The sequence below is a fragment of the Parashewanella curva genome, assembly GCF_003675895.1.
GTDB classification, from domain to species: domain Bacteria; phylum Pseudomonadota; class Gammaproteobacteria; order Enterobacterales; family Shewanellaceae; genus Parashewanella; species Parashewanella curva.
Genome location: NZ_ML014783.1, coordinates 1 through 47,370, shown reverse-complemented (window position 1 = coordinate 47,370; position 47,370 = coordinate 1). Strand labels below are relative to the sequence as shown.

Here is a 47,370-nt window from a genome sequence, read left to right as displayed (position 1 = left end):
TGGGTTCAGAACGTCGTGAGACAGTTCGGTCCCTATCTGCCGTGGGCGTTGGATGATTGAAGGGAGCTGCTCCTAGTACGAGAGGACCGGAGTGGACGAACCGCTGGTGTTCGGGTTGTGTTGCCAAATGCATTGCCCGGTAGCTACGTTCGGAATCGATAACCGCTGAAAGCATCTAAGCGGGAAGCGAGCCCTGAGATGAGTCATCCCTAGGACTTTAAGTCCTCTAAAGAGCCGTCCGAGACCAGGACGTTGATAGGCAGGGTGTGTAAGCGTTGTGAGGCGTTGAGCTAACCTGTACTAATGACTCGTGAGGCTTAACCATACAACCCTAATGGGTTTTATAACTTGCTAAACCTTAGTAAGAATACGACGTACTTAGTAGAGTCGAGAAGAGAATTTAAGAGATTAAGCTTTTCAAAAAGTTAAAAGCATAACCAGTTTTGTCTGGTGACAATAGAGCTGTGGCCCCACCTGAATCCATCCCGAACTCAGAAGTGAAACGCAGCCTCGCCGATGGTAGTGTGGGGTTTCCCCATGTGAGAGTAGGTCATTGCCAGACGCCAATTAAAAACAAAAAGGCCACCCAATCGGGTGGCCTTTTTGTTTTTGGTCGGTCTAACGACCTACCCCACATGCAGCTCCACAGCCGCTTAGCGGTGTGGGCCTCTCAGCTTCGCAGCACAGCTGCTCGCGTTCCAGATACACATAAAGCTGCGCTTTATAAACGTGTACCTTCCACCCCCATGTGAGATTAGTTTGAATAAGCGGTTAATGCTCATTGTGGTGTAGGGCAATGACTTGCTCACACATGCACGCAAGGAGTGAGCCTCTCAGCTTAGCAACACAGCTACATTAGTCACTTTTCTGTTCATCTCTTGGGTCAATCACGTTGTGCTCCTGCTTCCATTTTGCCCAACGCTTGTGAGCCGCTTGCTGGAGATCCGGGGTGTTATCGACTTCGTCCATGATCTCTTCACCCAGCATGTGTTCAAAAATATCCTCAAGTGATAAAACACCATTCAAGCTGCCATATTCATCAACTACGATAGTCAATTGATGTTTGTTGCTGAGCATAAATTTAAGCGCTGTCGCTAAAGACATGGTTTTAAATAATGCGCATACAGGTCGTAATACTCTACCAATGCTGGCATCGCTACCATATTGCTGTTGATATCTATAAAGCTCAAGTTTGTGGACAAAGCCAACAATATTGTCTTTATTTTCATGGTAAACCAGTGCACGTGAAAACGGGTTTTTAGCGAATTGAGCAAAAAAATCATTAATCGACAGCGTATCTGATACTCGGAATACAACAGTTCGAGGGGTCAGAACTTTACTGATAGTGGTTTGTCTCAAAGAGAGTATGTTTTCAAATAGTTTAGACTCACCGATATCAAGCTCACCCGTTTCGCCAGCAAGAGTGGCAATGGCAGATAACTCTTCTCTAAGCTGAGGCTCTGGCTTTTGGTGTGAGACAAATCGAGTGACGATACTTGATATCCATACAAATGGAGTTAAAACCCAGACTAACCAATTGAGCACAAAGCCTGTGATAGGGGCGAGTTGTCGCCAGTATGTTGCACCTATCGTCTTTGGGATGATCTCCGAAAGCAATAAAATACCTAGGGTCAGAACTGCAGAAAATACCCCTAACCATTCACTGCCAAAAACGACAGTAGCATGTGCACCTGCACTGGCCGCACCGATAGTATGAGCAATGGTATTTAAGGTAAGAATAGAAGCTAGAGGCTTATCAATATCATCTTTTAATGTTTCGAGCGGTTTATAAGATGGCTTCCCCTGTTTTTTTAAGTACGCAAGATAACCGGGAGTAATGCTAAGCAATACCGCTTCAAGGATAGAGCATAAGAAGGAAATGCCAATGGCAATGGAAACGTAAACCAGTAATAACAGCAATGGATCATCCTTTTCTCGTAATAGATTACTCGTCTAATTTAACCTAGCTTTAACCTAATCCAAACATTTTTATTGGTTTAACGCGCTCATTGCAGAACTTTTATTTGAACTTTTTCCAAACTTTACATGAGCTTCCATCTTCCTTATTACTGCATATCAGCCCTACCATGTCATCAAAGTCCCCTTGGTATAAGAGTTTATGAGACTTATTGTCTGTAATAGTAACCTTGCAAGACTTTATTTTGGGTGGGTTGGCTACATCGGCAAATCTGAGAGTTACATTCGCTGGAAAATCGACTTCGTTATTAAACTCAGGGATTGAAACGTGAATACTATTATTGAGTTGATTGTTAAGTGGAAAGCAGTTTGATGTTAACTTATGTTGTTGGCACCATTCAGCTCCTGTATTAGCCGCTTCTGCTGATGAAAAGTTGTTCGATATTTTATTTGGGTAGATTTTTAGACCTTTCTGATCTACGTTAGGATTTGCCATGAGGTTTGGCGTTGCTAATAGTGTTATTAATGAGAGTATGAGATAGCCTTTTAGATTAAGTTTCATGGGATTGCTCCTCAGAATTTATAGGTGTCATCGAATGATAGGGTTGTTCTTTCTTGAATAACTCACTTGCTAGAACTAATTCCAAGGCTTACAGCTTGAGTCATCACACGCTAATCCCACTATGGTGTAAACCGGCCCTACGTATATCGTTTTATTAGAATCTTCATTAGTAACAATGACATTGAATGACTCAGTATTATCAAAAAAGTATGAGGGTAAGATCATTCCTGCTGCGATAGTTTGACTCGGTCCATTCTCCTTTAGCTGCACTTTGATACCGGTATGGTGGTTGGTGTTATATATCGGCATACATCCTTTAATATTAGGGTTGTTAGCCATTTGATAGTCACAGTACTCTTGCCCAGAGTTAAAGGTGACGAAATTACTTTCTGGGATTGTATGCCGATTGGTCAGTGTATTGGCGAAGCTGTTTGCAGAAAGTAGAAACGTTGCAATTACCAATAACCATTTAGTTTGCATAATTTGCTCACCTTATATTAATTCCAAGGCTTGCAACTTGTGTAGTCACAAATCAGCCCAACCATGGAATATATCGGGCCTGAATAGATAATTTTATTGGTTACAGCATTAGTGATACTAACGTCAAATGAATCAGTTTCTTGGGTGAAATTAACTGGGAAAACAGTACCTGGATTAACGGTACCAAGATCACCAATTTTTTTTGATTTAACATTGATATAGGCAGTACTGTTCGAATTACACATCGGCATACATGATTTAACTTTTGGATTGTTACTAATCAGGTTATCGCAAAACTCTTGCCCTGATTTGTAATTAGCGAAGTTGGTTACAGTAACCGTTTGTTGTGTCGTATGACTGTCTTGCGCATAGCAACAGGTTGATGCACCTATTGCTGCGATAAATAGTATTGAACGAGTATTCATTTTTATTCCCCAATTTTTTACGCTTTAATTAGCACCGTAGTCCTGAACTGCTTAACTGTGGCTTAACAGTAATACGTATATTTTTCACTAATGGAAAGGTTGCTTGATTCTAAAGTCATAATGGATCGCGGATTGATAATTTCAGTTTGAACCATGGCAATGTAAACAAATAAAATTTAAAGCCATTCGATAAAGATAAGTCCACTACTCTCTAACACAATAACATTTAACTCATTGATTTTATTGTGGTGGCATATATGTGTCATATGATATTTTGATGCCATGTCACATGACTGACCTTTTTAATTTAGAAGATCTATTTAGTCTAAGGGCTAGTCATACGCTTACAAGGAAATGGATATGAGTAACGAAGTAAAAGTAAAGGGCAATGAACTATTCACAGAAGGGTATCAATTTAATTTTATGGTAAACGGAAAAGCAATTTCCGTTTGGGGATCATGTTGGACAGGGAAAGAAGTCATTAAGTTAGACGGTAAGACTGTCAGTGAGAGACGATCATATCGGCGTAAATCTGTACATCACTTTGACATTGGTCATGTTCCTTATGAAATTGAGTTCAATACGATAGACATTTTGAAAGGACATTTAGAGTGCACTTTGATAGAAGATGGTGCTCATGTTGAGACTCAATCGCTAGCGTATAAGCATCCCGAAACACCTAAAAAGGTCGTAGTGAGAGAGTTATTACTTTGGATGGTTATTGGTTTAATATCAGGTTTTTTAGCAGCAAGGTTTTTGGGTTAATGGATCAAGGATGTAGAAATGGATGTTAATGCAAAAACAATTAAAGAATATCGGCTCGTAAAAGGATGGACACAACAACATCTTGCAGAAATCTGTGGGGTAAGTCTACGTACTATTCAACGTGTAGAACGCTATGGAACAGCTTCAAATGATACAGCGATGGGCATCGCTTCGGCCTTCGAAATTGATATCTCTGAAATTATAAATTTAGTCAGCACTAAAGATATGTGGCCCAAATCAAACAACAAACTCCAACATTACTTGCTGGTCGTGGTGTCTTTGCTGGTTGGGATGGCTCTTGGTGCGGGAATGACTTTGTTCTTGAATTAAAGGATTAACTTTATGAGTAAACTACTTTTTTATTTCATTATGGCCATAGGATTCGTGAGTATCACAGGATATAACTTTGGGTACTTTGTCTTTAATCCAAATCATCCAACGTCAGATTGGATCGATATAACTAAGGCTGTATTTTCAGTTTTAGGGGCAGGCTATTTTTTAAATCGGCTACGAAACTACCTACAACAGCAACAAAATTAACCTCAAATACTGAAAAACAGCTATTGAGTCAGTACAATGGCTGTTATTTGCCAATATCAGTCACCATGACCTCAAGCCAAATTTCGTTACTTCCATATAATACGCTGGGACTCAACCAATCCTGTACTGAACTGTTGACGATCACTAGTGAAGCAGAGTTGAAGAAACAACTTACAAAGCTATCTACGAAACCATCACCTTGGTTTGTGCTCGGTGGCGGAAGTAACCTTGTTTTGTGTGAAGATTTCAATGGTGTTGTATTAAAGATGGAGCTCAAAGGCATTGTCCATACTGAGGATGATAGATTCCATTATCTATCTATTGCCGCAGGAGAAGATTGGCACCAATTAGTGGAGTATTGCTTAGAGCATGAGATCGATGGGCTTGAGAACCTTGCGCTCATTCCCGGTACTGTTGGCGCAGCACCAATACAGAATATCGGGGCTTATGGGGTTGAGTTTTGTGAGCTGTGTGATTGGGTAGAGTTTATGGATGCCACCACGCAATTGGTTACTAGGTTAACGGCTGAAGAGTGTCAGTTTGGGTATCGAGATTCTATCTTTAAGCAAGAGCTTAAAGGGAAAGTTGTGATCACCCAAGTGGGTTTTAAATTGAGTAAAAACTGGCAGCCAGTTTTGAATTATGGTCCCTTGCAGCAGCTTGAGCATAATACGGTGACTTCACGAGATATATTTGACCTAGTTTGTCAGGTTAGGCAACAAAAACTGCCCGATCCTAAGATGTTGGGGAATGTCGGCAGCTTTTTCAAAAATCCTATTGTGAGTGTCGAACGATTTCAGAGTCTACATGCAAGCTTTCCTGATATTGCGGCTTATCCTCATAATGATGATATGAAACTGGCGGCTGGTTGGCTTATTGATAAAGCAGGCTTAAAAGGCTATCAACTTGGGCAAGCCGCAGTACATAATAATCAAGCGTTAGTATTGGTCAATTATGGTCAAGCTAAGGGTGAGGATATCATCACGTTAGCGCGATATATTATTGAACAAATTAAACAGATCTTTGGCGTTGAATTAGAGCCAGAGCCACGATTAATAGGACAACATGGGGAGATCACCATCAATGGCTGAACAATGGCAACGTCGCAGACAAATCTTAACGGCATTGAGTCATCATCAAGGCTTTATTTCGGGTGAAGCATTAGCGACTCAGTTGGGAGTAAGCCGGATGACTATCAGTAATCATATCGATGCACTTGAAGCGCTTGGTGTAGAGATCTTTAGCGTAAAAGGCAAAGGCTATAAGTTACAGAAACCCGTACCCTTGATGGATGCAACTGAGTTACTGAAAGGGATCCAAAGCCGTTGTTTTTATTTTGATGAAATCGATTCGACCAACAGCTTTATGATGAAGCATGCCAATGAGTTGAACTCTGGTGATATCTGTATTGCTGAGCATCAAAGTGCGGGTCGCGGTCGACGTGGCCGCAATTGGGTATCGCCTTATGGCAGTCATTTTTATGGTTCAGTGTTTTGGAACTTTCCCCAAGGCATGGCTCAAGCTATGGGGCTTTCTTTGGTGGTTGGCTGCTCTCTGGTGACGGCGTTAGAAGCTCTCGGTGTAAGTGGGTTAGCGGTAAAATGGCCCAATGATGTGTACCTTAATGGCAAAAAGTTGGCTGGTATTTTGGTTGAAATGTCAGGGCAAGCAGATGGAGAGTGCCAAATCGTTATTGGCGTTGGTGTGAATTTTGTGATGCCATCCAATTCAGGGGAGCAAATTGATCAACCTTGGTGTGACTTAACCAATGTGGATATTCCCAGTAAAACCGCTTTTGCTATTGCTTTTCATCAACAGTTGGTGAGTGACCTTAAAGTGTTTGAATCACAAGGGCTCAAGCCGTTTTTATCTCGTTGGCAGCAAACCGATTTATATAAAGACCAAGAGATCCGTCTTGAAATGGCTGATAATCATGTTGAGGGTATTTGTCGTGGTATTGATGAGCAAGGTGGGATTTTGTTAGAACTTGATGGTGAAGTGAAATCATATGTGGGCGGGGAGATCAGTGTTCGCACTTAAATGCAGTATGATGTTCAGTATTCATTTAGTTTGTTTGTGCTAGCGTATCAAAATTGAAAAGGCGCAATTTAGGTAGGTAATTATGTCAGTCGTACGATGTGCAGTTGCAGGAGTCGATGGAATCGCTCCTCAGCTAAAAACTGAAAGTGAATTAAGTACTAATACCCAAATTACCGTTTCAGATGAACAGCTAAAAGAAGCATTTATAAATCCTAAAGATACTCAAGCTGCTCTAGCGATGATTAGGCAATTTCGAGCAGAGGTACTTTGTCGTAAAAAAATCGACTTTACTATTAACAATGGTTCGGACACTTTTTATAAGTAATTGAATTTACAAAATTTTATAAATTGAATCTGAAAACACAGATTCATTAAAATTCAATGACTTACTAAATATTGAGGCACGACCAATCAAAAACTGTCCGAAGTATTGTATTAATGGTTTATCTTATTTTAACGCATCTTTATTTTGGCTGCCGTGTCGTACAGGGCACATTGAGGTGTTTAGTGCGTTATTAGAGGGAAAGCCGGATTTAGATGAACAAGTCATATGTACCAATAAAGTTGAAAGCTCAAAAAGAACACCCGTCATGATAGCCGCTATAAAACTACACACTGACATTGTGGTGACATTAATCGAAAAGGGTGCCGATACTTAATTAACAGATGCCAAAGGATATAATTTAGCTGCAATAGTGTGTCAGTTTTATAACGATAAAATCCAAGATTCTCCAGAATCAGACAAAGAACAATGGAGCCAAAAAAAGGATAGTATAAAACAAGCTATTGAAAAGCATGGTGGTGAACTTGCGGCTAACGTAAAATTAAGCATTGATACTGCTGGGATGCCTAAAAATGAGGCAAAATCACTAGCCGATTTATTTTCTCTATTGTCCACAAAACCATAATTGTCGCAACGATGGATGATAATCGTGGGATAACAACATTGCTCTTGTCGTATTGTATTAAAGGCTATTTTCTTAATAATACCTGATTCATCAAATGATCCTGCCCTTTGCGTAGGATCAAATGGGCTCGTTCTCGTGTCGGTAAAATATTGTTGAGTAAGTTCGGGCCATTGATGCTTTCCCAGATATTTTCGGCAATATCGGTAGCCGCCGCATCATTAAGGCTCGCATAATGGTTAAAGTACGAATTCTTATTTGCAAAAGCGCCACTTCTAAATTGTAGGAATCGATCTACATACCATTTCTTTAATAAATCGTAATCGGCATCCACATAAATAGAGAAATCTACAAAATCTGAAACGAAAGGTCGAAGATCCGGCGTTTCAGTATCTAGCCCTGTTTGTAAAACATTAAGCCCTTCTAAAATTAAGATGTCAGGTTGATCGACTTCTAAAAATGTATCAGCTAAACGGTCATAACTGATATGCGAATATAAAGGTGCTTTGACTTTGGATTTGCCTGATTTAACATCAGAGATGAAATCAATGAGCATCTTCATATCGTAACTTTCCGGGAAGCCCTTTCTCTGCATTAACCCTTTTTTCTTCAAATCTTTTAGGGGATATAAAAATCCGTCGGTAGTGACTAGCTCAACTTTAGGGTGCTCTGGCCAATGCTGTAATAACGCTTGCAAAATACGAGCCGTTGTACTTTTACCAACGGCGACACTGCCCGCAATGCTAATAATATATGGGGTTTTAGGGGAAGTATGCTCGAGGAATTCACCCAAAACCTGACTGCGTTGCTGCTTTGATTGTACGATTAAATTAAGCAAGCGGCTCATTGGAAGATAAATATCGGTAACTTCTGATAAAGAAAGTCGCTCATTGATCCCTTTTAGTTTTTCTAAATCTGCTTCGGTTAATGTTAATGGAACGGCATTACGCAGTTGACGCCATTGCTGACGTTGAAACGCAAAGTACAGAGCCTGATAAGCAGATTGAGCAGAAATCATTCAAGTTCCAAGTGACAGTAAATAATAAGAAAAAACTTGTCGCACCTTACCTTATTCATTTCATGGCGACAATTTTTTTGAAGAGTTAACCGCTATAGGTTTGTAAGTCTTTAGGTTTGAGGTGAAATATTCAGCAAATTTTAAGGTTTGAGCTGAAAAAAGCAACATTTGACACTTTTTTTGCAAATTTTTGCAATTTACTATTGCACTTAGGGCGACATTTACCTAATATCCGACTCCGAAATGATATGCCGGCATAGCTCAGTTGGTAGAGCAACTGACTTGTAATCAGTAGGTCCCGAGTTCGACTCTTGGTGCCGGCACCATTGATGGAGGGGTTCCCGAGTGGCCAAAGGGATCAGACTGTAAATCTGACGGCTCCGCCTTCGAAGGTTCGAATCCTTCTCCCTCCACCATTTCATTCTTCTAGGTAGTTGGTAGCCTTATTTAGGTTGCGCGGGCGTCGTATAATGGTATTACTCCAGCCTTCCAAGCTGATAACGCGGGTTCGATTCCCGCCGCCCGCTCCATTTTCAAGTTGCTGATATGGCTCAGTTGGTAGAGCGCACCCTTGGTAAGGGTGAGGTCGGCAGTTCGAATCTGCCTATCAGCACCAGCCTCAATTTTTGCTCCCATTACCTTGAAACTAAAATTCGTTCGATGCAAAATTACTGCGTCGAAGTTTTGCTATACATAAATATTGACTTTCACTACCTTAAATTAGGTTGAACTGAGGCATATCATGGCTAAAGAAAAATTTGAACGTAGCAAACCGCACGTTAACGTTGGTACTATCGGTCACGTTGACCACGGTAAAACTACTCTAACCGCAGCGATCTCACACGTTTTAACTAAAAAGTTTGGTGGTGACGTTAAAGACTTCGCACAAATCGATAACGCTCCAGAAGAGCGTGAGCGCGGTATTACCATTAATACTTCTCACATCGAGTATGACACTGAAACTCGTCACTACGCACACGTAGACTGCCCAGGTCACGCGGATTATGTTAAAAACATGATCACTGGTGCTGCACAGATGGACGGCGCAATCCTAGTTGTTGCTTCTACTGACGGCCCAATGCCACAAACTCGTGAGCACATCCTACTATCTCGTCAGGTAGGTGTACCTTTCATCATCGTATTCATGAACAAGTGTGACATGGTTGATGATGAAGAGCTTCTAGAGCTAGTAGAAATGGAAGTACGTGAACTTCTATCTGAATACGAATTCCCAGGTGATGACCTACCAGTTATCCAAGGTTCTGCACTAGGCGCACTAAATGGTGAAGCACAGTGGGAAGAGAAAATTCTTGAGCTAGCGAACGCTCTAGACACTTACATCCCAGAGCCAGAGCGTGCAATCGACGGTGCGTTCATTCTACCAATCGAAGACGTATTCTCAATCCAAGGCCGTGGTACAGTAGTAACTGGTCGTGTTGAGCGCGGTATCATCAAAGTTGGTGACGAAGTAGAAATCGTAGGTATCAAAGACACTACAGTTACTACTTGTACTGGTGTTGAAATGTTCCGTAAGCTGCTTGACGAAGGTCGTGCAGGTGAGAACTGTGGTATCCTATTACGTGGTACTAAGCGTGACGAAGTTGAGCGTGGTCAAGTACTAGCACAGCCTGGTTCTATCACTCCACACACAACTTTCGAGTCAGAAGTATACGTACTATCGAAAGAAGAAGGTGGACGTCACACTCCATTCTTCAAAGGCTACCGTCCACAGTTCTACTTCCGTACAACTGACGTAACTGGTACTATCGAGCTACCAGAAGGCGTAGAAATGGTAATGCCAGGTGACAACATCAAGATGGTTGTTACTCTAATCTGCCCAATTGCGATGGACGAAGGTCTACGCTTCGCAATCCGTGAAGGTGGTCGTACAGTTGGTGCTGGTGTTGTAGCTAAAATCGTTGAGTAATTTCGACGTTTAGTTAAACACAGAAAAAGGTCGCTTATGCGGCCTTTTTTAATGCCTGTAATAAAATATACAGTGCGACCATCTTCACGAGAAGGGTGAGCGCGTTAAGCTTTTCAGCCCAATGGCTGAAAAATAGCAGGCGAACGCCACTTGGCTCTGGCCAAGAGGCCGGACAGAGCGCGTTAAGCGATTTTCATTCTAAACAACGATTCACTTGGTTCTCATTTTCATCGAAATAGCCCTATTCAGATTAATAAACATTAATTTTTTGCTGCTTTAGCAAAATATATTGATATTCAGAGCATAAGCAATCTATGTATAAGTTAGAACTAATAGTTGCTTGGTGGAAACAACGAAAAACACCAACATCCCTGTATAAATAGCTAAATGGCACAGAGGGGAGAGGTTTTATGTCCTCTGAAATGGCAGCTGCTAGCGCGTTTACTGTATATTGGAGTATTGCAAATCCACAGCAGAGATATAAAAATTTAACCGCTGCTGCTCTGGATACCATTGCAGGTACTAAAAATACACAATCGAGTAATACGCTTAGGGTAAAATTTCAATTAGGGTTTATAGCCGAGTATGAAAATGTAAGTTTTGGGTGGGATGAATCAGGGAAACTACTGAAAGCATGGATTGGCTTTTGGCAATTCACTAAGGTAGGAATAATGGATGCAATTGTTCAAGATTATAATTCTCAGAGACCAGTCATATTGCAATCAACGCTTACAAACCCTGAGAGCACTGTGGTTCCAATCGCTACACCTGTCAAAACGCAACTGCCTATTGATGCTGTAACTTATAAGGTTTCAGATGAAGTCTTTTCTGAAGAAGATGAAATAGAACAAAGTACAGCCGTTCATGATAAATATTCTTCTGAACGTGACTATTCTTCAGTAAGGGTTGAGTCAGAACCGGATTTAACTCAAATGACCTTAGAAGAAGCCGTTGAGTCCATGCCGAGGCCCGCGAAACCACCACGTCAGCGAAAGGCAACGGAAGACAAGCCATGAGCGTTCCGAAATTCAATTAACAGTCGGTAGTCCGTTTTTGTTGGTAAGTTGCTTGAAAATGCTTAAAAGTCTATTGGTATCATAGTGTTAATCTTATGTTGAAATAGCTAACAAAAGATATGTGTGCCTACGAAAGTATAAGGTACCGGACTTTAAGTGTACTAATAATAGATCTAATAGGAGTCTACGATGGCAGCACCATCTAGTGCGAATTCTAGTCCACGAACTAGTCCTCAACCAAGTCCTGAACAAAGCCCTCAAACTGAACGTCGGTCTAGTCCAATACCTGATCTAGAAGGTAGTCCAAGGGCTGGACGAAGAGCTGATGGACAAGTTCAAGCAGCCGATGCACAGACCATTGCTCAATATGGCACAAATCGTTCGAAAAAAGGTGAACAGTCGATTAAAGGCTATAAAGTACATGATCTTGGTTCTTTTGATGCGCCCTTTGGTAAATGGGTTAAAGTGAAGTTTTGGAAATTCTTCACTCGTCGTGAGTTCCAAGTTGACAGAAATGAATTGCAAAATAATTTGCAACAAATTTCAAGACTAAACACACATAGAGGGATGAATCAAAATGTCACTGCCAGAGTATGGGCGCAAACATATAACTCTCAGGGGCAAGCTACAGGTAAACAAGCCTTCGTCATGAATTTCAAATTTCAACCTGATGGTTCAGTAAGGAAAGTAGCTTCAGTTAAGAACTTCTTTACCTCATTTGATATCAGCGGTTTAAGGAAAGCGATGTTACGCTTATGCCACAAACAAAGCGCTCAGCTAAATCCTGAAAAACCTCTAATACCCGTTTTTTCAAATCCACAATTACAGCGAAATGAAGAGTGAGTAACATTAATGTGTATTGGCATTACTGCTGTCTGAAATGCGCTTCTTAATATCAGGGTGGCTGTCTAAGTATTCCAGCCAGTGGTGTGCCTTAGCGTTGCCCTTTGATAGTAGGTCACCATGTGATTCTGCTAGTAAAGTGAGTGCCTTAGCAAAAGTCTGTTTGGATAGGCCTAATTTCGGCAGCATGTGATGAGCATATTTATCGGCTTGAGTTTCCATGTCGCGGGAAAAAGACGATTGTAGTAAACTGGCTCCAGCACCAATAATCATTTCTCCAGCGCCTTCGATGTCTCCTAACATCAGTGCAAACAGCATAGTAATGGCGGTAGAGCGTGCCAGTTGCTCCATTCCATGCTGATAATGAACATGACCTATTTCATGCAATAATACGGCTTGTAATGCATCAGGGTGTTTTTCCATTAATTTCACAATGTCGTCAGTGACGATCACGGTTCCATCAGGTAAAGCCATGGCATTAGCGCCGATAGCTGAATCTCTAAATTGTAACTCAGTATTAACCAGAGGAGCATTCGTGGTCTTTAATACTTGTTGCCACAACTGATTCACTTTGATTTGCTCTTCAGTCGTTAATTGACTGGGTTGTAGAAGAGTTCTGTCCATGACGGCTAACGTTTGCTGTCCGGTTTTCTCAGCAACAACCTCTGGCAGAAGTGGAACGGCCGCATCGGCAGCCGCAGGGAGCACTTTGGTTGTCATTATCCACATAAAGGCTGGAATGAGAATGAGCGAAGCAAGCACGACCGTCCAACGTGTTTCCAACCATGCAAGAATTTTACTTTTTGGCTGTAGTGTTGGCCAAGTCCACTCGGCTAAGTCAGGTATGAAGCGACAGCGGTTATGAAAAAGTAGTTCAGTTGGCAAACTGGGGATCACATCACTGTAGCTGAAGGCGTCCGTGTTCGCCTCCACAATCAAGGTTAAGGTTTCTGCATCGATAATACGCACGAAACCTTGTTCATTCATTTTGGCAATTGCAATGTGAAATTGCGCGCTTTCAGCCAGTTGATATTTTCCTCTAACTTGCAACATGGCTTACCCCATTAAGTAAACGATAAATCGGCATCAAAGAAGCCTGCAGCTTCTTCACCAAAGGCAGGATCTTTTCCTTGTACATCATTGACTAAGGTGTCTGCCTGTTCAGTGAGTTCCACTTGGATGTGTTGTGCCACAAAACGTCGAGTACGAATTTTAGTCACGGGATAGGCAAGCCCAAGTGACAGAATAAGTATAAGCGAGTTAAGCAGTTGTAACTTAATATAGCCAGATAGCGGCATATCAGTCTTAAAAGTAGCGACGTCTTCTACTTTTAATGTACTGATAATGTGTTTCAGGACGATGCCACGAGAAACAGCAATGGCGACAAAGTTGAGAATAAATAGTCCCAGATACAGTAAGACGATCAAGCCCATAAAAGTACCTGTTAACAGCTGTTCGGCTGAATCCTCTCCGGCTTGCGCAATCATCACGCCATAGATACCAGCAAAAATGACTATCGTAATAATTCCCGCCATCATAATAGCAATAGCGACAAGCGCGGCAACGTAATATTGTCCAACATCCGTATTCAGTTTAAAGGGCTGACCGCCAACGCTGAGATTGTCGAAGATGTATTTATCAATACGTTGATGAACCCAAGGCAAGGCGATACCAAGCGTAAAGAATAGGGCGAGCATAGGCAGCAACAAGAAATTCAGAACGGTTTCCCAGTAGTTGCCCTTAAAAGAGAAGCGCACATTACGGTAGGAGGTCATGCGCATATTAAATCTAATGCTTTGCATGATAAGCCAAGGGGTGGCAACTAATATCAGTAAACTCATTCCTAATGCGAGCATGGGAGTGAACGAAGATAATACGGTGATTAAAATAAACACCGATACCGCTAACAGTCGGCCCTTGAGAATTTGCAGTGGCGTAGAGAGATAGCGAAAACCATGATCTTCTAATTTGGTGTGGCCGTGTAAATATTGGTTGGTACGAACTTTGGCCCAAGCGCTGTAGATCCCTAAGGTTAAGATACTGAGTAACAGGTTTACTATCCAAATTTTGAAAAACTCACCAGATTGACCAGTGAATTCGGCTTGTGCGATACGGGTATTCGGGAATGCGCTATCCAAAGTTGTCATGGCTGTTCCTTGCTATGAAAAATGATGTTGTTCTTATGCAACATTATGTTAACACCTAAGGTCGGCCTTTTGGTTGATTTTTCTATGACATTTATAACTTATGTTTGGGTACTTACGAATCGCTTTTGAAGTAACGACTTAAAAACAACTCAGTGGTGTCTTTTGAGAGTTGCTGCATTTCTCTAGGAGCAAGGTTGCGCTTGATACCGATTAACTGCGGCCAGAAGCATTGACCTTTAACTAAGCTGTGCAATTGCTCTGCGGCTTGTTCGACATTATCGATTGAAAGCGTTTGTTGCAGTTGTTGATGCGCTAACCATTTAAACAATGCTGTCTCGTTAAGCTGAAATTTGGCGGCTTGCTCCTGCAGCTTTTCAGCGTTAAATAAATAGTGCCCAAAGGCCACTTTCGACAGCTCGAGATATTCGGCTTCCCCTAAAATTTGAATTTCCGCTAAAAGTAGGTGTTGAAGTTGCTGTTGGATATCGAGTTCAGTTATCTGTTCCAAGATATCAACGCCAAGAGCGCGGTGCCATAAGTCAGATAATAAGGCGATCACCAGCACTTCTTTTGATTCAAAATGGTTATAAACGGTGCGCTTAGATACTTGTGCCGCCTGAGCGACTTTATCCATACTGGTATTCACGACGCCCTCATTTAAGAACAGCTGCTTGGCAGAGGTTAGGATGGCTTGGCGTTTTTGCTCACTGCGAGTTTTCATTTGGTTTTAGTTTAGAAGAATAAGAGTGAATTTATTTTACACTACTTAGTTTACTTTTCATCTTTTATATGTAAACTACACTGGGTAGTTTACTTTTGGTGTCAGTTATGAAGATCAAAATGGTTGCGGGCTTAATTGTGATCGTGGGGGTAGTGATGTTGAATGCGTGTATTAATAAACATAATCAGCCTGCTGAGGTGAAAACCAAGTTTCAAAATTCAGAATGGGTCGATGGATTCAGTTTTACCAATATGCTAGGTATTATCAAAGATTATATGACGGTTTCACGTAAAGAATCGGTGCCCACTGAGGCGATCCCTGTCGCTGAGATTGATGCCGATGCATTGAATGAAGAAACTCAAGATGTGGTATTTAAACTTGGGCATTCCAGCTTATTGTTTAAATTATCAGGCTCATTAATTATGGCTGATCCTGTTTTCAGTGAGCGGGCTTCACCTCTGCAATGGATGGGGCCTAAGCGATTTCATCAACCACCGATCACAGTAGACACATTACCAAATATTGATGTCGTGGTGATAAGTCATGATCACTATGATCATCTCGATAAAGCTGCATTAGCTAAGCTTGCCAATAAAACTCAGTGGTTTTTGGTGCCGCTTAAAGTAGGAAAGCATTTGGAAGAGGTTGGTGTCAGCAAAGATAAGATCATTGAATTGGCTTGGTGGCAGTCACAAACCATCAATGGGATTGAATACACGTTAACGCCAACTCAGCATTTTTCAGGCAGAGGGTTATTCGATAAAGACACGACTTTATGGGGCAGCTGGGTCATAAACACAGGAAAACAGAATTTATACTTCAGTGGTGATTCAGGGTATTTCAGTGGTTTTAAAGAGATCGGAGAAAAATACGGTCCCTTTGATCTGACGTTTATTGAGACGGGAGCTTATAACAAGCGTTGGAGTAAGGTACATATGTTTCCTGAGCAAAGTGTGCAAGCGCATTTGGATCTAAAAGGAAAAGTAATGATGCCCATTCATAACAGCACCTTTGATTTAGCCTTGCACGATTGGCATGAGCCATTGGATAGAGTTTTAAAAGAAAGTAATGATAAAAAGATTCGTTTGATCACGCCAACTGTGGGGCAGCGAGTGGAACTGTCGGATTTATTGAGATACGAAAATCAGCAACGCTGGTGGAAGTAAGTTAGTTAGTGATATCGCTCCAGCACTCACTGGAGCGATAACATTCTGGGAGCTAGAAAATCTTTCCGCTTTGTTTAACTTGTTGCTTATCGATTCTACTGGGTGTGGCTTCACCTGAAACCAGTGGTTGGCTTGCCACTGCGACCGTTTTAACTACTTGGGTTAAGGACTTCAAATCTAAGGTAGATACATCATCAGTGGACTGATGGTAGTGTTCATCCTTGTCGATTTGAGTGCTACTAAAGCTATGTGCTGGAACCCCAAGTCGAGCCAACGTTGCATTGTCTGAACGATAGAATAAATTTTGTTTGGGATAAGGATCAGGGTAAATTTCAGTATTGAGGGATTTCAGGGATTGGTTCATGATTTGAGCAAGATCAGATCGTTCGTATCCCGTCATCCACAATTTGCCCGCACCAAACTTTGACGGTTTGCCAATCATTTCAAGGTTGATCATCGCAACGATGTTATTAGGGTCAATGTGCGTTGAAAAATATTTTGAGCCAAAGCCCCCAATTTCTTCAGCACCAAAAGCCACGAACATCAAATCGCGCTTATTATTCCCTAAAGCAGCAAAGTGCTTGGCTAAGCTGATGATCCCTGATACGCCAGAAGCGTTATCATCGGCGCCATTGAAAATGGTTTCTTTATCGTCTGCGAACTTAGGCGGTAGATGATCATAATGAGCGGAAAATAATACGGTTTCGGTGTTTGATTTTTTCGCGGGTAAGATACCAACTACATTTGAAAGTGGCTTTTCTTCTAGCTCGCTGGTGGCATTAATATTCAGTGCGTTGACTTTGATATCATCGGTTAATATAGCAAACAACGAGCCATGATCCTCTTTGCTCATTTTGGCTTTTGGGTATTCAAAGTAGGACTTGTAGCGCTTAAATAATTTGGCTTGGGCTGGTGAAACTAATAGCAATTGCTCTCCGCCTTGCTGATTAGCTACTCTGAAAGCGTCGCGAAGACTATCATCGGCACCGACAACGGTAATGTTAAGCTTACTGGGATCTTGCCACTCAAGTTGTGCTTTTCCTGCAACAAAAGCGACATCCTTTAAGTTAATTGCTTGACCGTTAAGGCTGACGCTGGTCGATATCGGTCTTCGTAAATAAATAGAAAACGATTGTAGGTAACTGCCCTTGTATGGTTTTAATCCAACGTCTTTGAATCGAAAGGCAATATATTCTGCAGCGTTGTCGGCATATTCGGTGAAGCTTGCTCGGCCTTTGAGCTCATCACTGGCAAGATAATGAACGTCCGCAGAGATAGGCGCTAGCGTGATTTCAGGATTCGGTTTTTCACCACAGGCGCTCAGTAATACAGTACTGCTGAGCAGAGCTAAATAGAATGATTTTTTCATTGTGCATATATCCATTTTGCAGTGTTTAATAAATTCACTGGCAGGTATTTATTATTATTTCATCCGTGAGGGAGTACGAATGACTATGGTTTATATACTCTTGATACCTGAAGATGCAGGATTTCAGCGAGAATTAATTGCCATTTAGGCAAGGCACTTACCTGTAGTAATAGTATTCTATTGCAAGGGTAAGTAACGCAGTGTAAATGGCAATTAAACTCGCACAAAGTGGGCTTTTCAGCATTGATTCTTCTTTGTTGTGAAAGTTTAAATTAGCCCACTAGTTCTTCACTTTCACGCCTCGAATAATTCAACGCTGAACAAGCCCTGAAAATTGCATCTTCAAGTATCAAGAGTATAAAGGCTTATAGCAATGAAAGCTTATGGCTGTATTATCCGCTATCATCACCATTTAAGCACTGAACCAAGTCGCTTAGGTTATAAAATGTACTAAGCATTAAGTTTGAGCTAATAACATTACAGACATCTTTAGGATGCATCAACTCACAATTGTTGATAAATGAAGCAAAATTAAGGCGCTGAATATCCCTGTTAACTTGATCGATAACGGGAATAAGCATACAATCTATGGCCGATTTTTTACCCGTCACATAGGTTTTTGTAGAAAAACTGCGGAAAATTTCGATAATATCCATGTTTGATAACACATTGAATTTAGCTCATTGTGTTTAGACGTATTTAGACTATAGATTTCACTCAGGTCGTATTGAGTAACGGAAACAACCGATGACAACGAATACTGAAAACCAGGGAAATGCTCTGGACCTTGTTAAATGGGGCATAGCGGTTATCCTGATTGCTGCTGCCGTAATTGGTAACCAAATGTACAGCGAAGCCAGTGTTTTGGTTCGTGCAATTGCTGTGGTAGTTGCTTTTGCGATTGCTGGTGCATTTGCTTTGAAAACGGCAAAAGGCAAGCAAGCATTAGAATTTGCTCAAGAAGCACATATTGAAGTGCGTAAAGTGGTGTGGCCAACTCGTCAAGAAGCCCTTAATACGACTTTTATCGTTCTAATTGCTACCGGTATTCTTGCAGTAATACTATGGTTGTTAGACATGGGTTTAATGAAGATTGTCAATTTCATCACTGGCGTATAGGCACCAAGCATGACAGAAGCGACTGAAGCTAAAAAAAGATGGTACGTGGTTCAAGCGTTCTCAGGCTATGAAAACCGAGTATGCAAGTCACTGATTGAACATATTAAAATGCACAATATGGAAGACTACTTTGGTGAGGTATTAGTACCTACAGAAGAAGTGGTTGAAATGCGTGCTGGTCAACGCCGTAAAAGCGAACGTAAATTTTTCCCGGGTTATGTATTAGTCCAAATGGAAATGAACGATGAAAGCTGGCACTTAGTGAAAAGCATTCCTCGTGTAATGGGCTTCATTGGCGGTACTTCTGATCGCCCTGCGCCTATTACTGACCGTGAAGCGGACAAGATTTTAGCGCGCCTTGCTGAAACCACTGAGTCTCCAACGCATCGCGTAATGTTTGAGCCAGGTGAAGTGGTTCGCGTTACTGATGGTCCATTCGCTGACTTTAACGGTACGGTTGAAGAAGTGGATTACGAGAAGAGTCGCCTGAAAGTATCAGTAATGATCTTTGGTCGTTCTACTCCGGTTGAATTGGATTTCAGCCAAGTTGAGAAAAACTAAATTCGAGTAATACCAATCTGCACTCAAACGTGATCTACTCAGAGTGATGCCAGTGGTTCAAGTACAAACAAAATTTGTGCAGTCATAGCCACTCTATGGCAAAGAAATTTTGACAGTAATTGGGCCACTGGCACACTCCCGAAGGGCTGTGCTAAAGGCTTCCATAGCTTCGTTGCAAGTTTTTATATTATCCCGATAGTATTTCAAACTTGACCCTCGCTCTGAAAGCCTTTAGCTGCAGCTGAGCGATCACTATTGAATGCGGATTGGTATATAAACAGCGCTCAAATTTAGCACAAATTAGATTTGTATGCGGATGCGGATTTCTATATAATCCTCATCCGTTGTTTTACGGGGAGCTGTCTGCATGTCGCAGAATAGCGTTTGAACCCAAACTGAGGAAAAGTCAAAATGGCTAAGAAAATTGATGGCTACATCAAGCTACAAGTAAAGTCTGGCTCTGCCAACCCATCGCCACCAGTTGGTCCTGCTTTAGGTCAAAAAGGTGTGAACATCATGGAATTCTGTAAAGCGTTTAACGCACGTACAGAAAAGATGGAAAAGGGCATGCCAATCCCAGTTGTTATTACTGTATATAACGACCGTTCTTTCACTTTCGAAACTAAGACTCCACCTGCGTCTTTCTTACTTAAGAAAGCAGCTAAGATCAAATCTGGCTCAGGTCGTCCTAACACTGAAAAAGTGGGAACCATCACTCGCGCTCAACTAGAAGAAATCGTTGAGATCAAAGCGGCTGATATGACGGGTGCTGACGAAGATGCGAAAGTTCGCTCTATCGAAGGTACTGCACGTTCAATGGGTTTGGTAGTAGAGGGTTAATACAATGGCAAAGCTTACTAAACGCATGCGCGTGATCCGTGAAAAAGTTGATTCGACTCAAAACTACGAAATCAACGAAGCTGTAGCACTTCTTAAAGAATTAGCGACGGTTAAGTTCGTTGAGAGTGTAGACGTTGCTGTTAACCTAGGCATTGATGCTCGTAAATCAGATCAAAACGTTCGTGGTGCAACTGTACTACCACACGGTACTGGTCGTGAAGTTCGTGTTGCTGTGTTCACTCAAGGTGCTAACGCAGAAGCGGCTAAAGAAGCAGGCGCTGAACTTGTAGGTATGGACGACTTAGCTGCTCAAGTTAAAGCAGGTGAAATGAACTTCGACGTAGTAGTTGCTTCTCCAGATGCAATGCGCGTTGTTGGTCAACTAGGTCAAATCTTAGGTCCACGTGGTCTAATGCCTAACCCTAAGACTGGTACTGTTACCCCTAACGTTGCTGAAGCGGTTAAGAATGCGAAAGCAGGTCAAATCCGTTACCGTAACGACAAGAACGGTATCATCCACACTACCATCGGTAAAGTGGACTTCGAACCAGCTCAATTGAAAGAGAACCTAGAAGCACTATTGGCTGCTCTTAAGAAAGCAAAGCCAGCTTCTGCAAAAGGTACCTTCATGAAGAAAGTTACTATCTCAACCACTATGGGTGCAGGTGTAACAGTAGAGCAAGGTTCTTTAGAAATCGCTTAATGATTTCGTAGTGAGGAATGTATATTTACTCACTATACAAATGGCGTCGATTGATTTATAATCTGCGCCCCTAATTCAGAGTAAATCTCATGAATTAGTCAGGGTTGAAGCCTGTATTAAGCTCGAGCGTATACAGGTTTCCATCCAAGACCGTAGGTGTCGCAAGACTTAATCAAGTTTTATTACTTATCCTGCGTAGATGGTGTCAGGCCCCAGATAGAATTTTTTCTGCTGGATCATCTGCACCAAGAGTCACTGAATCATGAGATTCAGTATGGTTAATACTAGGGGTAGACCCTAGGTAGAATCCAGGAGCATAAAGCCAATGGCATTAAATCTCGAAGACAAGAAAGCGATTGTTGCTGAAGTCAACGAAGTTGCCAAAGGTGCGCTATCTGCAGTTGTTGCCGATTCACGCGGTGTAACTGTAGGTGACATGACTGGTTTACGTAAAGCCGCTCGCGAAAACAACGTTTACTTACGTGTTGTTCGTAACACGTTAGCACGTCGCGCGGTAGAAGGTACTGACTATGAGTGCCTAAGCGAAAGCTTTACCGGTCCTACTTTGATTGCTTTCTCTAACGAGCACCCAGGTGCTGCAGCGCGTCTTTTAAAAGACTTCGCTAAAGAGCAAGAAGCATTTGAAGTAAAAGGCGCAGCCTTTGAAGGGGATTTCATCCCTGCAACTGATATTGATCGTTTAGCGAAACTGCCGACTTACGAAGAAGCACTAGCACAGTTAATGATGACTCTAAAAGAGGCTTCAGCTGGCAAGATGGTTCGTACACTGGCCGCTCTACGCGATCAAAAAGAAGAAGCTGCAGCATAATTATTTGCTTGCCGCTTAACAAAATTGAATTCAGAACAATAGGAAATATTTCTAATGTCTATCACTAAAGATCAAATCTTAGAAGCCTTTGCTGAAATGTCAGTAATGGAAGTTGTTGAACTAATCGAAGCAATGGAAGAGAAGTTCGGCGTATCTGCAGCTGCTGCTGTTGTTGCTGGTGGTGCTGGTGAAGGTGCTGCTGCTGAAGAGAAGACTGAGTTCGACGTAGTTCTTACTTCTCACGGTGACAACAAAGTTGCTGTAATTAAAGCTCTACGTGGCGCAACTGGCCTAGGTCTTAAAGAAGCTAAAGGTATGGCTGAGTCTGCACCTGTTGCTGTTAAAGAAGGCATCTCTAAAGAAGAAGCTGAAGCAGTAGCTAAAGATCTACAAGAAGCTGGTGCTCAAGTAGAAATCAAGTAAGTTCTAATATAGACTTACTCACTCAATAAAAATTGAGTGTAGGCTGGCGGTTTTTTGATCGCTGGCTTTTTTGCGCTAAAGCGCAGGCGAATTTTTCACCGTTTATCGCCACAAGTTTTACCAGTCGTTAGGTATAGAAGTTGGCTGGTGATATGCCATTTACCATTGAAGTATTGATGGTTACAAATGGTATCTACACCCTTAGCAGAGATTACTGGCTAAGGCTGTAACAACGGTGATGGGCAAACGTGCTGATGGTGTTTATACAACCCATTCAGTGTTGGTCATATCTGTTAAATCAGAGGAACCCCATGGTTTACTCCTATTCTGAAAAGAAGCGTATCCGTAAAGATTTCGGTAAACGTCCACAAGTGTTGGACATTCCGTATCTATTGTCTATTCAGTTAGACTCTTTTAAGAAATTCACCGATCAAGATCCAACTGGTGAGCGCGGCTTAGAAGCTGCATTCCGTAGCGTTTTTCCCATCAAGAGCTTCTCAGGTAACTCTGAGCTGCAATACGTAAGCTACACCTTAGGTGAGCCTGAATTTGATGTGAAAGAATGTCAGATCCGCGGTGTTACCTATTCTGCGCCATTGCGCGTGAAGCTGCGTTTGGTTCTGTATGATCGCGAAGCGGCGGCCGGTACGGTTAAAGACATCAAAGAACAAGATGTTTACATGGGTGATATCCCATTGATGACCGGTAACGGTACTTTCGTTATCAACGGTACAGAGCGTGTGATCGTATCTCAGTTGCACCGCTCTCCAGGTGTATTCTTTGATCACGACCGTGGTAAAACCCACTCTTCAGGCAAGGTACTTTATAATGCGCGCGTTATTCCTTACCGTGGTTCATGGTTGGACTTTGAGTTCGATCCAAAAGATGCGTTATTCGTACGTATCGACCGTCGTCGTAAACTGCCTGCAACGATCATCCTTCGTGCACTTGAGTTCTCGACGCAAGAAATCTTAGACTTATTCTTTGACAAAGTTCAGTTCAAAGTTAAGAAAGACTCATTAATGATGGAACTGGTTCCAGATCGCCTACGTGGTGAGACGGCAAGTTTTGACATCAAAGACGCAGAAGGTAGCGTACTGGTTGAAGCCGGTAAACGTGTTACCGCTCGTCATATCCGCCAATTAGCTAAGACCAACACCACTGAGCTTGAAGTGCCAGTTGAGTACATTGTTGGCAAGATTGCGGCACAAGATTACATCGATCCTGATACAGGCGAAGTATTGGTTTCAGCCAACGCTGAAATCAGCCTAGAAGACTTAGCGAACCTATCGCTTGCAGGTATCAAAGAAGTGGACACCCTATACATCAACGAGCTTGATGCCGGTGCTTATATCTCTGACACCTTGAAGTTAGATCCAACCGCTAACCGTCTAGAAGCATTGGTAGAAATCTACCGTATGATGCGCCCAGGTGAGCCACCAACCAAAGAAGCGGCAGAAGCGCTATTTGGTAACTTGTTCTTCACCGAAGAGCGTTATGATCTATCGAAAGTCGGTCGTATGAAGTTCAACCGTCGTCTAAGCATCGAAAGCGAAGAAGGCGCAGGTACGCTGTCTAACGATGATATCGTTGCGGTAATGAAGAAGATCATTGAAATCCGTAACGGTGGCGATGAAGTGGATGATATCGACCACTTGGGGAACCGTCGTATTCGCTCTGTGGGCGAAATGGCTGAAAACCAATTCCGTGTTGGTCTAGTACGTGTTGAGCGTGCAGTACGTGAGCGTCTAAGCCTTGGCGATTTAGCTGAGCTGATGCCACAAGATTTGATCAATGCTAAGCCAATTTCAGCAGCCGTTAAAGAATTCTTTGGTTCTTCGCAGCTGTCTCAGTTCATGGATCAAAACAACCCATTATCTGAGGTAACTCACAAGCGTCGTATCTCGGCTCTAGGTCCTGGTGGTCTAACCCGTGAACGTGCTGGTTTTGAGGTTCGAGACGTACACCCGACTCACTATGGTCGTCTATGTCCGATTGAAACACCTGAAGGTCCAAACATTGGTCTTATCAACTCGTTGGCATCATTCGCACGCACTAACCCATACGGTTTCCTAGAAACTCCGTATCGTAAAGTGACTGACGGTGTGATCACTGACGAAGTGGAATACCTATCTGCGATTGAAGAAGGTCGTTTTGTTATTGCACAGGCAAACATCGAAGTTGATACTGATGGTCGTCTAGTAGAAGAGCAAGTGGCGTGTCGTCACCGCGGTGAATCTACATTTATGCCTGCTGACAAAGTAGAGTATATGGACGTATCGCCACAACAGATCATTTCTGTTGCAGCCTCGTTGATTCCATTCCTAGAACACGATGATGCAAACCGTGCATTGATGGGTGCGAACATGCAACGTCAAGCAGTACCAACGCTAGTTGCTGAAAAGCCACTTGTCGGTACGGGTATCGAGCGCACGCTAGCGGTTGACTCTGGTGTTGTTGTTAAAGCTGAACGTGGCGGTGTGGTTGATTATGTTGATGCTTCTCGCATCGTAGTTAAGGTTAACGAAGACGAATTGCAAGCGGGTGAAGCGGGCATTGAAATCTATAACCTAACTAAGTACACCCGTTCGAACCAAAACACTTGTATCAACCAACGTCCATGTTGTTCTGTTGGCGACCCTGTGGTTCGAGGTGACGTTCTGGCTGACGGCCCATCGACTGACTTAGGTGATTTAGCACTGGGTCAAAACATGCGTATCGCCTTCATGCCTTGGAATGGTTACAACTTTGAGGATTCGATCTTAATTTCTGAGCGTGTAGCACAAGAAGACCGTTTCTCAACCATTCACATTCAAGAGCTTTCTTGTATCGCTCGTGACACTAAGCTTGGTAGCGAAGAGATCACGGCTGATATTCCAAACGTAGGTGAGTCTGCACTGTCTAAGTTAGATGAGTCAGGTATCGTTTACATTGGTGCTGAAGTGAAAGGCGGTGACATCTTAGTGGGTAAAGTAACCCCTAAAGGTGAAACTCAGCTGACTCCAGAAGAGAAACTGCTACGTGCCATCTTCGGTGAAAAAGCGTCTGACGTTAAAGACAGCTCGCTACGTGTACCTAACTCTGTAAAAGGTACCATCATCGATGTTCAAGTATTCACTCGTGACGGCGTTGAAAAAGACAAGCGTGCGATTGAAATTGAAGAAATGCACATGGCACAAGCTCGTAAGGACTTGTCTGAAGAATTCCAAATCTTGGAAGAAGGCATTTTCGATCGTGCTCGTAACCTACTTAAAGGTGCAGGCGTTAACGTTGAAGGGGTAGCTGGTAAAGTTCTTCTTGAAGAAGTAGTCAGCGATGAAGGCAAGCAAACCGAACTTGAGCAATTGGCTGAGCAGCACGCTGAGCTAAAAGCAGACTTCGAAACCCGTTTAGACATCAAGCGTCGTAAGATCTCGAAAGGTGATGATCTTGCACCTGGCGTACTGAAGATTGTTAAGGTTTACCTAGCGGTTAAACGTACTATCCAACCTGGTGACAAGATGGCAGGTCGTCACGGTAACAAAGGTGTTATCTCGAAGATTTGTCCAATCGAAGATATGCCATACGATGAGCACGGTAACCCTGTTGATATCGTATTGAACCCACTGGGTGTACCATCGCGTATGAATATCGGTCAGGTACTGGAAGTTCATATGGGTGCGGCAGCGAAAGGCATCGGTAACAAGATCAACGCTATGCTTGAAGAGCAGCGTGAATTGGCCGAGCTTCGCGGTTACATCAAAGAGGTGTACGAGCTGGGCGAAGGTCTACAGCAAAAAGTCGATATCGATAGCTTCACTGATGATGAAGTTGTGCGCCTAGCGAAACACTTGAAGACAGGTCTACCTATCGCGACTCCAGCATTTGATGGCGCGAAAGAGAAAGAGATCAAGCAGATGCTTGAGCTTGCTGACTTACCAGCTTCAGGTCAGGTAACGCTATATGATGGTCGTACCGGTAACGAGTTTGAGCGTCCAGTAACCGTTGGTTACATGTACATGCTTAAACTGAACCACTTGGTTGACGATAAGATGCACGCCCGTTCAACTGGTTCGTACAGTCTTGTTACTCAGCAGCCGCTTGGTGGTAAAGCACAATTCGGTGGTCAGCGTTTCGGTGAGATGGAAGTATGGGCACTGGAAGCTTACGGTGCTGCTTACACCCTACAGGAAATGTTGACGGTTAAGTCGGATGACGTGAACGGTCGTACTCAGATGTATAAGAACATCGTCGACGGTAACCATCAGATGCAACCTGGTATGCCAGAATCCTTCAACGTATTACTGAAGGAAATCCGTTCGCTCGGTATCAATATCGAGTTAGATCAGGTTTAAGCGATGGCCCAGCCGTCGTTTGGCTGAATGAATGGTGTCCTGCTGTGCAGGGCACCCGGTTTAACTCCTTCAGGAGAGAAACGTGAAAGATTTATTAAAGTTTCTGAAACAACAGAACAAGACCGAAGAATTTGAAGGCATCAAAATTGGTCTGGCTTCGCCAGATTTGATCCGTTCTTGGTCATTTGGTGAAGTTAAAAAGCCAGAAACCATTAACTACCGTACCTTCAAGCCAGAGCGTGAAGGTTTATTCTGTGCTCGTATTTTCGGCCCAGTAAAAGACTACGAATGTTTGTGTGGTAAGTACAAGCGTTTGAAGCACCGTGGTGTAATTTGTGAAAAGTGTGGCGTTGAAGTAACCCAGACTAAAGTACGTCGTGAGCGTATGGGTCACATTGAACTGGCAAGCCCAGTTGCCCACATTTGGTTCTTGAAGTCACTGCCATCTCGTATCGGTTTGATGCTGGATATGACGCTACGTGACATCGAGCGTGTACTGTACTTCGAATCATACGTTGTGACTGAAGGCGGCATGACTAGCCTTGAGCGCGGTCAAATGCTGACTGAAGAAGCGTATCTTGATGCGCTAGAAGAGTACGGTGATGAATTTGAAGCGAAAATGGGTGCAGAAGCAGTCCTTGATCTGCTACGCGCTATTGACGTTGAAAAAGACATTGAAGAAATGCGTGAAGAGTTGCCATCTATCAACTCTGAAACTCGCCGTAAGAAGATCACCAAGCGTCTTAAACTACTTGAAGCCTTCTTTACTTCTGGTAACAAGCCAGAGTGGATGATCTTAAAAGTACTGCCGGTTCTTCCACCTGATCTACGTCCTCTAGTACCACTGGATGGCGGTCGTTTTGCGACTTCAGATCTGAACGACCTATACCGTCGTGTGATCAACCGTAACAACCGTTTGAAGCGTCTTTTAGACCTAGCTGCTCCAGACATCATCGTACGTAACGAAAAACGTATGCTGCAAGAGTCTGTGGATGCGCTACTGGATAATGGTCGTCGTGGTCGTGCTATCACAGGTTCGAACAAGCGTCCTCTGAAATCTTTGGCTGATATGATCAAAGGTAAGCAAGGTCGTTTCCGTCAAAACCTACTTGGTAAGCGTGTTGACTACTCAGGTCGTTCGGTAATTACCGTTGGTCCTACTCTACGTCTGCACCAATGTGGCCTTCCGAAGAAGATGGCACTTGAGCTATTCAAGCCATTCATCTACGGCAAGCTAGAAGGTCGTGGTCTAGCCACAACCATTAAAGCGGCGAAGAAGATGGTAGAGCGTGAAATGGGTGAAGTTTGGGACGTTCTAGACGAAGTCATTCGTGAACACCCAGTGCTACTTAACCGTGCACCAACACTTCACAGATTGGGTATCCAAGCGTTCGAACCAGTACTAATCGAAGGTAAAGCAATTCAACTGCACCCATTGGTGTGTGCGGCGTATAACGCTGACTTCGATGGTGACCAAATGGCGGTTCACGTACCATTAACGCTAGAAGCGCAGCTTGAAGCGCGTGCGTTGATGATGTCAACCAACAACATTTTGTCACCTGCAAACGGTGAACCTGTTATCACTCCATCACAAGACGTGGTATTGGGTCTGTACTACACCAGCCGTGAGAAAATCAACGGTAAAGGTGAAGGTATGGCCTTCATGTCGACTGATGAAGTAGAAAAAGCTTACGCGACTAAGTCTGTTGAACTGCACTCTCGTATTAAAGTGCGTATCACAGAAGTTGAGTTCGATGACGCGGGTGATGAAGTAGAGACTACACGTATCGTTGATACCACTGTAGGTCGTGCGCTTCTGTCACAAATTTTACCGAAAGGTCTGTCATTCGATTTAGTAAACCAAAACATGGGTAAGAAGCAAATTTCTAAGCTTCTGAACACCTGTTACCGTAAGCTTGGTCTTAAAGACTCAGTTATCTTCGCTGACCAACTCATGTACGCTGGTTTCCGCTTTGCGACCTTGTCTGGTGCCTCTGTAGGTATCGACGACATGGTTATCCCAGATGAAAAGTACACGCTTGTTGCTGATGCTGAAGCTGAAGTACGCGAAATCCAAGAGCAGTTCCAATCTGGTCTGGTAACCGCGGGTGAGCGTTACAACAAAGTGATCGATATTTGGGCTTCGGCCAACGAAAAAGTATCGAAAGCGATGATGGAGAACCTCTCTACTGAAACCGTTATTAACCGTGACGGTGAAGAAGAGAAGCAAGCGTCATTCAACAGCATCTATATGATGGCCGACTCAGGCGCTCGTGGTAGTGCGGCTCAAATCCGTCAGCTAGCGGGTATGCGTGGTCTGATGGCGAAACCGGATGGTTCTATCATCGAAACGCCGATTGTGGCGAACTTCCGTGAAGGTCTAAACGTACTTCAGTACTTCATCTCAACCCACGGTGCGCGTAAGGGTCTAGCCGATACCGCATTGAAGACAGCAAACTCGGGTTACCTAACTCGTCGTCTAGTAGACGTTGCTCAAGACTTGGTTGTGATCGAAGAAGATTGTGGTACTCACGAAGGTCTAGTAATGAAGCCGCTGATTGAAGGTGGTGACGTTGTTGAGCCGTTACGTGAGCGTGTACTAGGTCGTGTAGTAGCACAAGATGTATTCTACCCAGGTACTGAAAATGTACTTGCACCTCGCAATACTCTGCTTGATGAAGCATGGTGTGACAAGTTAGAACAAGAATCTGTTGATGAAGTTATCGTTCGTTCTGTAATTAGCTGTGATACCGACTTTGGTGTATGTGCTAACTGTTACGGTCGTGATTTGGCTCGTGGTCATATCATCAACCAAGGTGAGTCAATTGGTGTTGTTGCAGCTCAATCAATTGGTGAGCCAGGAACGCAGCTTACGATGCGTACCTTCCACATCGGTGGTGCGGCATCTCGAGCGTCTGCAGAGAACAACGTTCAAGTTAAGAACGCGGGTACTCTGAAGCTTCATAACGCTAAATACGTTACTAGCAGCGAAGGTAAGTTGGTAATTGTATCTCGTTCATCTGAGCTTGCGATCATCGATGAGATGGGTCGTGAGAAAGAGCGTTACAAGGTTCCTTACGGTACTGTTCTTGAAGCGCAAGAAGATGCGGCAATCGATGCTGGTCAAATCATCGCAAACTGGGATCCACATACTCACCCAATCATTTCTGAGGTGGCGGGTAAGATCAAGTTTGTTGACATGATTGAAGGCGTGACCATGAACCGTCAAACTGACGAGTTAACCGGTCTATCTTCTATCCAAATCATCGATGCAGCAGAACGTACTTCTGCGGGTAAAGAGTTACGTCCAATGGTTCGCCTAGTGGATGCTAACGGTAACGACTTGATGATCCCAGGTACTGACGTTGTCGCTCAATACTTCCTACCAGGTAAAGCACTAGTTAACTTGGAAGATAACGATGATGTGAACGTTGGTGATGCATTAGCACGTATTCCACAAGAGTCGTCGAAGACTCGCGATATTACCGGTGGTCTACCACGCGTTGCTGACTTGTTCGAAGCGCGTAAGCCTAAAGAGCCTGCAATTCTTGCAGAGATCTCAGGTACCATCGCCTTTGGTAAAGAAACCAAAGGTAAGCGTCGTCTACAAATCACTCCTACCGAGGGTGGCGACACTTACGAAGAGATGATCCCTAAGTGGCGTAACCTGAACGTGTTCGAAGGTGAAAAAGTTCAGAAGGGTGAAGTGATTGCCGATGGTCCAGAAGCGGCACACGACATTCTGCGTCTACGTGGTATCCACCATGTTGCGAACTACATCGTCAACGAAGTTCAAGACGTATACCGTCTGCAAGGTGTGAAAATCAACGACAAGCACATCGAGGTGATCATTCGCCAGATGCTGCGTAAGTGTACTATCACATCAGCGGGTGACTCTGAGTTCCTACCTGGTGAGCAAGCGGAAGTATCTCGCGTTAAGATTGCTAACCGTGAACTTGAAGCACAAGGTAAAGCTCCTGCAACGTTTGAACGTGACCTATTAGGTATCACTAAAGCGTCGCTTGCAACTGAATCGTTCATCTCAGCGGCATCGTTCCAAGAAACGACCCGTGTATTGACCGAAGCAGCGGTAGGCGGTAAGTCTGATACCCTACGTGGTCTGAAAGAGAACGTGATTGTGGGTCGTTTGATCCCAGCGGGTACCGGTTATGCGTATCATCAGAACCGTAACCAAGCGACTACCGAAGAAGAAACAGAAGTAGCACCAATCTCTGCCAGCGAAGCTGAGCAGAACTTGGCTGATCTTCTGAATCTTGCTGGTTCGTAATATCGGTCATTAATATTACGTTGATTTTAAGGCGCCAATTGGCGTCTTTTTTGCTTTTTAGTTAAAGAAACTTTTCATTGCTGGATTAAACATGATTTGTTCAAGTTGATATGCATAAAAACCAGCAAATGGAGTAAAAATCATATTGGAAGCCGTTTTGACTTTAAGGTTATCGAATAAATAGGTTGTAAGCTTACTGGCTGCGTAAGGTAGAACGGATTTTAACGCATTGACACCTATGCAAGTTGGCTCATAAGGAGGAAGTTTACCCGGCATAAAAGCCGTGAGTGGGCTCATTTGATTTAGTACTTCAGGATCGATATTAAGCACACCTGTTTCAACGGCTAAACATGTTTGCCCAGTAACAACAGCGGTAAGGAATGGAGCCCCAATGTTTACCCCATGTTTAAAAAACTGGAAAATACTGGAATCTGCAAGCTCTGGGTGCTGCTTTTGAACGTAATACAAGGTAGCGGCAGTTGCAGCTCCAACGGTAAAACCTATTGGGCCAGCAACCATAGCTCCGGAAAATGCCGGTGCTAGTGCTTCATTGAACACTTCGGCTGAAACTGTGATCCAAGATTGTTGTGTTGATACAGAATTAGCAGTTTGAGCTGTCATAAAATCCCACGCATTGATTGATGAGTAATAGGTCACTCTAATCGCAGCCAGAGAAGATAATGAGTTAATTATTTTTCACTTTATTGGAAAAATAATGAGAAAAAGTGGCTAATTCTTGACAGTTAGGCATTTGCTTTCTAAAATTCCGCGTCCCACCCTTGTGGGATATAGATTTTTCACACCTTATGTTGGGGAAACTCAACAGAAATTGGAGCTATTACATGGCAACTGTTAACCAGTTGGTACGTAAGCCTCGTAAGCCTAAAGTTGTTAAAACTAATGTGCCTGCGTTGGAAGCGTGCCCACAAAAGCGTGGTGTTTGTACTCGTGTTTACACTACTACACCTAAAAAACCTAACTCTGCTCTACGTAAAGTAGCGCGTGTGCGTCTAACCAACGGTTTTGAAGTTACTTCATACATCGGCGGTGAAGGCCACAACCTTCAAGAGCACAGTGTTATCTTGATCCGTGGCGGTCGTGTTAAAGATTTGCCAGGTGTGCGTTATCACACCGTTCGTGGCGCATTAGACTGTGCAGGTGTAACTGCTCGTCGCCAAGGCCGTTCTAAGTACGGTGCTAAGCGTCCTAAGTCTTAACTTTCCGTTAAGTTAGTAAGGCCAAACTAAACAATTGTTATTCCAGTTTTGGAAACAACCTGAAGCATACGGAGAATAGTTATGCCAAGACGTCGCGTTGTAGGACAACGTAAAATCCTACCAGACCCAAAATTTAAAAGTGAGTTGTTGGCTAAGTTCATCAACGTACTAATGCAAGACGGTAAAAAGTCTGTTGCAGAAAAAATCATTTACAAGGCGCTAGATGTTGTTGCTGATAAGAAAGGCGAAGAACACCTAGTTATCCTTGAAACTGCTCTGGAAAATGTTCGCCCAGCGGTAGAGGTTAAATCTCGCCGTGTTGGTGGTTCAACATACCAGGTTCCATGTGAAGTGCGTCCAGTTCGTCGTAATGCGTTAGCAATGCGTTGGTTGGTTGAAGCTGCACGTAAGCGTGGTGAAAAATCTATGGCTTTACGTCTAGCAGGTGAAATGCTAGATGCATCTGAAAACAAAGGTACTGCTGTTAAGAAGCGCGAAGACGTGCATCGTATGGCAGAAGCGAACAAAGCGTTTGCTCATTACCGCTGGTAATGGCTTTGAGTGTGAGCCTTCGGGCTCACATCGGTTTGGCATGGCAACATGCCAATTCGCAATGATGTTAAATATGAAAAAACAGTTACACTGTCTGATTAGCGTCATTTCGAATTGGTATAATACCAAATAGTCTAAAAGAGAGGATTTTTTCGTGGCTCGTAACACTCCTATTGAGCGCTATCGTAACATCGGTATCTGCGCTCACGTAGATGCGGGTAAGACCACTACCACAGAGCGTGTCTTGTTTTATACAGGCTTGTCCCACAAAATCGGTGAAGTGCACGACGGTGCTGCAACCATGGACTGGATGGAACAAGAACAAGAACGTGGTATCACTATCACTTCTGCCGCTACCACCACTTTCTGGCGTGGTATGGACGGTCAATTCACTGAGCATCGCATCAATATCATTGATACTCCCGGACACGTTGACTTCACTATTGAAGTAGAACGCTCTCTGCGCGTGCTAGATGGCGCTGTGGTTGTCTTTTGTGGATCGTCAGGGGTAGAGCCTCAATCTGAAACAGTTTGGCGTCAGGCGGACAAATACGGCGTGCCACGTATGGTGTTTGTTAACAAGATGGATAGAGCTGGTGCTGACTTTGACCGCGTGGTGGATCAAATCCGTAATCGTTTGGGTGCAAACTGTGTTCCTATCCAGTTGAATATCGGCGCAGAAGACGAGTTCAAAGGTGTTATCGATCTAATTAAGATGAAAGCCATCAACTGGAACGAAGCCGACCAAGGCACGACCTTCACTTACGAAGAAATCCCGGCTGATCTGCAAGATAAAGCTGAAGAAATGCGTGAGTATTTGGTTGAGTCTGCGGCTGAAGCCAATGAAGAATTGATGGATAAGTACCTTGAAGAAGGCGACTTAACCGAAGAGGAAATCAAGACGGCATTGCGTCAACGCACCATCAACAACGAAATCGTACTGGCTACCTGTGGTAGTGCCTTTAAAAACAAAGGTGTTCAAGCAGTATTGGATGCGGTTATTGACTTCCTTCCTGCCCCGATTGATGTCCCTGCCATTAAGGGTATTGACGACCGTGACCGTGAAGTTGAGCGTCACTCTGACGACAAAGAGCCATTCTCTGCATTAGCCTTTAAAATTGCGACTGACCCATTTGTGGGCACGTTAACCTTTATGCGTGTGTACTCTGGTGTGCTGGAAACGGGCGCTATGGTGTACAACTCAGTTAAAGAGAAGAAAGAGCGTATCGGACGTATCGTGCAGATGCACGCCAATGATCGCCAAGAACTGAAAGAAGTTCGCGCCGGTGACATTGCTGCCGCCATTGGTCTAAAAGAAGTGACCACGGGTGACACGCTGTGTGATCATCAACACAAAGTGATTCTTGAGCGTATGGAGTTCCCAGATCCAGTTATCACCATTGCGGTTGAGCCACGCTCGAAAGCCGACCAAGAGAAAATGGCGATTGCACTACAAAAGCTGGCGGCTGAAGATCCATCATTCCGCGTAGAGACCGACCAAGAGTCTGGTCAAACCTTGATTTCAGGTATGGGTGAATTGCACCTTGATATCATCGTTGATCGTATGCGTCGTGAATTTAAAGTAGAATGTAACGTTGGTAAGCCGCAAGTGGCGTACCGCGAAACCATTAAGAACGCCGTTGAAGTCGAAGGTAAGTTCGTTCGTCAATCCGGTGGTCGTGGTCAGTTTGGTCACGTATGGTTGAAAATTGAGCCTCAAGAGCAAGGCTCAGGTTATGAATTCGTCAACGAAATTGTGGGTGGTGTGGTTCCTCGCGAATACATTCCTGCCGTTGATAAAGGTATCCAAGAGCAGATGAAGAGCGGTGTATTAGCCGGCTTCCCTGTGTTGGACGTGAAGGTCACTTTGTACGATGGGTCATACCATGATGTAGACTCCAACGAAATGGCTTTCAAGATTGCTGGTTCCATGGGCTTCAAAAAAGGTGCGCTTGAAGCGTCGCCTGTGTTGCTCGAACCATGCATGAAGGTAGAAGTAACTACCCCAGAAGAGTACATGGGTGATGTTGTCGGTGACTTAAACCGTCGCCGCGGCTTAATCGAAGGTATGGATGACGGCGTGGCCGGCATCAAGATTGTTCGCTCCGTAGTGCCTCTATCTGAAATGTTTGGTTATGCGACCGACTTGCGTTCCGCTACTCAAGGTCGTGCTTCTTACTCTATGGAGTTCTTGAAGTACACTGAAGCGCCGCAAAACATTGCAAAAGCGATGATGGAAGCTCGAGGCTAAGCTTTCGAGTTCCAACACATTTATCTTAAGACTTAAGCCGTCCTATCGTAAGTGGTAGGACTCCTGAAAGAAAAGGAATATAAAGTGGCTAAAGAAAAATTTGAACGTAGCAAACCGCACGTTAACGTTGGTACTATCGGTCACGTTGACCACGGTAAAACTACTCTAACCGCAGCGATCTCACACGTTTTAACTAAAAAGTTTGGTGGTGACGTTAAAGACTTCGCACAAATCGATAACGCTCCAGAAGAGCGTGAGCGCGGTATTACCATTAATACTTCTCACATCGAGTATGACACTGAAACTCGTCACTACGCACACGTAGACTGCCCAGGTCACGCGGATTATGTTAAAAACATGATCACTGGTGCTGCACAGATGGACGGCGCAATCCTAGTTGTTGCTTCTACTGACGGCCCAATGCCACAAACTCGTGAGCACATCCTACTATCTCGTCAGGTAGGTGTACCTTTCATCATCGTATTCATGAACAAGTGTGACATGGTTGATGATGAAGAGCTTCTAGAGCTAGTAGAAATGGAAGTACGTGAACTTCTATCTGAATACGAATTCCCAGGTGATGACCTACCAGTTATCCAAGGTTCTGCACTAGGCGCACTAAATGGTGAAGCACAGTGGGAAGAGAAAATTCTTGAGCTAGCGAACGCTCTAGACACTTACATCCCAGAGCCAGAGCGTGCAATCGACGGTGCGTTCATTCTACCAATCGAAGACGTATTCTCAATCCAAGGCCGTGGTACAGTAGTAACTGGTCGTGTTGAGCGCGGTATCATCAAAGTTGGTGACGAAGTAGAAATCGTAGGTATCAAAGACACTACAGTTACTACTTGTACTGGTGTTGAAATGTTCCGTAAGCTGCTTGACGAAGGTCGTGCAGGTGAGAACTGTGGTATCCTATTACGTGGTACTAAGCGTGACGAAGTTGAGCGTGGTCAAGTACTAGCACAGCCTGGTTCTATCACTCCACACACAACTTTCGAGTCAGAAGTATACGTACTATCGAAAGAAGAAGGTGGACGTCACACTCCATTCTTCAAAGGCTACCGTCCACAGTTCTACTTCCGTACAACTGACGTAACTGGTACTATCGAGCTACCAGAAGGCGTAGAAATGGTAATGCCAGGTGACAACATCAAGATGGTTGTTACTCTAATCTGCCCAATTGCGATGGACGAAGGTCTACGCTTCGCAATCCGTGAAGGTGGTCGTACAGTTGGTGCTGGTGTTGTAGCTAAAATCGTTGAGTAATATCGACATTTAGTTAAACACTGAAAAAAGCAGCTTAGGCTGCTTTTTTTGTATCTGTTACTTTGACATATAAATGACGACCAGCTTCACGAGAATAGAGTACGCATTAAGGTTTTGATTCTTGTGTGATAGTGAGAATTAAGCGATTACCAGTTGTATTGGTTATCAGCAAATATCAAGGTCGCAGCATAGATAGACAGTGTCGCTTCTTTTACACTTGCTAACGATTTTGGTATCAAACTGCCCTTTTCTACCGCATAGTGCCATGCGACAATGTCCAAAACGCTATCATCATCAACCGTTTGCTCAATTAGTTTCCCTATAAATATTGAAATATTTTCTCTTGGTTGGTGTAAAAGCGCATATTGCCACGGGGTAAAGCCCAGATTATCTTGTATCTTAAGTCGTTCACCTTGAGCAAATAGCAATTCAATTCCTTCTTTCGGCATTTGCTTACTCAGTGCAGCATAATGTAGTGGTGTTTTTCCTGTGCTGTCTTCCTCGTTAGGCGTGATGGTAAACAAATGTGATAAAGCATCTACTAGGTTAGATGAGTCTTTTTTCACGTGGCATGTGTGTATTGTCTTATGTTTCTTGTTCGCTGATGAATCTCTTCTTTGCATAAGCGAAGATTCGTGCTGAGTTAAATGATGGCGTTGGTATTCATCAACTTGAATTCGTGCGCTGAGGAGCATGGCTGGAAAATGCCTTCTGGTGTATTCGCGAGATATGCTAGGTTCAACCTTTGGTGTTAATGATGCCAAGGGTGCAGCTGATGGTCGATAGTGTGCGGGTGTATTCGATTTTGGGGTGATTTCTTTTGACGACTTTTCATCTGTGTTTTTATGGGAAGTTCTTCTCGATTTATGAGGTTGCAACTTTGTCGGATTAGGTAGGTTAGCTTGTGGATAGACTGTATCAAGCTGCTCCTCTGAGGATGGTACTTGATCAACATCCATCTGTATTCTCAAAGCATCAAAAACACTGGTGTGTTTGCGAGGGTCTGCTACTAATTCTATCTGAGTGACATCTGTTACTTTTTCAAATCCCTCTTGTTCTATGGCTTCTTTAAATTCAGCTGAGGTAAGCTTTATTTTGGTTTTGTATATTTTTGGCTTAGGCAAAACTACTGCTAATGGAGGCTCAACTTTCCTTGTTTTAATGCTGTCATCACTCTGCGGTTGGGCTTTATAAGAGTTTTGAGCGGCTAAAATTTGCGCTTGAGGACTAGCCCAATAGGATTGTTCTCCAATTAAGTTCTGCTCATGAAAGCTGGCAAACTGTGAGATTGTCTCAGCCTCTTTGACAGCCAGTTCTTCGAAATGTTGTTTAAAGCCGTCACCGTAAAATGTGAAATATTGGTAATGGGTTTCACTTCTAGAGGTCATTGCATAGCGAGAAGCCATTTACTTAGTCACTGTTTTTGGTGTCCTTATTCAGGAGCTGGAAATAAGTACGACACTTCATCTCGTAAATCACCTCGTAAGTACTCTGTAGCGTTATACTCCACTAACCAGGCCGTCAATCGTACTTTTTGTGAATGGTTTGCAAAGTCTTTAGTTGTAAGAGAATTAACCATTATTTGTGCAGCACTACGGTTTCCATTTAATAAAGCCATATGAATTGGGGATAGTTGGTTGTTGTCTTTACACATTACTTCAGCACCATTATCAACAAGTAACTTGACCATATCGTCAGAAGTGCAGGAGGTTACGGCATAATGGAGTGGTGTACGACCAAATACATCAGGTCTATCGAGATTTCCATTGTGCTGTTTTAATAGCTCGAATACACAAGCGTTATTATTTTGTGCTGCGACATGCAATGGAGAAATACCCTCACTGTCTACGGCACTCGCATCTGCTCCGTGAGACAGTAACGCTTCCAACAAGGCTTTTGAATGCTTATGTGGATGGCAAGCCGTATGAATAGCAAGTTGAGCATTTTTGCTTGGTAAGGAAACCGGATACCCTTGCTCTAAGAGATCTTGAACTCTCTGAACTTCTCTGATGTTAATGAATTCAAGATACTGTTTTAATTGAGACTTAGTTAGGCTGGCGTCGAGTTCGTGGTCTTTGTGTTTAGTTGAGCAGAAGCTTTTAGCTTCAGTGAGCGCTCTTTGATACACACTCTTGAGGTGTTTGTTTGCGCCGATTACAGGAGTGACTTTACTTTGGAGTGCCTTTAGAGAGTCTGGTATGGATATGTTTCGCTTTGTTACTTTGAGCCAAGCAAGAAGTTTGACTTTTTCTTCAGTGGGTACACTGTCTTTAGAGGCGATGTTATCAACCAGATAACCAATGATTTGTTTTGAAGCTTTAGATTGAACTAAACATAATTGCCATGGTGCCAGTCCTTGTAAATTTTGGATGGTAGGATTGGCTCCACAACGAAGTAACTCAAGAAGAATATTTTCTGGGATTGCATTGGCATTGAGACATAAGTAATGTAAAGGTGTGTATCCATTTTTATCTTGGCAATTAGGGTTTACTCTTTCGGTTTTGAGTAAGTGCATTAACATCGCTTGCTGATGTAGCGAGTATTGAGTCGCTTGTCCGACTGCCTCAGTAATGCAATGTAAAGGCGTTTTCCAGTTTGGAGCAAGGGGTAAGTTGACACAGGCACCTTGGCGAATTAGCGTTTTTAATTTGGTAAAGTCACCTTTTTTTACTGTATCGTGAATATTTTCCGATTGAGGTGTATCAGAACGAAGCTGGCTTTTTACTTTGATGTTTTGTTGTTCTTGTTGAAAGACATCTTTCATTCTTTGTGTTGTATATGATCCAGAACTTGGTCTGCTGCTTACGGTACTACTTGTCGCAGAATTCGAGCCAAAGCCAGAATCTCGTTTAGTAAATTGATCTGACTGAGAACGAGTCATACCTCTGTAGCCTTGACTGATAGGATTAGGTGGTAAAGCCGCTGACTGTGGCCTTTGTCGACTTTCTGGTTTTACAAAGAGCAAAGCTAATGGGTGCTCTGTACTGGCAAATTGTTCTGGCTTGCTTCTTCTTCGTGCTTCAACTTCGGCCTGATGTTCCTTAGATACTTCTCTCATACCCATTGCACTCTTTGGCCTTAATGGAGCAACTAAGCTATTTTTTCCCTCATCTTCAGAGATTGAAGCAGAGGAAGAGCTCGCAGCTTGACTAGAGGGCGTCTTCTCATCATCTGAATTGTCTGATGAACTTGTTGAAACACAAGAAGACGTTGATGTCAGTGTACCTGAAGCAGACATTGAGGTTGTCGAGGACACATTTGTCGATGGCTGTTCTAAAAATACACATATAGGGGACTTAGTGTCAGACCCAGCTGATGTATTTTGTTGTAAGTGATAACCCAGTGGTTTTCTTTGGTGACGTTGAACTAGCAATGGTTGTGGGAGAGAATCATCACTGTCAGAATCAAATTCTAATAATTGATTTTGAATTAATTGAAACTGATGTGGTGTTGGGGTATCAAGCCTATCGCTTTTAACTGCCATTTTATCTCCCGACTGTGATTGGTATTTCGCTCTTAATATCCACACTGACTCGTTGAATGTACAGATTGACTTATAAAACATTAGGTTAACACTCTACTTTCCCCTAGCGACTAAAGCACATTAATTATATTTAATCCTCACGACTGCTGGCATAAAGTAGAAATGGACAAGGAATAGAGGGCTCTGAATTGGTATAGTTGCAGACAAACTAATTGGTTTGTAAATCTATTGGGATCTGTTTGGTGTTTTAAGTTCAAATTGGAGAAGTATGATGTTTTGGAAGATCATAGGTGTTTTGTTGTTGGGTTGGGCTGGCTGGGATTTGTACCATGGTTATACCTATCTCTATAGTATTGTATACCGCGATCAAGAGCCTACACTATATTGGAGCGGGGTAACGGTTTGGATTTTATTGGGGATCAGTTGCTTTTTCTCTTGGGATTCAAAATCAGAGTAATCCCATTAAGAATAACTAAGGGCTGTAGTAATAAAAGAGCGCCGCAGCGCTCTCAAGTTGTATAAATTGTGAATTCAAGATGCAATATTACTTGTTTTCCAAAATCCATTCCGTAAGTAATCTTACTCCAAAGCCAGTGCCACCTTTTGGTACTTCACCTTTTGATGAACTGGCTAAGGCATTACCTGCGATATCAATATGAGCCCACTTTGTGTCACCTGCAAATTGCTGCAAAAAGGTTGCTGCGGTGGTTGCACCTGGGCCGCTTGAGCCCGTGTTACGTAAATCAGCAATGCCACTCTTAAGCGCACTCTTATACCCTAACGGTAAGCGCCATAGATTTTCGTTGACTTCTTTACCTGCCATGGTGAGTTGTTTTACTAAGTTGTCGTCCTCAGAAAATACAGCCGCATATTCATTGCCAACAGCACGAACTTTAGAGCCTGTTAGTGTTGCTACATCAATCAAAATTCTTGGATTGAATTTCTCACGGGCATACCACATCGCATCGGTTAGTACTAGACGGCCTTCGGCATCGGTGTTAGTGATCTCAACGGTTAAGCCTTGCGCTGTGGTCAGTACGTCACCCGGGGCTACAGAGTTTTCAGAAACCATATTAGCGGCCATACCCATAACGGCAACAACATTCACTTTTTCTTTACCCATGGCTAGCGCTTTGACAGTACCTAATGCGGCAGCCGCGCCTGCCATATCCGACTTCATGTGTACGATAGAGCTATGGGTTTTGATATTATAACCGCCAGAATCAAAGGTAATACCTTTACCGGCAATGGCAATCGGTGCTTCATCACTGTTTTTATAGTGAGCAACCACTAAGCGAGCACCTTCACTGCTGCCTCGGCCAACCGCCTCAAGCGCGCCCATTCCCAATTTTTTCAGTTGCTTAGGGTTAAATACTGTGATTTTTACGCCGTATTTTTTAAGCTCTTTAGCAGCTTTTGCAAAATCAACAGGCGTCATTTCTGTAGGTGTTTCGCTGGTTAAATCACGGGCTAAAAATACGCCACTTTCTATGTAGCTTAATGGCTTGTATGCCTTGCGAGTGGCCTTTGCGTTATCCACATCGAAATAGAAAGATTTTTCATGGCGCTTTTCTTTAAAGTAGTTTTCAAAGCGGTAAGCACGAAGATTAATACCATGGGCAATGAGTGCCGCCGTTTCAGCGTTATTGGCTAAGTCATCAGCGGCAACAGTAACGGTTTTGATTTGTGATTTTTCAAGTTTGGCAGATAAATTACCGCCTAGCTTTGTGGCCGTGCTTTTTGATAACGCTTTATTACCCGTACCAATAACGACAATACGTTGATAATCGATATTGTTGGGAGCCAAAACCTCTATGGTATTGCTGTATTTTCCTTTAAAGTCAGCCGCTTTGATCGCTTTTGTCAATTGACCATTGCTTTGCTTGTCAAAGTTTTTGAAGCTTGTATTAGCGCCATTTTCACCATAAAACAGTACCAAGGTATCGGTATCTTGCTTAACGTGAGAATCAAACGTGATGGATTCAGCGAAAGTGAGTGTTGATGCTGTGACTAGCGACAAACCTAGGGCAAGTTTTGAAAGCTTAGCAATCATAAGTCATTACCTTTGTAATCGTAATTATTGGGTGCGAAAGGTAATCATTATAATGGAGTTCTTTTCAACGCAAAAGAATGATGCATGTAGAGTTTTAGTAACGAAATGTGAATAAGGTCGTGATTGTTATAGTTCAGGCTAGATTAACTTTTGTTGTTGATACCAAATAATGATGTACTATTTGTTCTCATAGCTTTAACGCTAAATTGTTACAACTCCTGACCAGCACTATTGCTATGACTTGTTATTTCAGAGACGATGTTTCCATTTTGAGGCGATTCTGCAGTAACTGTCCGTTCAAGCTTAATTGCAGTGACCTATTTTCGGACTGCCGTTTATAATTGAGATGTGACATCAGTGCACGATGATTGATGCTTTGTTCGATAAAGTCACTTTCAGCTTCGGCTTGCCTATCTTCATTGCCTTCATGTTCTTGTGTAACCAATGAATAGCAAGCATTACCCATTTGACATAAACTTTGCTCTACCTCGTTCAAATCCTCTGCGGCAATTTCACCATTCACGACAGATAATGCGGTTGCAAATAACACCCCGTTGAATTTATCAATACCATTACCTGACCATTGCGATACGGCATCATAGATCATTTTTGCTGGAGTCTGAGTGTCCTTTAAAAATTGTAATAGCGGAGACAGCTCTTTGGCATGGCGAATGTAGGCAATACAGAGCGGTAGGGCATCATCGGTGCCAAGATTATCAAAACCTTTATTGGTATCAATTTGATGATCTCCATGAGCAGCCAGTTGTTCATTCACCCTTATAGGGTTATTGGTAAAATAATTCATCAACGTTTGTTGCAGGTAAATGAAAAAAGGTGAACCGTCCTTAGTCGTTATGCTCCTAAGTTGATGTTGCAATTCGGACTCATAGACAGTAATACCATCAATCGTCAATTTCAACGTCATTTGAGGTGTAGTTTCTGCTTGAAACTTATCCGTATTATCGGGAGTAGCCATTTGTTTCATTCGCATGAAACGCTCATAGGCCGTAACTTCAATTGTTGGTTTATCAGGGTGTTCCTCTACTTGATGATTGCTATCGTCTATAGCAATAGCCATTTGATCATCATGTGTAAGTAATTGGTAGAGGTTTTCTAAGGCTTCGGCTTTGTGAAGGCGGAAAATAAATGAAACAAACCTATCGAACAGCCCCATGTGAACAGCTTGAGCATGGTTGCCTGTGAGTAACCTTTCAACCCTTGATTGATTTAAGCCTATTTTGCTCAAGTATTTGTATTGTTTGAGCAAAGTGGGGAGCTGTTCTGACGTTATGATAGCTGGCATAGATACAGTAAAAACGTTCAATTTTTAATTAACTATAAAGCATATAAAATATTTTAGGCTTTTGTGAAACAAGCTTAATGTTACGTTGAAGTTAGGATGCCGTTTTCTTTTATAATGACACCGCTTTTAAGGAAACGAGAATCATGACATATATTATTACAGGTGCCGCTGGTGGCTTAGGTCAAGCGTTAGCAAAGTGTTTATCAAAGCAAGGTGAACGCTTGTTGTTGGTTGGACGAAATGAGGAAAAATTAAAGACTTTACTGGCCGAGCTGAACGACGCCAACCATAAGTTGTTTGTTGCCGATCTGACTAAGGCTTCTGATGTTCAAGCCCTGAAAGAATATGTCGTCGAAAACTGGGGTGTTCCTGATGGTTTGATTAACTGCGCAGGGCATGGCGTTTTTGGTCGCTTACCTAATATAAATGAATCTGATATCGCTGCTTCTTTAGAAACAAACTTGCTTTCAGTTATTTACCCATGTCGAGCGTTTGTGGAAATAATGCAAGTTAAGGGAGGTGTCATTGCCAATGTCATGTCTACTGCTGCACAAAAAGGTAAGGCTAATGAAACAGTGTATTGTGCTGCAAAGTGGGGCGTACGAGGTTTTACCGAAGCACTACGTGAAGAAGTGAAATCCACCAAAGTGCGAGTAATTGGAGTTTATCCAGCGGGAATGAACACGGGTTTTTGGCAGCAAACCAGCGTCGACTATCCCTTAGAGTCATTTATGACGGCTGAGCAAGTTGCCGAGCTTATCGTTCCGGCACTAGAAAGTTGCGCACAAGGCTATGTGTCAGATATTGTACTCAGTCGTTAAATTAGATTTTTCAACAAGTGCTCATATAAGGCTTCGACTTTGTTACTGTTGCGTAAATCTCGATGGTAAACAAACCACAGGTGATCAATTTGATTTGGAACTTGGAATGGGGTTTCAATCAAATGTGGCAGTTCGTCGGCGACTTCTTTTCCCATTACGCCTATCCCCATCCCTTCTGAAATAGCATGGGCCATATCAGAAAAGTGATTGGATTGATAAACCTCTCGTTCCAGAGGAATATGGGGCAGAATGGTTTTAAAAATAACAATATTGCGCTTAAAGCCAGTGGGGGTCACCCAATCAAAACGATGTAAGTCATCAATGGTTTTTGGCAATCCTTTGCTGGCAATGCTTTCATGGGCATAGATTTTCAGCTCCATTGCTCTGATGGGTTTTACAATCACATCACTGTTTTTCGGTTTACTTCCTGGGCGAATGGCGACATGCACGGTCCCGTTTTCAAGAGGAATGACCTCGTCAGTGGCGTGCATGGTTACCCTAAGCCGAGGATGAGCTTTGCGTAATGATTTTATGGTTGAGTGTAAACGCATGGCATAAGTGGGCACTGTGGTGATCACAATATTGCCACTCAGTTCGTTCGAAGCATTGTGGAGCTGATTCTCTAAGCGCTTAAAATGATGTTGAATGTGGGGAAATTCTTTTAAAAATACCTGCCCAGCTTCAGTCAGTTGATATCCTCGCTGGTGGCGAAAAAACAATTTTGTTCCCAAGGTTTCTTCTAAGCGGTCAATATGGCGAAGTACGGTGCTATGAGCAAGCCTCAAATGTTTCGCAGCTTGGCTTAAACTGCCTGATTCAGCTACCGCAAATGCACTTTTGTAATCATCCCATGACACATCCATAAAAGTTCCCAGCTTTCTCTGTCGATTTATGCACAATAGTTTTTCATATTTGTCGATTTTCGGCCAGAAAAATCTTCTGTAATCTAGCATTCACTTTTTGATGTTTGAATAAGAAATATGCAGCTAAAAAACTCACAACAACGATATGGACTTGTCGCCAGTTTATTACATTGGGTCATGGCATTAGCCGTATTCGGTTTGTTTGGTCTTGGCTTGTATATGGTTGAGCTTACGTATTACGACCCTTGGTACCGAGGTTCATTGGAACTTCATAAGGCCTTAGGGATCGTGTTGATGCTAACACTTGGATTCAGACTGCTTTGGCGTTGGTTTAACCCTCGTCCACAAGACTTAGCGACCAATAGCGCGCTGGTAAATAAGACCGCACACATAGCGCATTTACTGCTGTATGTCGGGTTACTGGCTTTGATGATTTCAGGCTACCTGATCTCAACCGCTGATGGGCGCAGCATCGATGTATTTGGAGTATTTGAAGTGGCGGCACTGCCTGCCATGCACGATCAGCAAGAAGATATCGCGGGTAATATCCACTGGGAATTAGCTTGGGGATTAATTTCTTTGGTTGCCCTTCATGTACTAGCGGCATTCAAACATCATTTGATTAATAAAGACGACACTCTAAGGCGCATGTTGCCATTTAAACAAGACTAAGGAACTAAGATGAAAAAGACAGTATTAATGGCAGCCTTGTTTGCTGCGATGACGGGAAGCGTAAACGCGGCCGATTACAAAGTGGACATTGAAGGCGCACATGCGTTTGTTAACTTCAAAATTAAACACTTAGGTTACAGCTGGTTATACGGCCGCTTTAATACCTTTGATGGCAAATTCAACTGGGATGCATATTCCAGCCAAAGTGGATCAGTAATTCCGGCTCAAGTGGATCACCTATTCCAGTTATAAATGGATCACTGATTCCAGTCTAACCTGGATCACTTTTGCCAATATTCCGGAATCGGTGATCCACATGCCGGAATGAGTGATCCACATAAACCATAATTCACCTAACGTATTGTTTCTTAAAGATTACCATTTCTATTTTTTTTGTAATGAGAAATGGTGATGCCAGCAAAGAGAATAACAATGCGAAATTTAAAAGAGATTATCCGCTTAGGGATTGGAGCAAAGCTCAGTCTTAGACAAATTCACACTAGTACCAAAGTGAGTGTCGGTACTGTGCAACGAACCCTAGCCAAAGCAAGACAGCTCAACCTGAGCTGGCCTTTGTCACCAGAACTTACTGACTCACAACTTGAAGCCATGATTTTCCCTAGTGAAAAACAAAGTGGTTCTACGCTTTTGCACTTACCGAACTGGAACGAAGTTCACCTTGAACTTAAGAAAAAAGGCATTACCAAACAACTTCTATGGGAGGAGTACAAACAACAATATCCAAATAATAGCTTTGGCTACTCTCAATTCTGTGACAGATACCGAAGCTGGCAACAGAAACAGCAACGTTCAATGAGGCAAGTTCACAAGGCCGGAGAAAAGCTATTTGTTGACTATGCAGGGCAAACGATCCCAATCGTCTGCGGCTCAACTGGAGAAGTCAGAACGGCACAAATCTTCGTTGCTGTGCTTGGCGCTTCCAATTACACCTATGTTGAAGCTACGTATACGCAATCATTACCAGACTGGCTAGAAAGCCATGTTAGAGCCTTTGAGTTCTTTGGTGGCGTGCCCAAAATAGTGATCCCCGATAATCTTAAATCCGGTGTCAGTAAAGCTTGTCGTTACGATCCTGATCTCAATCCTTCTTATCAACAATTGGCTGCGCACTATGATGTCGCTGTCATCCCTGCTAGACCTTACAAACCCAAAGACAAATCAAAAGCTGAAGTTGGTGTGCAAATCATCGAGCGCTGGATATTAGCCAAACTCAGGCACCAAACCTTCTTCTCACTTGGGGAGCTTAATCAGTGCATTAAAGCCTTACTGAAAGAAGTGAACCTCAAACCTTTTAAGCAGTTAGATGGGAACAGATTGAGCTTATTTGAAAGTTTAGATAAACCCGCATTAGCACCTCTGCCCAAATTGCCTTATCACTTTGTTGACATCAAATCCGCTAAAGTTGGTATCGATTATCACATCAAGTATGACCGTCATAATTACTCTGTTCCTCATCACCTCGTTGGTGAAAAAGTTGAACTACACGTTACTGACAAGCAGCTAGGCGTTTACTTCCGAGGTAAAGCCATTTGCCACCATATCCGTAAGCATCGACCAGGAGCAACCACAGAACCTCACCATATGCCGAAGCGTCATGAGAAACACCATCAATGGAATCCAGGGCGTTTCTTAAACTGGGCAAGTAGTATCGGCCCTGAGGTCACAAAATGGATAAAGCATCAACTGGATAGCCGAACACACCCTGAGCAAGCCTATAACTTGTGTCTAGGGGTACTAAAGTTATCAAAAATTTACTCAAATGAGCGCCTGAACAATGCTTGCGCTATCGCCAATCAACACAAGCTTGATCGTTATCGACACATCAGTGACATCCTCAAAAGTAACCAAGACAAGCTAGTGAATAGCAAGCAACAACGCTTTGATTTACCTCAACACCACGAAAACATTCGTGGCTCAGATGCCTTC

At 43.1% G+C, this 47,370-nt stretch carries 45 protein-coding genes, 4 tRNA genes and 2 rRNA genes; 35 read left to right on the top strand and 16 right to left on the bottom strand.

The window, feature by feature from the left end; all coding sequences use genetic code 11:
• Both D5018_RS12230 and rrf read left to right on the top strand, forming a co-directional pair.
• Window positions 1-325, top strand: a 23S ribosomal RNA gene (locus D5018_RS12230); the annotation flags it as partial.
• 121 nt (window positions 326-446) lie between these two features.
• Window positions 447-562 (top strand): 5S ribosomal RNA (gene rrf, locus D5018_RS12225).
• A 293-nt stretch (window positions 563-855) separates the two neighbouring features.
• On the opposite strand, the gene D5018_RS12220 is transcribed toward rrf, so the two are convergent.
• The 4 genes from D5018_RS12220 to D5018_RS12205 form a co-directional block, all read right to left on the bottom strand.
• Window positions 856-1,920: a CNNM domain-containing protein gene (locus tag D5018_RS12220; RefSeq protein WP_121839288.1), complete on the bottom strand. Its 1,065-nt coding sequence runs from the start codon at window positions 1,918-1,920 to the stop codon at window positions 856-858.
• A gap of 100 nt (window positions 1,921-2,020) precedes the next feature.
• Window positions 2,021-2,479, bottom strand: a complete 459-nt coding sequence (locus tag D5018_RS12215) for a hypothetical protein (RefSeq protein WP_121839287.1) — start codon at window positions 2,477-2,479, stop codon at window positions 2,021-2,023.
• Window positions 2,480-2,554: 75 nt separating this feature from the next.
• The gene (locus tag D5018_RS12210) at window positions 2,555-2,959 is read right to left on the bottom strand and encodes a hypothetical protein (protein ID WP_121839286.1); all 405 of its coding nucleotides are present in this window, start codon (window positions 2,957-2,959) and stop codon (window positions 2,555-2,557) included.
• 17 nt (window positions 2,960-2,976) lie between these two features.
• A complete protein-coding gene (locus D5018_RS12205; protein WP_121839285.1) occupies window positions 2,977-3,384 on the bottom strand; it encodes a hypothetical protein in 408 nt (135 codons plus the stop codon).
• 360 nt (window positions 3,385-3,744) lie between these two features.
• On the opposite strand from D5018_RS12205, the gene D5018_RS12200 reads away from it, so the two are divergent.
• The 8 genes from D5018_RS12200 (at window position 3,745) to D5018_RS12170 (ending at window position 7,637) form a co-directional block, all read left to right on the top strand.
• Window positions 3,745-4,149, top strand: coding sequence for a hypothetical protein (locus D5018_RS12200; RefSeq protein ID WP_121839284.1), 405 nt, complete (start codon window positions 3,745-3,747; stop codon window positions 4,147-4,149).
• Window positions 4,150-4,167: 18 nt separating this feature from the next.
• Window positions 4,168-4,479: a helix-turn-helix transcriptional regulator gene (locus D5018_RS12195; RefSeq protein WP_121839283.1), complete on the top strand. Its 312-nt coding sequence runs from the start codon at window positions 4,168-4,170 to the stop codon at window positions 4,477-4,479.
• 12 nt (window positions 4,480-4,491) lie between these two features.
• Window positions 4,492-4,689, top strand: coding sequence for a hypothetical protein (locus D5018_RS12190; protein WP_121839282.1), 198 nt, complete (start codon window positions 4,492-4,494; stop codon window positions 4,687-4,689).
• A 65-nt stretch (window positions 4,690-4,754) separates the two neighbouring features.
• The gene (gene murB / locus D5018_RS12185; protein WP_121839281.1) at window positions 4,755-5,780 is read left to right on the top strand and encodes a UDP-N-acetylmuramate dehydrogenase; all 1,026 of its coding nucleotides are present in this window, start codon (window positions 4,755-4,757) and stop codon (window positions 5,778-5,780) included.
• A complete protein-coding gene (birA, locus tag D5018_RS12180) occupies window positions 5,773-6,729 on the top strand; it encodes a bifunctional biotin--[acetyl-CoA-carboxylase] ligase/biotin operon repressor BirA (protein ID WP_121839280.1) in 957 nt (318 codons plus the stop codon). Before murB ends, birA begins: the two co-directional genes overlap by 8 nt.
• An 82-nt stretch (window positions 6,730-6,811) precedes the next feature.
• Window positions 6,812-7,054: a hypothetical protein gene (locus D5018_RS12175; RefSeq protein ID WP_121839279.1), complete on the top strand. Its 243-nt coding sequence runs from the start codon at window positions 6,812-6,814 to the stop codon at window positions 7,052-7,054.
• A gap of 22 nt (window positions 7,055-7,076) precedes the next feature.
• Window positions 7,077-7,388 carry an ankyrin repeat domain-containing protein gene (locus tag D5018_RS22340; protein WP_341538262.1) on the top strand — a complete coding sequence of 104 codons (312 nt, stop codon included), beginning with the start codon at window positions 7,077-7,079 and terminating at the stop codon, window positions 7,386-7,388.
• Window positions 7,389-7,424: 36 nt separating this feature from the next.
• Window positions 7,425-7,637 (top strand): hypothetical protein, encoded by a 213-nt coding sequence (locus tag D5018_RS12170; RefSeq protein WP_121839278.1) that lies wholly within the window; start codon window positions 7,425-7,427, stop codon window positions 7,635-7,637.
• Between the two features lie 64 nt (window positions 7,638-7,701).
• Here D5018_RS12170 and coaA read toward each other — a convergent pair whose 3' ends face one another.
• Entirely contained in the window at window positions 7,702-8,652 is a 951-nt protein-coding gene (gene coaA / locus D5018_RS12165) for a type I pantothenate kinase (RefSeq protein ID WP_121839277.1), read from the bottom strand.
• Between the two features lie 250 nt (window positions 8,653-8,902).
• Here coaA and D5018_RS12160 point away from each other — a divergent pair.
• The 7 genes from D5018_RS12160 (at window position 8,903) to D5018_RS12130 (ending at window position 12,438) form a co-directional block, all read left to right on the top strand.
• Window positions 8,903-8,978: transfer RNA gene (locus tag D5018_RS12160), tRNA-Thr, on the top strand.
• Window positions 8,979-8,983: 5 nt separating this feature from the next.
• Window positions 8,984-9,068 (top strand) — tRNA-Tyr (locus D5018_RS12155).
• A gap of 40 nt (window positions 9,069-9,108) precedes the next feature.
• A tRNA-Gly gene (locus D5018_RS12150) sits at window positions 9,109-9,182 on the top strand.
• 10 nt (window positions 9,183-9,192) lie between these two features.
• Window positions 9,193-9,268, top strand: a tRNA-Thr gene (locus tag D5018_RS12145).
• A gap of 126 nt (window positions 9,269-9,394) precedes the next feature.
• Window positions 9,395-10,579, top strand: a complete 1,185-nt coding sequence (gene tuf / locus D5018_RS12140) for an elongation factor Tu (RefSeq protein WP_121839256.1) — start codon at window positions 9,395-9,397, stop codon at window positions 10,577-10,579.
• A 410-nt stretch (window positions 10,580-10,989) separates the two neighbouring features.
• Window positions 10,990-11,595, top strand: a complete 606-nt coding sequence (locus D5018_RS12135; RefSeq protein WP_121839276.1) for a hypothetical protein — start codon at window positions 10,990-10,992, stop codon at window positions 11,593-11,595.
• Between the two features lie 189 nt (window positions 11,596-11,784).
• Window positions 11,785-12,438: a hypothetical protein gene (locus tag D5018_RS12130; RefSeq protein ID WP_121839275.1), complete on the top strand. Its 654-nt coding sequence runs from the start codon at window positions 11,785-11,787 to the stop codon at window positions 12,436-12,438.
• A 6-nt stretch (window positions 12,439-12,444) separates the two neighbouring features.
• On the opposite strand, the gene D5018_RS12125 is transcribed toward D5018_RS12130, so the two are convergent.
• The 3 genes from D5018_RS12125 to D5018_RS12115 all read right to left on the bottom strand — a co-directional run bounded on the left by D5018_RS12125 (window position 12,445) and on the right by D5018_RS12115 (window position 15,306).
• Entirely contained in the window at window positions 12,445-13,491 is a 1,047-nt protein-coding gene (locus tag D5018_RS12125) for a M48 family metallopeptidase (RefSeq protein WP_121839274.1), read from the bottom strand.
• Window positions 13,492-13,502: 11 nt separating this feature from the next.
• Window positions 13,503-14,576 (bottom strand): YjgN family protein, encoded by a 1,074-nt coding sequence (locus D5018_RS12120; RefSeq protein WP_165905057.1) that lies wholly within the window; start codon window positions 14,574-14,576, stop codon window positions 13,503-13,505.
• Between the two features lie 121 nt (window positions 14,577-14,697).
• Window positions 14,698-15,306 carry a TetR/AcrR family transcriptional regulator gene (locus D5018_RS12115; protein WP_121839272.1) on the bottom strand — a complete coding sequence of 203 codons (609 nt, stop codon included), beginning with the start codon at window positions 15,304-15,306 and terminating at the stop codon, window positions 14,698-14,700.
• Window positions 15,307-15,413: 107 nt separating this feature from the next.
• Here D5018_RS12115 and D5018_RS12110 point away from each other — a divergent pair, with 107 nt between their 5' ends.
• The gene (locus tag D5018_RS12110; protein WP_121839271.1) at window positions 15,414-16,472 is read left to right on the top strand and encodes an MBL fold metallo-hydrolase; all 1,059 of its coding nucleotides are present in this window, start codon (window positions 15,414-15,416) and stop codon (window positions 16,470-16,472) included.
• 52 nt (window positions 16,473-16,524) lie between these two features.
• Here the strand turns inward: D5018_RS12110 and D5018_RS12105 are convergent, their stop codons facing one another.
• Entirely contained in the window at window positions 16,525-17,841 is a 1,317-nt protein-coding gene (locus tag D5018_RS12105) for a M28 family metallopeptidase (protein WP_165905056.1), read from the bottom strand.
• A 392-nt stretch (window positions 17,842-18,233) separates the two neighbouring features.
• A complete protein-coding gene (locus D5018_RS12100; RefSeq protein WP_121839269.1) occupies window positions 18,234-18,497 on the bottom strand; it encodes a hypothetical protein in 264 nt (87 codons plus the stop codon).
• A gap of 91 nt (window positions 18,498-18,588) precedes the next feature.
• On the opposite strand from D5018_RS12100, the gene secE reads away from it, so the two are divergent.
• The 8 genes from secE (at window position 18,589) to rpoC (ending at window position 30,938) form a co-directional block, all read left to right on the top strand.
• Entirely contained in the window at window positions 18,589-18,960 is a 372-nt protein-coding gene (gene secE / locus D5018_RS12095) for a preprotein translocase subunit SecE (protein ID WP_121839268.1), read from the top strand.
• A gap of 9 nt (window positions 18,961-18,969) precedes the next feature.
• Window positions 18,970-19,521, top strand: a complete 552-nt coding sequence (nusG, locus tag D5018_RS12090; protein WP_121839267.1) for a transcription termination/antitermination protein NusG — start codon at window positions 18,970-18,972, stop codon at window positions 19,519-19,521.
• A 411-nt stretch (window positions 19,522-19,932) separates the two neighbouring features.
• A complete protein-coding gene (rplK, locus tag D5018_RS12085) occupies window positions 19,933-20,361 on the top strand; it encodes a 50S ribosomal protein L11 (RefSeq protein WP_121839266.1) in 429 nt (142 codons plus the stop codon).
• Window positions 20,362-20,365: 4 nt separating this feature from the next.
• Complete coding sequence (gene rplA / locus D5018_RS12080) at window positions 20,366-21,064, top strand: 50S ribosomal protein L1 (protein WP_121839265.1); 699 nt, start codon at window positions 20,366-20,368, stop codon at window positions 21,062-21,064.
• 325 nt (window positions 21,065-21,389) lie between these two features.
• A complete protein-coding gene (rplJ, locus tag D5018_RS12075) occupies window positions 21,390-21,893 on the top strand; it encodes a 50S ribosomal protein L10 (RefSeq protein ID WP_121839264.1) in 504 nt (167 codons plus the stop codon).
• 54 nt (window positions 21,894-21,947) lie between these two features.
• On the top strand, window positions 21,948-22,316 hold the full coding sequence (rplL, locus tag D5018_RS12070) for a 50S ribosomal protein L7/L12 (RefSeq protein WP_121839263.1): 369 nt from the start codon (window positions 21,948-21,950) through the stop codon (window positions 22,314-22,316).
• 311 nt (window positions 22,317-22,627) lie between these two features.
• Window positions 22,628-26,650: a DNA-directed RNA polymerase subunit beta gene (gene rpoB, locus D5018_RS12065; protein WP_121839262.1), complete on the top strand. Its 4,023-nt coding sequence runs from the start codon at window positions 22,628-22,630 to the stop codon at window positions 26,648-26,650.
• Window positions 26,651-26,732: 82 nt separating this feature from the next.
• Complete coding sequence (gene rpoC / locus D5018_RS12060) at window positions 26,733-30,938, top strand: DNA-directed RNA polymerase subunit beta' (protein WP_121839261.1); 4,206 nt, start codon at window positions 26,733-26,735, stop codon at window positions 30,936-30,938.
• Between the two features lie 57 nt (window positions 30,939-30,995).
• On the opposite strand, the gene D5018_RS12055 is transcribed toward rpoC, so the two are convergent.
• A complete protein-coding gene (locus D5018_RS12055; RefSeq protein WP_121839260.1) occupies window positions 30,996-31,559 on the bottom strand; it encodes a hypothetical protein in 564 nt (187 codons plus the stop codon).
• 221 nt (window positions 31,560-31,780) lie between these two features.
• Here D5018_RS12055 and rpsL point away from each other — a divergent pair, with 221 nt between their 5' ends.
• From rpsL to tuf (D5018_RS12035), 4 genes are all read left to right on the top strand, one after another.
• A complete protein-coding gene (gene rpsL / locus D5018_RS12050; RefSeq protein WP_121839259.1) occupies window positions 31,781-32,155 on the top strand; it encodes a 30S ribosomal protein S12 in 375 nt (124 codons plus the stop codon).
• A gap of 81 nt (window positions 32,156-32,236) precedes the next feature.
• On the top strand, window positions 32,237-32,707 hold the full coding sequence (rpsG, locus tag D5018_RS12045; protein WP_121839258.1) for a 30S ribosomal protein S7: 471 nt from the start codon (window positions 32,237-32,239) through the stop codon (window positions 32,705-32,707).
• A 154-nt stretch (window positions 32,708-32,861) separates the two neighbouring features.
• Entirely contained in the window at window positions 32,862-34,958 is a 2,097-nt protein-coding gene (gene fusA, locus D5018_RS12040) for an elongation factor G (RefSeq protein ID WP_121839257.1), read from the top strand.
• Window positions 34,959-35,042: 84 nt separating this feature from the next.
• On the top strand, window positions 35,043-36,227 hold the full coding sequence (gene tuf, locus D5018_RS12035; RefSeq protein ID WP_121839256.1) for an elongation factor Tu: 1,185 nt from the start codon (window positions 35,043-35,045) through the stop codon (window positions 36,225-36,227).
• Window positions 36,228-36,373: 146 nt separating this feature from the next.
• Here the strand turns inward: tuf (D5018_RS12035) and D5018_RS12030 are convergent, their stop codons facing one another.
• Entirely contained in the window at window positions 36,374-37,633 is a 1,260-nt protein-coding gene (locus D5018_RS12030; protein ID WP_121839255.1) for an ankyrin repeat domain-containing protein, read from the bottom strand.
• A gap of 26 nt (window positions 37,634-37,659) precedes the next feature.
• On the bottom strand, window positions 37,660-39,711 hold the full coding sequence (locus tag D5018_RS12025) for an ankyrin repeat domain-containing protein (protein WP_165905055.1): 2,052 nt from the start codon (window positions 39,709-39,711) through the stop codon (window positions 37,660-37,662).
• 268 nt (window positions 39,712-39,979) lie between these two features.
• Between D5018_RS12025 and D5018_RS12020 the strand changes: the two genes are divergently transcribed.
• The gene (locus D5018_RS12020) at window positions 39,980-40,168 is read left to right on the top strand and encodes a hypothetical protein (protein ID WP_121839253.1); all 189 of its coding nucleotides are present in this window, start codon (window positions 39,980-39,982) and stop codon (window positions 40,166-40,168) included.
• Between the two features lie 87 nt (window positions 40,169-40,255).
• Here D5018_RS12020 and D5018_RS12015 read toward each other — a convergent pair whose 3' ends face one another.
• Together D5018_RS12015 and D5018_RS12010 are read right to left on the bottom strand one after the other, a co-directional pair.
• Window positions 40,256-41,764: a leucyl aminopeptidase gene (locus tag D5018_RS12015; protein ID WP_121839252.1), complete on the bottom strand. Its 1,509-nt coding sequence runs from the start codon at window positions 41,762-41,764 to the stop codon at window positions 40,256-40,258.
• A gap of 244 nt (window positions 41,765-42,008) precedes the next feature.
• Window positions 42,009-43,067 carry a hypothetical protein gene (locus D5018_RS12010; protein WP_121839251.1) on the bottom strand — a complete coding sequence of 353 codons (1,059 nt, stop codon included), beginning with the start codon at window positions 43,065-43,067 and terminating at the stop codon, window positions 42,009-42,011.
• 143 nt (window positions 43,068-43,210) lie between these two features.
• Between D5018_RS12010 and D5018_RS12005 the strand changes: the two genes are divergently transcribed.
• On the top strand, window positions 43,211-43,888 hold the full coding sequence (locus D5018_RS12005; protein ID WP_121839250.1) for an SDR family NAD(P)-dependent oxidoreductase: 678 nt from the start codon (window positions 43,211-43,213) through the stop codon (window positions 43,886-43,888).
• On the opposite strand, the gene D5018_RS12000 is transcribed toward D5018_RS12005, so the two are convergent.
• Window positions 43,885-44,751 (bottom strand): LysR family transcriptional regulator, encoded by an 867-nt coding sequence (locus D5018_RS12000; protein WP_165905054.1) that lies wholly within the window; start codon window positions 44,749-44,751, stop codon window positions 43,885-43,887. The genes D5018_RS12005 and D5018_RS12000 overlap by 4 nt on opposite strands.
• 117 nt (window positions 44,752-44,868) lie before the next feature.
• Here D5018_RS12000 and D5018_RS11995 point away from each other — a divergent pair, with 117 nt between their 5' ends.
• The 3 genes from D5018_RS11995 to istA form a co-directional block, all read left to right on the top strand.
• Window positions 44,869-45,423, top strand: coding sequence for a cytochrome b (locus D5018_RS11995; RefSeq protein ID WP_121839248.1), 555 nt, complete (start codon window positions 44,869-44,871; stop codon window positions 45,421-45,423).
• A gap of 9 nt (window positions 45,424-45,432) precedes the next feature.
• Window positions 45,433-45,675, top strand: a complete 243-nt coding sequence (locus D5018_RS11990; protein ID WP_416351541.1) for a YceI family protein — start codon at window positions 45,433-45,435, stop codon at window positions 45,673-45,675.
• Between the two features lie 159 nt (window positions 45,676-45,834).
• On the top strand, window positions 45,835-47,370 hold a 1,536-nt coding region (gene istA, locus D5018_RS11985; RefSeq protein ID WP_121839289.1), incomplete at its 3' end, for an IS21 family transposase.

Coding starts and splice junctions, on each gene's coding strand:
- rpoB (WP_121839262.1), top strand. CDS start 22,628: ATGGTTTACTCCTATTCTGAAAAGAAGCGTATCCGTAAAGATTTCGGT.
- D5018_RS11995 (WP_121839248.1), top strand. CDS start 44,869: ATGCAGCTAAAAAACTCACAACAACGATATGGACTTGTCGCCAGTTTA.
- D5018_RS12195 (WP_121839283.1), top strand. CDS start 4,168: ATGGATGTTAATGCAAAAACAATTAAAGAATATCGGCTCGTAAAAGGA.
- rplK (WP_121839266.1), top strand. CDS start 19,933: ATGGCTAAGAAAATTGATGGCTACATCAAGCTACAAGTAAAGTCTGGC.
- birA (WP_121839280.1), top strand. CDS start 5,773: ATGGCTGAACAATGGCAACGTCGCAGACAAATCTTAACGGCATTGAGT.
- D5018_RS12110 (WP_121839271.1), top strand. CDS start 15,414: ATGAAGATCAAAATGGTTGCGGGCTTAATTGTGATCGTGGGGGTAGTG.
- D5018_RS12000 (WP_165905054.1), bottom strand. CDS start 44,751: ATGGATGTGTCATGGGATGATTACAAAAGTGCATTTGCGGTAGCTGAA.
- D5018_RS12005 (WP_121839250.1), top strand. CDS start 43,211: ATGACATATATTATTACAGGTGCCGCTGGTGGCTTAGGTCAAGCGTTA.
- D5018_RS12215 (WP_121839287.1), bottom strand. CDS start 2,479: ATGAAACTTAATCTAAAAGGCTATCTCATACTCTCATTAATAACACTA.
- rpsG (WP_121839258.1), top strand. CDS start 32,237: ATGCCAAGACGTCGCGTTGTAGGACAACGTAAAATCCTACCAGACCCA.
- D5018_RS12130 (WP_121839275.1), top strand. CDS start 11,785: ATGGCAGCACCATCTAGTGCGAATTCTAGTCCACGAACTAGTCCTCAA.
- murB (WP_121839281.1), top strand. CDS start 4,755: ATGACCTCAAGCCAAATTTCGTTACTTCCATATAATACGCTGGGACTC.
- secE (WP_121839268.1), top strand. CDS start 18,589: ATGACAACGAATACTGAAAACCAGGGAAATGCTCTGGACCTTGTTAAA.
- D5018_RS12205 (WP_121839285.1), bottom strand. CDS start 3,384: ATGAATACTCGTTCAATACTATTTATCGCAGCAATAGGTGCATCAACC.
- D5018_RS12115 (WP_121839272.1), bottom strand. CDS start 15,306: ATGAAAACTCGCAGTGAGCAAAAACGCCAAGCCATCCTAACCTCTGCC.
- D5018_RS12210 (WP_121839286.1), bottom strand. CDS start 2,959: ATGCAAACTAAATGGTTATTGGTAATTGCAACGTTTCTACTTTCTGCA.
- D5018_RS12055 (WP_121839260.1), bottom strand. CDS start 31,559: ATGACAGCTCAAACTGCTAATTCTGTATCAACACAACAATCTTGGATC.
- D5018_RS12100 (WP_121839269.1), bottom strand. CDS start 18,497: ATGGATATTATCGAAATTTTCCGCAGTTTTTCTACAAAAACCTATGTG.
- coaA (WP_121839277.1), bottom strand. CDS start 8,652: ATGATTTCTGCTCAATCTGCTTATCAGGCTCTGTACTTTGCGTTTCAA.
- tuf (WP_121839256.1), top strand. CDS start 9,395: ATGGCTAAAGAAAAATTTGAACGTAGCAAACCGCACGTTAACGTTGGT.
- D5018_RS12015 (WP_121839252.1), bottom strand. CDS start 41,764: ATGATTGCTAAGCTTTCAAAACTTGCCCTAGGTTTGTCGCTAGTCACA.
- D5018_RS11990 (WP_416351541.1), top strand. CDS start 45,433: ATGAAAAAGACAGTATTAATGGCAGCCTTGTTTGCTGCGATGACGGGA.
- D5018_RS12125 (WP_121839274.1), bottom strand. CDS start 13,491: ATGTTGCAAGTTAGAGGAAAATATCAACTGGCTGAAAGCGCGCAATTT.
- D5018_RS12020 (WP_121839253.1), top strand. CDS start 39,980: ATGATGTTTTGGAAGATCATAGGTGTTTTGTTGTTGGGTTGGGCTGGC.
- rplL (WP_121839263.1), top strand. CDS start 21,948: ATGTCTATCACTAAAGATCAAATCTTAGAAGCCTTTGCTGAAATGTCA.
- rplA (WP_121839265.1), top strand. CDS start 20,366: ATGGCAAAGCTTACTAAACGCATGCGCGTGATCCGTGAAAAAGTTGAT.
- D5018_RS12025 (WP_165905055.1), bottom strand. CDS start 39,711: ATGGCAGTTAAAAGCGATAGGCTTGATACCCCAACACCACATCAGTTT.
- D5018_RS12175 (WP_121839279.1), top strand. CDS start 6,812: ATGTCAGTCGTACGATGTGCAGTTGCAGGAGTCGATGGAATCGCTCCT.
- D5018_RS12030 (WP_121839255.1), bottom strand. CDS start 37,633: ATGGCTTCTCGCTATGCAATGACCTCTAGAAGTGAAACCCATTACCAA.
- D5018_RS12200 (WP_121839284.1), top strand. CDS start 3,745: ATGAGTAACGAAGTAAAAGTAAAGGGCAATGAACTATTCACAGAAGGG.
- rpsL (WP_121839259.1), top strand. CDS start 31,781: ATGGCAACTGTTAACCAGTTGGTACGTAAGCCTCGTAAGCCTAAAGTT.
- D5018_RS12190 (WP_121839282.1), top strand. CDS start 4,492: ATGAGTAAACTACTTTTTTATTTCATTATGGCCATAGGATTCGTGAGT.
- D5018_RS12135 (WP_121839276.1), top strand. CDS start 10,990: ATGTCCTCTGAAATGGCAGCTGCTAGCGCGTTTACTGTATATTGGAGT.
- nusG (WP_121839267.1), top strand. CDS start 18,970: ATGACAGAAGCGACTGAAGCTAAAAAAAGATGGTACGTGGTTCAAGCG.
- rplJ (WP_121839264.1), top strand. CDS start 21,390: ATGGCATTAAATCTCGAAGACAAGAAAGCGATTGTTGCTGAAGTCAAC.
- D5018_RS12105 (WP_165905056.1), bottom strand. CDS start 17,841: ATGAAAAAATCATTCTATTTAGCTCTGCTCAGCAGTACTGTATTACTG.
- D5018_RS12010 (WP_121839251.1), bottom strand. CDS start 43,067: ATGCCAGCTATCATAACGTCAGAACAGCTCCCCACTTTGCTCAAACAA.